We start from the raw sequence: 55763 nt of genomic DNA on the forward strand, positions 1-55763 counted from the left end.
TCTGCCCGTTCTCCTTCCCCCCCCCCCCCCCCCCCCCCCCCCCCCCCCCCCCCCCCCCCCCCCCCCCCCCCCCCCCCCCCCCCCCCCCGCAGCCGCGAAACGACAGCAGCCCTAACCCGCCAGGGCGATCAGGCGGGCGGCCAGGTCGGTGAACGGGCCGTCGGTCGGCTCTCCCTGGACCATCCGCTTCACCAGCGCCGTCATCTCCTCGTCGTACGCCGCGCTCACCGCCGTCAGCGCGGCGAAGTCGTGGACGAGCTGGACCTCCAGCTCGGCGCGCGGGATGCGCCGCCCGTCGAGCCAGATCAGGGCCGTCGACTCGGCGAGGGAGATCCAGGAGCGGATGACCAGTTCCAGGCGGGGCGGTGCCTCGGTGACGTCGAGGTGGGAGAGGATCTGCTCGTAGGCGGCCTGCCGTACGGAGTCGATGAGGGCGTTGGTCGCCGAGGAGCCGACCGCGGGGCCGCCGCGCATCAACGCGGCGAAGCCGGGCCCGTGTTCGTCGACGAAGTCGAAGAAGCGGCGCATCACCCGCAGCAGCCTGGCCCCGAGCGGACCCTCGTGCGGCTCGTGGAAGCGGCCCGCGAGATCCTCCGAGGCCCGCTTCAGCGCGGCCTCGTACAGGCTCAGTTTGCCGGGGAAGTAGTGGTAGACCAGCGGCCGCGAGATGCCCGCGGCCGAGGCTATCTCGTCGATGGAGACCTCGTCGGGCGAGCGACGGCTGAACAGTTCGAGGGCGACGCCGATCAACTGCTGCCTCCGCTCCTCGACTCCCATCCTGCGGCGTACCCCGGTTGTCATGCGAACACCTTACCGATCGGATCCGGCCTCCCACGGACCTGACCCTTCACGGGTGTTCACAGATCCAGCACAAGTCTCCCACTTCGGGCCCGCGACACACAGATGAGCATCGAGTCGGCACGCTCCGTGTCCGTGAGGAGCTCGTCCCGGTGCTCCACCTCCCCTTCCAGCACCCGCTGCACGCAGGTCCCGCAGAACCCCTGTGCGCAGGAGTACGACGTGTCCGGCAGCTCCGCACGTACCGCGGCCAGCACGGACGAGTCGGCAGGGACCGTCAACGTCCGTCCGCTGCGCCGTAGTTCGAGTTCGAAGGCGTGGTCGCCGCCGGTGCCGGTGCGCGGCGCGAAACGTTCCAGGCGGACCGCCGGGAAGCGCTCCTCCATCGCCGACATCAGCCCCTCCGGGCCGCAGCAGTAGACCGCCGCGCCCTCCGGGACGGCCAGCGCGTCGAGGTCCGGGCGGCCGTCCTCGTCCTCCGTGACGACGGTGACCCGCTCGTCCCCGGCCAGCTCGTCCAGGAACGGCATGGAGGGGCGGGTCCGCCCGCAGTACAGCAGCCGCCACGCCACCCCCTCCGGGACCGCCCGCACCATCGGCAGGATCGGCGTGATGCCGATGCCCCCGGCCACGAACACGTACGAGGCGGCCTCGACGAGCGGGAAACGGTTGCGCGGCCCGCGCACCTCCAGCTCCATGCCCGCCACGACCTGCTCGTGGACCTCCCGGGAGCCGCCCCGCCCGTCCGCGACCAGCCGGGCGGCGATCGTGTACGAGGAGGTGTCGGCCGGGTCCCCGCAGAGCGAGTACTGCCGCACCAGCCCGGACGGCAGAACCACGTCGAGATGGGCGCCGGGCTGCCACGGGGGCAACCGGTCACCCTCCAGGCGCAGTTGGACGACCCCGTCGGCGACCGTCCGGTGCGAGGCGACCAGGAGCCGCAGCGCCCGGGAGCGCGGCCGCCCGGAGGTCGGCGGGTCCAGGGTCGGCATCGGCCACAGCGGAGAGGCCCCGATGCGGCGGCGCAGGGCCCGCCTGACGAGCAGCGCGGCGCCCGCGACGGCGACGACGGTCCGCAGCCTCGGCGTCATCACCTGCCCTCCTGCTCGGCGGCGAGCGCGGCGGGGGAGGAGGCCAGGTAGGCGACGGCCTGCTCGGTGGAGCCCTCCTGGGAGGGGTGGTAGGTGCGGCTGAGGTAGCGCGGGATCGACCTCAGCATGTCTGCGGTGGCGGGCAGCGTGCCGCGCCGGCCGGCCAGGTAGAAGTCCCGGAACCGGGCCCGGCCCTCGACGAGCGTCGGGTCGTTCGCCATGAAGAAGCGGGCGCCGCGCTGCCACAGGAACACGATCGCCGTGAACGCCGTCGCCCAGGTCCGTGCCCGGCGCCGGTAGCCGCCGTCGAGGTGCATGAAGAGGTCGAAGGCGACCGAGCGGTGTTCCACCTCCTCGGCGCCGTGCCAGCGCAACAGGTCCAGCATCATCGGGTCGGCGCCGCGCCGGTCCAGTTCCTCGGCGTTGAGCACCCAGTCGCCGAGGAAGGCGGTGTAGTGCTCGATGGCCGCGATCAGCGCGACCCGTTCGAGCAGCCACCAGCGCCTGGCCTTCCCGGGCGGCAGGGTCCGGTCGCCGAGCAGCTTCTCGAAGAACCAGTCGACCTGCGCGGTGTACGGCGTCGGGTCGAGACCCTGCTCCCTGAGGTGCGGCAGCACCTCGTCGTGGGCCTGGGAGTGCATGGCCTCCTGCCCGATGAACCCGACGACGTCCGCGCGCAGCCGTTCGTCGCGGATGAGCGGCAGCACCTGCTTGTAGACGTGCACGAACCAGCGCTCGCCGGCGGGCAGCAGCAGGTGCAGCACGTTGATGGTGTGCGTCGCGAAGGGATCGCCGGGCACCCAGTGCAGGGGAGTGTCCTCCCAGGCGAAGGACACGTTGCGGGCCTTGAGCGCGATGTGCTCGGACTGCACCGGCTGCGGCTGCTTGTTGGACATGGCGTCAATGTACTGACGGGTAGGTGGCCTGAGAAGCCCCCCGTCCCACCTTGTTTACGCGAACGTCAGCAAGACCCTCCGGGGGTGCCGGGCTCACCGCAGTCCGCTGATCGGGCTCCCGTCCTCCAGAGTCCCCGACAGCTCGGCCTGCGCCCCCTGCTTCGCCTCGGCCACCAGCTGGGTCCCCTGTGCCGACGCCGTGACCCCGCCGGTCGCCCGGACCGACGCGGTGTCGCGGCTGCCCGCGGCCAGCAGGTACCACCGGCCGCCGCCGGACTTCCACAACACCCCGGCCAGCACGTGCGGATCGCGCGGACCACAGGCCGTCACGTCGGCGCCCCTGGCCGCGACCGCCCCGTACCGGCTGCCCGGGGTCCGGAACTGGGCCAGCGACACCGTCCCGTCGCCCCGCCAGGTCTCGGTGCGCGTGCACACCCACGACCCGCTGCCGGCGGCGTCCGGCAGTTCCTGCTCGGCGAACGCCCACGCGTTGACACTGCGCACCCCGGCCGACCGCTCCGCCGCCAGCGAGCAGGCGAACGGCGCCCAGTCGCGCAGCGCCGCCGCCCCCGAGACCTCGCCGGCCTCGCCGGGCCGCCCGGCGGTGAGCCGGGCCGGCATCAGCTCGCCCAGGTCGGTCGAGACGTGCACACCCTGCGCGTCGGTCAGCTGGAGCACGTTCCAGGACGTGCACGCCCCCTGCTGCAGCGCGGGGCTGGCCAGCGGCCCGGTCACCCCGCCGGTCAGCCCGAGGTCCAGCGCCCCGCCGTCCGGCTTCGTCAGGTCCCGCTCGGCCGCCCTGGTCACCCAGGGGGCGGTCAGATAGCGCACGTTGCCGTCGGAGCGGCCGAGCACCAGGGCGCTCGCCTCCACGCCGGTCGCGCCGTCCGCCCGGGCGAAGTCCAGGGCCGCGCCCTGGGTACCGTCCTTCGGCTCGGCGTAGCGGGCGATGCGCAGACCGTCGTAGAAGATCACCACCCGGGCGCTGTCGACCACGCCCGCGTAGAGCAGCTGGGGCGGTCCGGCCGGGCCGCCGGTCTGGGTGCCGGGGGTCGCCGAGACGCGGACGGTGTCGCCGGGGCGGGCCCAGACGGCGAGGGCGCGGCGCAGCAGCGCGGTGTCGCCGGTGAGGGCGCCGCGGGCCGGCCAGGCGGAGAAGTCGGTGCGCGCGGCGGTCTTCCAGGCGGTGGCCGGGACCTTCGTCAGCCGGGCCGGGTCCAGGGCGGCCTGGGCGGCCGGGTTCTGCGCGTACACCGGGGCGGCCGCACCGTCGGCGCCCCAGCCGCCGCCCGGCAGCCCGACCAGCGCCCCGCAGACCGCGAGGGCGGCAGCGGCGGCGAGCGCGGCCTTGGTGTGCCGGCGGCGGCGCATCAGGTCGGTGGGCCGGGCCTGCAGGGAACAGGGGTCGAACTCGGGAGAGTCGAGCAGCGGATACTCGGCCGGGACGCCGTTCGCCTCGGCGAGCGCGCCCTCGGGGTGCTCGACCCCCGCCGCCCGCAGCAGCCCGCGCACGTCGCCGTCGGGGAGCTGTTCGAGGCCGCGCAGCGCGTAGGCGGCGCGGGCCGGGGCGGAGAGGGCGGCGAGCCGCTGGTCCAGGGCGAGTTCGTCGGCACCGCCGGAGCGCGGGAAGAGCCTCAGGCCCCACACCTGGGGGAGCAGCGGCGGCAGCTGGGCGCGCTTCGGCCAGGTGGTGAGCCGCAGCGGCCGGCCCGCCTCCAGTGCCGTCCGCACCACTTCGAGGCGGACCAGGGAGTACCCGGGGTCGGTCTGCCGCCCGTTCGACTGGGCCGGGACCACCGGGACCTGCTGACGGCCCCGGGGGAGCGCCCGCTGGACCAGGGCGTGCGCGGTCAGGACGCGGCGGCCGCGCGCGAGCCCCGGCGGCAGCACCAGGTAGGCGAGCCGGACCAGGCGGGGGTAGTGCTCGACGAGCGCGGCCTCGGCCTGCTCGACATCGACGGCCGGATGCGGGGCTCCGGCGGAGGCGGCTGCGTGACGCTGGGCTACATCCTGTGACTGCACGTCCTGGAGAACGAGCGAACCGTTGGTTGGTCACCGCCACCCGGGTGACACTGCGGTGTCCGCGACGACGCGGGCCGATGTGAGTGGTTCGCGGCCCGCAGCCGTATCGAAGGGGACGGGCCCCCTGCAGGCACCCGGGGCCGGCAACGCGACCGGAGGAACAGATGAGGACGACCCGACCGATGCTCGCCGTGGCCGGCGCCGTGGCCGTACTGGCGCTGGCGGGCTGCGGATCCGGCGACGGCAAGGCGGAGACCAGTATCCCGGTGACGGCCACCGGCAGCCTGGAGAGCCTGGCCGCCAAGGTGAAGTGCACCCCGGACATGCAGATCGACTCCGACGAGGTCCGCCAGGCGATCTGCAAGGTCTCCGCCGGCAAGTTCGTCTTCGCCACCTTCGCCACCGACCGCGGCCAGCGCGAGTGGATCAACGACGCGAAGGACTACGGAGGTTTCTACCTCGTCGGCCGCAAGTGGGTGGCCGTCGGCACCGACAAGGTCGTCAAGGCGCTGCAGACCACGCTGGGCGGCGAGGAGGAGATCGGGGTCGACCACAGCAAGCACACCAGCTGAGGGCCGCGACCCGTACGGCACACACGAGAGCGGGCGGTGGGAGATTCCCACCGCCCGCTCCGTGCTACCGGCGTTGCCGGTCAGCCACCGCTCACTGGCACTTGCGGCCGCTGTTGATGCAGTTGGCGATCTTCGCCGCCAGGTTGTTCTTGGTGACGCTGATGAAGTCGTCGTGGTCGGTCGCGGCCTTGTGCAGCTGCTCCGGGAAGCCGTCCACCGCGTAGGCGTTCTTGACCTGGCCGTTCACGATGCTCGGCTGGGCCAGGTTGTACACCAGGCGCATGGTCAGCTGCGGGATCGCCTTGAAGCCGTTCGGGCAGACACCGCTCGCGGGGTCCGCGAAGGCCACGTGCGTACGGTGGTTGGCGCTGTCGATGTTCACGCCGTCCCAGCAGCTCTGGAAGGCGAACGTCCGCACCACCTTGCTGCCCTGCGGGCAGATCGGGTACTGCTGGGTCAGCTGGACCTTGTTCTCGAAGCCGGTGCAGCTCCAGTGCGCGTTGGCGTTGGCGAGACCGTTGGTCGTGGTCTTCGCGTCACCGGTGATGATGCGCAGGAACTGGGGCATGGCCGTGACCTTGCTGGCCGGGCTGCCGACGTACTTGATCTGCGCCTGGACCGGCGTGATGATCTTGCCGACGTTGCCTTCCTTGCCACCGCCGAGCGCGTTCGCGTCGAACTCCTGCGAGCCGTCCTGCTCACGCACGACCGGCCAGTAGTACGCCGAGAGGTCACTCTGGTTCTGGCAGCTGGAGGGGGCGGCCAGCAGCGAGTCGTTCGTCGAGAACGCGTTGACCTTCTGGTTGCCGACGTAGTCGTGCTCGTGGTGCGCGCCGTTGGTCACGCCGGGCGCCACGATGACGTTGTCGGTGTTGTGGTTCTTGTTCTGGTTCGTACCGCAACGGGTGGTGAAGGAACCCGTCGAGGCCTGGCCGGTGTTCTGCGGCTTGGCCAGGACGTTCGGCGCGACCTTCGTGATGTCCACGAAGTCGGCCGCGGACGGCCCGTTGCCGGCCTGCCCGCCGGCGCCGACGTCGACCGGCGTGCTGGCGCTGGCGCTCGGGGCGGCGCTGGCCTGGCCGTTGTTCCCGTTGTTGTTCTGACCGCCGTTGTTGTTCTGGCCGCCGTTGTTGTTCTGACCGCCGTTGTTGTTGCCCTGCCCGGCGGTGGTCTGGTTGGCGGTCTGCGTGGTGCAGGCGGCGAGCTGCGACAGCGCGCTGTTGAACTGGCCGCCGACCCGGGTGATGTCGATGCGGATCCGGTCGATCGTGGCCGCCCGCTTCTCCTTCAGGGGGCCGACGATCGCGTTCTGCACGAAGTTGGCGTCGTTCGCCTGCGCCTGGCGCGTGGAGGCGAGCCGGGAGTAGGCCTCGGTGATCTGCTTGTCGAGGTTGGCCAGCTCCGCCGCCACCCCCATCTTCGCCTTGTCCGGCACGTTCGTCAGCTTCTGGCCGACGTCCGGGCAGGAGATGGTCGCCACCGTCGCGGAGGCGGCCTTCGTGTAGTTCTGCGCCGAGTTGTTCGACTCGTGAGCCGAAGCGTTCATCTGCGCATAGAGCAGCCCGCCCCCGCCGAGTGCGACAGCCGCCGATGCGGCTACGACCTTGACGGTCAGCGGCGAGCGGCGTTTGCGTATGTTGCGTCCCATGGAACTCCTCAGACCTTCCTTGCGGGGCGGCATCGAGGCGCCCGACAGGAGTGAAGCGGCGTCCTTTCATACGCAGCCCGTCTCAGGCGTGTTCAGGCGTCTCACAAATTCATCAGAGACTTGTTACGCACTTGGGGCACAACTGCCGTTTGAGCAGGGCGGTTTCTGGAAAATCAGCGGTCGCGGTCCAGGTACGCGAGCACCGCGAGGACGCGCCGATTGTCGTCGTCCGACACCTCAAGTCCCAGTTTGGTGAAGATGTTGGAGGTGTGCTTCGCGATGGCCCGTTCCGTGACGACGAGCTGGCCGGCGATCGCCGCGTTCGACCTGCCCTGCGCCATCAGCTCCAGGACCTCCAGCTCCCGCGGTGTCAACCCCCCCAGCGGCCGGTCGCCGGCCCGCCGGGACAGCAGCTGCTGGATCACCTGCGGGTCCATGGCCGTGCCGCCCGCCGCGACCCGCCGTACGGCGTCCACGAACTGCTCCGCGTCGAACACCCGGTCCTTCAGCAGGTACCCCACCGCGCCGCTGCCGTCGGCCAGCAGCTCGCGCGCGTACAGCTGCTCCACGTGCTGGGAGAGCACCAGCACCGGCAGCCCCGGCCGGTCCCGCCGCGCCCGGAGCGCGCACTGCAGTCCCTCGTCGGTGTGGGTGGGCGGCAGCCGGACGTCGACCACGGCCACGTCCGGCCGCAACTCGGCCAGCGCACGGTCGAGTTCGGGACCGGACTCGACGGCGGCGGCGATCTCGAAGCCGTAGGCCTCCAGCAGCCGGACCAGCCCGTCGCGGAGCAGGAACAGGTCCTCGGCTAGGACAACGCGCACGGAATCTCCATCGTGACCATGGTGGGACCGCCGGCGGGGCTGCTGACGGCCAGGACGCCGTCGAATGTACCCAGCCGCCGCTCCACCCCGGCCAGCCCCGACCCGGCCCCGACCACCGCGCCGCCGCGGCCGTGGTCCGTGACCGAGATCCGCAGCATGCCGCCGCCGTCCGGCACGTGGTGCAGGTCCACCCAGATCCGGTCGGCCCCGGAGTGCTTCACCGCGTTGGTCAGCACCTCGCTCACCGCGAAGTACGCCGCCGACTCGACCGGCGCGTCCGCCCGCCCCGGCAGCTCCACCGTCACCTCGGTCGGCACCGGCAGCCGCAGCGCCAGCGCCCGCACGGCGTCCCCGAGCCCGCGCTCGGCCAGTACCGGCGGGTGGATGCCCCGCACCAGGTCCCGCAGCTCGCCCAGCGCCTCCACGGACGCCCGCCGGGTCTGCGCGAGCAGCTGCCGCGCCTTCTGCGGGTCCTTGTCCAGGAGCATCTCGATCGTGCCGAGGTCCATGCCCATGGCCACCAGCCGGGCCTGCGCCCCGTCGTGCAGGTCCCGCTCGATCCGGCGCAGCTCGGCCGCCGAGGCGTCCACCGCGTCCTTGCGGGTCTCGGTCAGCACCCGCACCCGCTCGACGAGTTCGCCCTCCCCGGGGTCGAGGACGGCGCGGGTGAGGCGGAAGTGGGCGGTGAGCAGCCGCGGGCACAGGTACCAGGCGCCGACCAGCAGCACGGCGGCGGTGGCCGCGGCACCGAACGCGGTGGCCTGGTCGGTGACCGGAACGAAGCCGTACCAGTAGGTGCCGTCGAGGGTGAGCACCCGCCACAGCCCGGCGGCCACCGCGAACCCCTCGAACGGATAGAACAGCAGCACCGCCGGGAGCAGCGCGGTCACGAACCCGGCCGTCATGTCGACGAACAGCCACAGCACGTCCCGCCCGACCTGCGGGTCCCGCAGCATCCCGAAGGTCCTGGCCCACGGGTTGGCGTCCGCCGGGAGCGTCCGGTACGCCGACCGGATCCGCACCCCGCACCACTCGTACGCGAGCCGCCGCCGCACGTCCGCCACGTCCCGGACCCCGCCCAGGATCCACGGCGTCGTGACGATCCCGATCCCGATCGGGATCAGCGCGACCGACACCGCGGCCAGCGCGAAGCAGAGCACCGAGACCGGCAGGATCACCAACGCCAGCACCAGCCCCCGCACGGCGGCGAGCAACACCTCCCGTGTCCTGGCCCGAAAGCCTCCGCTGTCTGTGTTCGTCGTCATGCCGTCAGTCTGTCCGACCGCACGAGCGGGGGTCACTGGCCCGAAGCCCCATGTCAGGGGGTGGTGCTGGATACACCCCACGACATGCCGTCCGCCGACTGCGGCGCCGTCGTGGCTCGTCGCGCCCACGCGTCGGAGCCGCACATGCGACACAGCCCCGCGCCCCTGGCGGGGCGCTGCCTGAAGCCCCGTAAGGGGCGCGGGGAACTGCGCGATCAACCCCCACCGGCCCGCGGATCAGTCACGACCGGCGGAGGGAACCCCGAGCACCCGCGCCTCGACGGCGGGGTCGAGCCCGATCCCCGGCCGCACCGGCGCCGCACCGTCGAGGCCCCGGAGCCACCCCCACGTGTCGGCCACCGTCTCCTCCACCGGCCGGCACCGCAGTCCCGTCGCCACCGCCCGCGACACGTCCAGCCCGTGCACACCGTCGTGCAGTTCGCTGCTCGCCGGCACCCACACCGGCAGCTGCGTCCACGGCTCGATCCCGGCCGCCAGGACCGTCTCCGCATCGGTCCACCGCAGCTCCGCGTCCGAGCCGGTGGTCCGGCGGCACGCCTCGAGCAGTTCGCCCATCGTGGCGTGCCCCGGCGGGCTCACCAGGTTGTACGGACCGGACAGGCCCTGTTCCACCGCTCCGAGGGCCCACGCGGCGAGGTCGCGGGCGTCCACGAACTGCACGGGCAGATCGCGCGGTCCGGGCGCCAGCACCGGCCCGCCCCGGGCGATCCGGCTCAGCCACCAGGGCAGCCGGCCGACGTTCTCGTACGGTCCGAGGATCAGCCCGGCCCGCACCAGCACCGAGCCGTCCGCGCCGAAGGACTCCACGGCGGCCAGCTCGCCGCCCAGTTTGTCCTGCGGGTACTCGGTCGCCTCCGCGTCGGCCGCGGCCCCCGTCACCAGGGCCGCCTCCTCGGTGTACCCGGCCGGGCGCGGCCAGTCGTACACCGAGCAGCTCGACACGTACGTATACCGTCCGGCCCGGCCCCGCAGCAGCCGCGCGGTCGCCCGCACCGCCCGGGGTGCGGCCGACCAGGTGTCCACGACCGCGTCCCACTCGGTGCCGTCGGCGAGCGCGGCGAGGCCGTCGGGCGCGGTGCGGTCGCCGTGCAGCGACCGCACCCCGGCCGGGGGCCGGCGGCTGCCCCGGTGGAAGACGGTCACCTCCCAGCCGCGCCCGAGCGCGGCCTCGACGACCGCCCGCCCCACGAACTCCGTACCGCCCAGCACCAGAAGCCTCATGCCGTTGATCGTGCCCCCGGGGAACGCCGGACGTAAGGGGTTCAGCCGAGGGCGGAGCGGCCGTCGGGCGCCCGACGGCCGTCCGTCAGCGGCCCGTCGGCGGGGTGTACTTGTATCCCACCCGGCGGACCGTCTGGATCGCCCGGCGGTGCTCCGCGCCGAGCTTGCGGCGCAGCCGGGCGACATGGACGTCGACCGTGCGGCCGTCGCCGACATGGCCGTAGCCCCAGACCGTGGTGACCAGCTGGTCACGGGTGTGCACCCGGTTCGGATACGCCACCAGATGGGCTAGCAGCTCGAACTCCAGGTAGGTGAGGTCGAGTTCACGTCCGTCGACCTGGGCGGTGCGCTCCACGGTGTCCACGGTGACGAGCGGCCGGGCCCCGGCGGCGGGTTCCGCGGCCGGCTCCTGCGGGTCCGGTACGGCGACCGGCAGGAAGGGCGGCTGCTGGTCCGCCGGGACCAGCACCAGGTAGCCGATCATCGGCGGCTGGCCCGGCAGGGTGGGCAGGGCGTGCTGCGGAGCGGGCAGCCAGGTGGCGCCCGGCGGCAGCAGCTCCGCCATGTCCACGACCTCGTCGCGGTCGACGGCACGCAGCCGGTGGCGGCCGGGCGAGGAGGCGCCGAGGGCGGAGGCGGGGGAGAGAGAACGAGTGGTCGCCATGAGACGTCAGCTCTTTCGCGCGAGGAGTCAGTCGGTCGAGGGCGACGGCCGCGATTCGTGGTCGGGCGCGCCGCGGGGACGTACTGCGTTCCGCGCTGGCCGAAGGCCGGGGTGTACGGCTTTAGAGGGCCCGCGCGTTCGTCGCGCGGCAACACACCCGGTCGAAGTCGTGGTGCTGACGAGAAGGCCAGAACGGCTCAAGGTCCTGGCGACCCGTCGCGCTGCACTTCTGGAAGCTGGCCATGGGCCCATTGAAGCAGACACAGCCGGGAAACAGGACCCTCCTCTCACTGCTTGGACGCTTCTTTGACACGACGCCATGACGACGGCACGACGACGGCACGACTACGGCACGCCGAAGGGGCGCCCACCGTCACGATGGGCGCCCCTTCGGGGGAGTAGTCCGCGGATCAGACCTGGCCGGCCTTGTCCAGGGCGGTGCAGCAGGTGTCGACGATCAGCCGGGTCACGACGTACGGGTCGACGTTGGCGTTCGGGCGGCGGTCCTCGATGTAGCCCTTGCCGTCCTTCTCGACCTGCCACGGGATCCGCACCGAGGCACCGCGGTTGGAGACGCCGTAGGAGTACTCGTTCCACGGGGCGGTCTCGTGGAGACCGGTCAGGCGGTCGTCGATGCCCGCGCCGTAGTTCTTGACGTGGTCGAGCGGCTTGGAGCCCTCGCCGAGCGACTCGCAGGCGGTGATGATCGCGTCGTAGCCCTCGCGCATCGCCTTGGTGGAGAAGTTGGTGTGCGCGCCGGCGCCGTTCCAGTCGCCCTTGACCGGCTTCGGGTCGAGGGTGGCGGAGACGCCGAAGTCCTCGGCGGTGCGGTAGAGCAGCCAGCGGGCGACCCACAGGTGGTCGGAGACCTCCAGCGGGGAGACCGGGCCGACCTGGAACTCCCACTGACCGGGCATGACCTCGGCGTTGATGCCGGAGATGGCCAGACCCGCCTTGAGGCAGTTGTCGAGGTGCGCCTCGACGATCTCGCGGCCGAAGATCTCGTCGGCGCCGACACCGCAGTAGTAGCCGCCCTGGGGGGCCGGGAAGCCGCCCTCGGGGAAGCCCAGCGGACGGGAGCCGTCGAAGAACGTGTACTCCTGCTCGATGCCGAAGATCGGCTCCTGCGCGGCGAACTTCTCGGCGACCTCGACCAGCGCGGCGCGCGTGTTGGAGGAGTGCGGGGTGAAGTCGATGTCCAGGACCTCGCACAGGACGAGGACGTCGTCGCCGCCGCGGATCGGGTCCGGGCAGGTGAAGACCGGCTTCAGCACACGGTCCGAGGAGTGCCCCTCGGCCTGGTTCGTGGAGGACCCGTCGAAGCCCCAGATCGGCAGCGCGTCGAGACCGGCGGGGGCGCCCGCGATGATCTTCGTCTTCGAACGCAGCTTGGCCGTCGGCTCGGTGCCGTCGATCCAGATGTACTCAGCCTTGAAGGTCACGGGCCACATCCTTCGGGGTGGGTCGGGCGCACTTGCGGGTGCAGTGGCGCTACGGCACTGGGGCGCCTCGGTGTTGCCCGGCAGCCTGTCAACAGGCGATTTCCCGATCATTGCTCGAATGTGAACCCGGTGTTACCTGGTGGTTCTGTGCTGCGACTCACGTTGTGGGAGCGGGGCGGGCGGGGTACGGAGCCCAATTCGGGCACCGTGCCCGCCCCTTCGCGGCGGCCGTCGGCCTTCCCTCCGTAAAGGCCGACGGCCGAGCCCCGGTTCGTGTCTCCGGTCAGCCGACCTTCTCGATCAGCCGACCTTCTCGCTCAGCCGACCCTCTCGATCAGCCGACCTTCTCGATCAGCGCGCGGCGGATCAGGAACTTGCCGGGCTCCCGGACCTGTTCGAAGGCCGCGTTGTTGAGCAGCACGCAGCTGCCGGAGACCGACGTGACCTTCACCGTGGTGGACTTGTTGTTGTCCAGGTTGGTGACCTTCAGCGTGGTCCCCGCCGGGAACTGGTTGCTGGAGGCGGCCGGCGCGCCGGCCTCGCCGGACAGGGTGACCGTGGAGCCCTTGCAGACCTGCTGCCCGGAGGCGGCACCGCCCGTGTTGCCGGTGTTGCCCGTGTTGCCGGTGGCCGCGCTCTGCGACGGCGCCGCCGTGGCGGTCTGCCCGGTCTGCCCGGTCTGCCCGGTCTGCCCGGCCTGGCCCGTCTGCGTCCCGCTCGCCGCCTGGGAGCCCTGAGCCGACTCCCCAACGACGCAACCGGACGCCTTCTGCTGGACCTTGATCTGCGCGACGACCGCCTCGCGGTTGGCGATCCGGGCCGACGACTGGGCGTCCGGGTTCGCCTTCTGGTCCGCGATGAACTTCTGGTTGTTGCCGAGGGCCGTGGCCAGCCCCGAGCAGACGGTCGAGTCGGCGGCCGACGACAGCGTCTTCGCGCCCTGCGAGGGCTGCGCGGCGTTCGAGGTGGACGCCAGGACGAAGGCCCCGCCGCCGGCCACGGCTGCGGCGCCGACCAGCAGTGCGATCGTCTTCTTGGCGCCGAGAGTTCTCCTACGCGACATGCGCGCCTCCTCAAAGGGGGTGGGGGAGCGTACGTCGGTAAGTACGAGATACCGAACGCCGTTACTCAGCAGTTACCGGAGTTCGCTGAAGTAACCTGCGTCACAGTAGAGTTGAGGGCTGTTCAGCTCTTGCGCCTGGCCAGCGCTTCCTGTACGGCCTCGTCGGTGCGGGCGACCACCGCCGTGCCGTCGTCGGCGGTGATGATCGGTCGCTGGATGAGCCTGGGGTGCTCGGCGAGGGCCGTGATCCACCGCTCGCGCGCGCCCGTGTCCCGTGCCCACTCCTTCAGCCCCAGCTCCTTGGCGACGGGCTCCTGGGTGCGGGTGATGTCCCACGGTTCGAGCCCGAGCCGCTCCAGTACGGCCCTGATCTCGTCCTCGGTCGGTACGTCCTCCAGGTAGCGGCGGACGGTGTAGTCGGCCCCCTCGGCGTCGAGCAGGCCGATCGCGCTGCGGCACTTCGAGCAGGCGGGGTTGATCCAGATCTCCATGCGGGGAACGGTACGCGAGCTCTCGTCCCGGACGGCTATGTTCGAATTCCGGGGGGTGTCGTGAGGACCCCTCACGCCCATCGCGTCCCATCTGAAAAACCCGCACCCACCTGGGAGTTCGGCGCCTTTTCGGGCTGTCTCGTTGTCAGTGCCGGACGGTACACTGGACGCAGTGTTCGAGAGGGTCGCCGGGAGGTCCGGGGGCGCTCCGACCGCGACAGGAGGATGCCCGTGCCCGCTGCCGCACTGAAGCCGAAGCCGAAGTCCCTGCCGACCCAGTCCACCGCGAAGCGTGCGGTGCTGCTCGACTCGCCGTACGCGCCGGCGGAGAAGCGTCCGCTGCCGGCCGGGCGGCCACGCGAGTGGTACGTCACCCACAACCGCCGCCTGAAGGCCATGCGCCTCGCCATCGCGCTGCTCGACTCCGGCGTCTACGCGCCGGGCCAGGCGCGCAACGAGACGATACGGAGCACGGCGCAGAGCATCGGGATCCACCCGCCGTCGGACACGACGTGCCACATGGTGCGGGCCCTGATGCGATATTCACGGTGAGCCGGTGGCGCCGGGTGCCGTGAGTTTCCTGCGGCGCCCGGCGCTTGGCGCCTGGGGGCTGCCGCCCCCAGGCCCCCGCATCAGCGGACGGCCGTTGTAGTCCGGCTGCGGGCCGGTGGGGGCTGGTCGCGCAGTTCCCCGCGCCCCTTACGGGGCGCTGCGGTCGCGTCACTGACACAGCTGCGGGCAGGCGTGCTGCAGGGCGGCACCCTGCAAGCGCCGGTGAGCTTCCCCCCGGCCTCACCCGCTCAGCCTCACCCGCTCAGCTCTCGTTCCAGCGGCGTCCGGAACCGTGGCGTCACCCTCGCGGCTCCCGCCCAGCCCCGCAGCCGCTCCGCCTCCGCCGCCACCGCCTGCTCGGCCTCTCTCCGGATGCCCGGATCGGGGATCCGCCAGGCGATCTCGCCGTCCCGGCGCTGCGCCCAGCCGCCCACCACCAGCCCGTTCCACCACACCGTCGGCCCCACGTTGCCGCTTCTGTCGAAGAGCAGTGGCCGCAGCTCCGGCGGCAGGTACCAGTCCCGCCGCTGCCATGCCATGGCCGTCGGGTCGAGGGCGGGGAGGAGGGCCGCCCAGGGACGGGACGGCCCGGTGACCGCAGGCAGGTCGCCGGCGGTCACGTACCCCGTGTCGTCCTCGTCGAGGGTCACCGGCTCCGCTCCGATCGCGGTCAGCGCCCGGCGGACCTCGGTCACCCGCCACCCCGTCCACCACTTGAGGTCCGCCTCCGTGGCCGGGCCGCAGGCGTGCAGCCAGCGGTTCAGCAGGACCGCCTGGGCCTCGGCCGGGTCCAGCTCCGGATGGTCCGGCGCCGCCGCCCACCGGAACTGGCTCGACGTCCAGGAGCCCAGCGGGCGGCCCCGTACCACCTTGCCCTCGACGCCCAGGACCCTCAGCAGGCGCGTCGAGACGGTGTGGATGCCCTCGTAACTCTTGCCCGCGGCGTACGGGAACTGCTCGCGAAGGCGTGGTTCGGCGGCCGCAAGCTCCGACGCCGTCGCCTGCCCGAGCCGGGCCAGCTCGGCCAGCGTCGAGGACTCGACGTCCGCGAGCCAGGCCGCGTCCGGGGCACCGGCCCGCGCCATGTCCTTCAGCAGCGCGGCGCGTTCGCGGGCGGCCACCGTCAGGCCCGTGGAGGCGTGGACCACCGCCGTGAGGTCCGCGGGGAAGACGAACACCGTGTGCCGCATGCCGTGCATCCGCACCAGGGTGCGGTCCTCGTACAGGGCCCGCTCCGTCTCCGGCACGGTCTTCGCCGCATCGGCCAGTCGCGCCCCCGCAGCCAGGTACACCGTCGCCGGATCCGAGCCGTGCAGCGCCACCAGCGCCTCGGCGACCTCCTCCGGTGTCGTCGCCCGTGCCGGGCCCGCCAGCCGGTGGCGCAGCGCCAGCCGGGCCCGCCGCTCCGCCACCCCGATGTGCCGCCGCCCGCCGCTCATGCCGACCTCCCCGTGGACTCCTCCTGACCGCATCCTGCCCGACGCCACTGACAGTCACCGGCTCGCCGGACACGCGGGGCCGCCCTCAGCCGGGCCCCCAGGGTCAGCCGTGCCGCTCCAGCAGCAGCCTGACGAGCTCCCGTCGGTCTTCCGGGTGGTCCCGGAACCAGAGGCCCAGCCGGTGGTCCGCGTCCGGGAGTTCGAAGCGGGTGTACCGGGACCGGGCCCGCAGGGCGTCCTGGACGGCGTCCGTGACCTGCGGCGGGATCACCGCGTCGGTACCGGGCACCGCGAGGACCGCCCGGCCCCCGAAGGACCTGAGCGCCTCCAGGGCGGGCGACGTGTGCCAGGCGCCGGGGGTGCGGATCAGCTCGGTGAAGCGGCCGGTGCCGTCACCGAAGGGAACGTCCCAGGCCGCGGGCGTGTAGACCGCGGGGCAGCAGAGGCCGATCGCCGAGGCCCGGTCGCCGTAGTGCCGTACGAGATCCGCGACCGTCTGGCCGCTCATGCTGAAGCCCACCAGGACCAGCGGGCGGTCCGGCCCCACCTGGGCGTCGATGACCGCCGTCGCCTGCCCGAAGCGGCGGCGCAGGCTCAACTCCGCGAGGGCGCCCGTGCTTTCGCCGTGGCCCGAGAAGTCGAAGGCCAGGGCGGGGCAGCCGTGGGCGGCGAACTCCGCGAGCAGCGGGCGCAGTCGCCGTTCGCTGCCGTTGCCGGCGCCGTGCAGGAGGACGGCGACCGGTCCGCCCGTGCCGTCCGCGCCGTGCGCGGCCGGGGTGCGGACCCCGCTGAGCCGTTCGCCGTCGTACTCGTGGGTGAAGCTGGTGAGTTGAGCCACGTGGCCCATTCACCCACGGCCGCGCCCACGCGTGCACGCGCGAAAACGGGATGCACGCCGAGTGACCGGCTCCCTACGCTGGAGAGGCGTTGCGGAGTGGTCGACCACCGCTTTCCGAAGGGCAGGCCGCGCCCCCGGGACTCGGGACTACACTGCCGCGCACCGATGGACGGCCGCCCGTCCCCCGCGTGCCGTCGGATCCGTCGAACGCTCACACCACACCACGCCACGGAGGCCCGTCATGGGCACCATCGTCCTATCCGGAACCGTCGTTCTGGTCATCCTCGGATTCGGCAACCACAACTGGTGGCTTGCCGCCGTCGCCCTGCTCTTCCTGTACGTGCAGTACGGGCGGGACTCGTCGTCGGCCTCCTCGTCGGGCGGTTCGTCCGGCGGGGGCGGGGGCATGGCCGGTGACTACAAGACGTACCGCGACCGCCGCGACCAGCAGGCCAAGTGGGAGCGCCGCTACCGCCGCGAGCGCCCCCTGGAGTTCCGGCGCCAGCAGAAGGAGAAGGGGAAGTAGGCGGGCCGTGGGCGCCCCCGGCCGGTCACAGGCCGGGGGCACCCCAGACCGGGAACCAGCGGCTGAGGTCCTGCTCGATCCGCAGGTCGTTCGCGAGCGCCGCCTTCACCTGCAACTCCAGTGCGCTGTCGCGCCGCTGACCGGAACCGGGCAGCGGCGCGAAGGGGTAGAAAGTGCCCCGCTTGTAGAGATAGACGAGCGCGAGCCTGCGCCCGCGCTCGTCCTCGAAGGCGGCCAGGGAGCAGAGCAGCTGCGGGCCGAAGCCGTTGACCTCCATCGAGCTGTTCACCGCGTGCAGGTCGTTGACCAGCTGCGGAAGCTGCTCGGGGGAGCGCTGCGAGACCAGCCAGGAGTACCCGTAGTCGTCCTCGTGCAGCTCCACCGGAACCCCGCCGCGGTCCGCGTCCGCGTCGAGGAGTGCCTGGACCTCCCGGTGGGTCTGCTCGAAGGCCGCGCCCTCCACGGTGGCGAAGCACACCGCGCCCCCGCCGGTGGGCCGGAACCCGGCCGCCGCCTCCAGCGCCACCGCCGCCGACGGCAGCGCGAACAGCTGGTCGAGATCGGGCGCGACCGGCTTCGTACGGCCCAGCAGGATGTCCAGGAACCCCATGCTCACCCGGCCTTTCCGGGCGTCGCCGCCTCACCCAGCTCCGCCGAGATCCGCCCCAGCTGCTCCAGCCGCTGCTCCAGGGTCGGGTGGGTGGAGAAGATGCGCTCGATGCCGGGCTCCTTGCCGGTCGCCGGGGTGAAGTAGAACGCGTTGAAGGCCTGAGCCGTGCGCAGGTCCTTGGTCGGGATCCGGGCGATGTCACCGGAGACCTTGGTGAGCGCCGACGCCAGCGCGGAGGGCCGGCCGGTGAGGTGGGCGGCCGCCCGGTCGGCGGCCAGCTCCCGGTACCGGGACAGTGCCCTGATCAGCAGGAAGCTGATCGCGTACACGGCGGCGGAGACCCCGATGATCGCGGCGAACACGGCGGCGGTGTTCTGGTCGCGCCGGCCTCCGCCGAAGAGCTGCGAGTAGAAAGCGAACCGCACGATGAGTCCCGCGATGACCCCCAGGAAGGACGCGACCGTGATCACGGCGACGTCCTTGTGCGCCACGTGCGACAGCTCGTGCGCGAGCACGCCCTCCAGCTCGGCGGGCTCCAGCCGCCGCAGCAGCCCCGTGGTCACACAGACGACCGCGTGATCGGGATTCCGCCCGGTCGCGAACGCGTTCGGCATGTCCATCTCGGAGACGGCGACGACCGGCTTCGGCATGTCCGCGATCGCACACAGCCGGTCCACCACGGCGTGCAGCTCCGGATACTCCTCCCGCTCCACGACCCGCCCGCGCATGGCGAACATCGCGATCCGGTCGGAGAACCAGAACTGCGCCACGAACATCGCGCCCACCAGCACGACGACCATCAGCCACGACTTCAGCAACACGATCAACGCGGCAACGAAGCCGACGTACAACAACCCGAGCAGGAACAGCGTGACCGTCATCCGCACGGTCAGCCGGCGGTCGCTCCGGAAGCGGCTCTGCATCTTGCCTCACCCCGCAGTCAGGCACTCGTCCCGCTGTCCAGTGTGCACCTGCGCCGTCCCATGAGGAGGTTCCGAACGTCCCTAGTAGCGGCAAAGGCTCAGCCCGGTACGCCGGCCTCCCGCTTGCGTCTGGTCAGCACCCATGCGCTGAACAGGTGCCGTCCCCGGTCCAGCAGCGCCGCCACCTCCTCGGAGCCGAGCGGCACGTCCGGCGTCGGGTGCCACTGCTGGACGGACCGCTCGGCCCAGCCGCGCAGTTTCACGTCCGGGTCGTCGAGGAGGGCGACCGCGGCCCGCAGCCGCACGAGTCCGCCCCGCGCGTCCAGCAGCCGGAAGGCGGCGACCCGCGCATGCCGTGGCCGCCCGGCCGCCAGCCGGTCCATGAGCCACCCGGCGCCCAGCGCCCCGGCGGACGGCAGCAGGTTCACGGTCGCCTCCCGGACGACGCCCGGAGCCGGGTCGTCGAGCAGGTCCCTGAACCGTGGCACGTCCGTCACGTCGAGGATCCGCGACCCGGCCACCGCGGCCGCCCGCACGCCGGGGGAGGGGTGGGCGAGCAGCGGGGCCAGCAGCCCGGCGTCCGCCCGCTCCCCGCACTCGGCCAGCCCCATGACCGCGCCGGGCGGCAGCGCGGGGTCACCGGCGGCGACCCGGCGCCGGTACCAGGGCAGCGGGTCGGTGCCGTACTGCCGGACCACGTACCGTGCGCAGGCGCGTACGGCGCCGGACCGGTCGGCGAGGAAGCCGGCCGCCCGCTGGGGCCGCCCGGCCCGCCGCAGCGCCGTCACCCCGATCGACCGCACGCGTGGCCCACGCGCGGCCAGCAGCGGCCCGAGCACGTCGGCGGCGGGCGCACCTTCCGGTACGAGGGCCACCGCGGCCTCGGCGCAGAGGGTCTGGACGGCGGGGTCGGGGTCCCGGGCGGCGGCCCGTGCCAGCTCGGCGGCGGACAGCTTCCCTTCCGCCACGGCCAGGCGGTGGGCGAAGCGCCGGACGGTACGGTCGCCGTCGGCGCACAGCCGCCCGAGCTGCTCGTGGGACGCTCCCCGCAGGACGTCGCCGAGGACCTCGACGCCGAAGGCGCCGCGCCCGCGCCGGCCGACGAGCAGGATCAGGGGCGCGAGCGAGACGGCGGCCTCCGCGTCGAGGGTCGCGCGCAGCAGCTGCCTGGCCCGCTCCCGCACCGGCTCGACCCAGTCCGCGCAGCGGATGACGACCAGCGGCAGCAGCGCGGGGAAACGCGTCGACGTCTCCAGCGCCGCCTGCCTGATCCGGCCGTCCCGGTGGCAGAGGGCCAGCGCGGCCCGCGACTCGGTGAGCGCGTCGCGGTGCTCGCCGTCGGCCTCGGCACGGCTGGGCAGCGCGTCACGCAGCGGCCAGGACCGCGCACCGGCGTCCAGGGCGAGCCAGCCGGCCGGATCGGCACCGCCGATCACGTCACCGGGCGCGGCCCCCTCGGCGAGCCGCAAGGCCACGGCCTCGCCGTCCCCGTACTCCGCACGCATCCCCGCACTCCGTTCCGCCTGCCGTCCGGGCGATGCTAGGTGAACGGGCGAACACGCGGCCGGATTTTTAGTACGGAGACCGCGTCTGCAGGTACCCCAGCAGCAGGATCACCGCCGCCACGCACCCCAGCACCACCGCCGTCGGCACCCAGGACGACCGCCGCGGTCCCACCGGTCCCGGATCCGGCCGGAACGGCACCGGTCCCGGCGGGTTCTCCTTCCAGCGGGCGGCCAGCATCCGCGCCCGCGCCGACGGCTCCTTGTGCTCGGCCTGCCCGACCCACCGCAGGTCGAACTCCCGTTCCTCATCGCCCGGTTCGGCCATCCCGTTTCCCCCGTCTCGAACATCAGTACCGACGCACGATACGACGACGCCCCCGTCCCGAGAAACCGGAACGGGGGCGTCGAACAGCCGAAACGGCGTCTGTCACACGTCGAAGTACAGCTCGAACTCGTGCGGGTGCGGGCGCAGCTGCAGCGGGGCGATCTCGTTGGTGCGCTTGAAGTCGATCCACGTCTCGATCAGGTCGGGCGTGAAGACGTCACCGGCGAGCAGGAACTCGTGGTCGCGCTCAAGGGAGTCGAGGACGGCCGGGAGGGAGGTCGGGACCTGGGCGACGTTCGCGTGCTCCTCGGGAGCCAGCTCGTAGAGGTCCTTGTCGATCGGCTCGGCCGGCTCGATCTTGTTCTTGATGCCGTCCAGGCCCGCGAGGAGCAGCGCCGAGAAGGCCAGGTACGGGTTGCCGGAGGAGTCGGGCGCGCGGAACTCGACGCGCTTGGCCTTCGGGTTCGAACCCGTGATCGGGATACGCATCGCGGCGGAGCGGTTGCGCTGCGAGTACACCAGGTTGATCGGCGCCTCGAAGCCCGGGACCAGGCGGTGGTAGGAGTTCACCGTCGGGTTGGTGAAGGCGAGGAGGGAGGGGGCGTGCTTGAGGATGCCGCCGATGTAGTAGCGGGCGGTGTCCGACAGGCCCGCGTAGCCGGCCTCGTCGTAGAACAGCGGGTCGCCGTTGGCCCACAGCGACTGGTGCACGTGCATGCCCGAGCCGTTGTCGCCGAAGATCGGCTTCGGCATGAAGGTCGCGGTCTTGCCGTTGCGCCAGGCCACGTTCTTCACGATGTACTTGAAGAGCTGCAGGTCGTCGGCGGCCGCGAGCAGCGTGTTGAACTTGTAGTTGATCTCCGCCTGGCCGGCGGTGCCCACCTCGTGGTGCTGGCGCTCGACCTTCAGGCCGTTCTTCTCCAGCTCCAGGGAGATCTCGGCGCGCAGGTCGGCGAAGTGGTCGACCGGCGGGACCGGGAAGTAGCCGCCCTTGTAGCGGACCTTGTAACCACGGTTGTCCTCGAGCGCGCCGGTGTTCCAGGCACCCGCCTCGGAGTCGATGTGGTAGAAGCTCTCGTTCGCCGAGGTGGCGAAACGGACGCTGTCGAAGACGTAGAACTCGGCCTCGGGACCGAAATACGCGGTGTCCGCGATACCGGTCGACGCGAGGTAGGCCTCCGCCTTCTTCGCCACGTTGCGCGGGTCGCGGGAGTACTGCTCGCCCGTGATCGGGTCGTGGATGAAGAAGTTGATGTTGAGCGTCTTGTCCCGGCGGAAGGGGTCCACGCGGGCCGTCGACAGGTCGGCGCGCAGCGCCATGTCGGACTCGTGGATCGCCTGGAAACCGCGGATCGAGGATCCGTCGAAGGCGAGCTCGTCGTCCGGGTCGAACGCCTCGACGGGCACCGTGAAGTGCTGCATGACGCCCGGCAGGTCGCAGAAGCGGACGTCGACGAACTTGACGTCCTCGTCCGCGATGAACTTCTTGGCCTCGTCGGCGTTCTGGAACATCCAGCTCCTCCTACTCCCGGCCGTTCCCGTGCCGGGGTGGTAGTTCGTTCGTGCGGCCAGTGCGGTGGCACACGTTGTCCTCGACCCTAGGGACGGGTGATTTCTCGGGCGTGACCCATTTGTTTCGCTGAAGTTAACCGACCTCGGTTCCACCGTAGCCCTTGGCACCCCGCCGCCCCAGGGGCCGGGCCGGGCCCAGTACCGTGGACGGGTGGACAACAGGCAAGCAATCGGATCGTGGCTCTCCGGACCCCGCGCGGCCATGGAGGACGCGGGCGCCGAGTTCGGGTACCGGGGCGAGCAGCTCGGTCTGCCGGAGGAGGGGCCGGGCTCCATCGCCCGCCCGGGACGGCGGCTCGGGGCGCTGGTCGTGGACTGGGCGCTGTGCGTCTTGATCGCATACGGCCTGATCACCGACGGCTACACCCCGGCGACCGGCAACTGGGCCCTCCTCGTCTTCCTCGTCCTCGGCGTTCTGACGGTCGGTACGCTCGGCTTCACGCCGGGTAAGCGGCTGTTCCGGCTGCGGGTGGTCGGCGTCGGGACGGGCCGGGTGCAGCCGCTGCGCGCCCTGGCCCGCACGGTGCTGCTGTGCCTCGCGATCCCGGCACTGGTCTGGGACCGGGACGGCAGGGGGCTGCACGACCGGCTGGCGAAGACCGTAGAGGTCCGCATGTGAGGTAGCGGTTCGGCTGCGGGCCGGTGGGGGCCGGTCGCGCGGTTCCCCGCGCCCCTTACGGGGCTACTCCCCGGCCCCACCCCGGCTCACTTCCTCCGCAGCACCCGTCCCAGTACCCCCCGCAGCTCTCCCTCCGGGTCGGGTGCGGCGCCTTCCGAGCGCCAGGCCACGAAACCGTCAGGCCTGACCAGTACCGCGCCGTCCTCCGTCGTACCGTGCGCCGCCGTCCAGCCGCCGTCGCCCTCCTCCCTGTCGTACACGAGATCGCCCGCCCTCCCGATCCGGTACGTGTCCAGCCGCAGCCGCTCCGTGTCCGCGATCCGCCGGGCGGCCGCGTGCCAGGCGGCGCCGCCCGCCGATTCCGCGCCGCTCAGCAGCACCATGGACCGCTCGTACAGGTCGAGCGTGGACACGCGCTCCCCCTCCCGGCGCAGCCACATGTGCGGGGCCCGGCTGCCCGGCTGGCCGGTGAGGTTCATCCCGTTGGGGACGAGCGGCTGGTCCGGGTCGGTGCCGAGGACCGCGCCCTTCGGGTAGCGGTAGCCGAGGACGATGTTGAGGATGCCGCCGCGCCGGTCGGCGCCGACGCCGGGGGCGGGCGCGAAGCCGGGGTGGCTGTGCTCCACGGAGCGGGCGGAGGCGCGGGCGCTGGTGGCGAGGGCGACCGGGCGGCGCTCGGCGTCGTAGGAGTCGAGCAGCTCGGGGCCGGCCCAGCCGTCCAGGACCGCCGCCAGCTTCCAGGCGAGGTTGTGGGCGTCCTGGATGCCGGTGTTGGAGCCGAAGGCGCCTGTCGGGGACATCTCGTGCGCGGAGTCGCCGGCCAGGAAGACCCGCCGGTCGGCGTAGCGTTCCGCGACCCGTTCGGCCGCCCGCCAGGACGCCCGGCCGGTGACCTCGACGTCGAGGTCGGGGACGCCCACGGCGCGGCGGATGTGCCGGGTGAGCCGCTCCTCCGTGAACTCGTCGAGGGTCTCGCCGCGTTCGGGGTGCCAGGGCGCGTGGAACACCCAGCGCTCCTTGTTGTCCACGGGGAGCAGGGCGCCGTCCGCCTCCGGGTCGGTGAGGTAGCAGCAGATGAAGCGGCGGTCCCCGACCGTGTGCTGCAGCAGCTTGGAACGGAAGGTGATGCTGACGTTCGCGAACAGGTCGCCGGGGCCGGTCTGGCCGATGCCGAGCCGGCCGCGGACCGGGGAGCGCGGGCCGTCGGCCGCGACCAGGTAGTCCGCGCGGACGGTGTACATCCGGTCGGAGTCACGGTCGCGGACGTACGCCGTCACTCCTTCGGGGTCCTGCTCGAAGGACTCCATCTCGTGGAAGTAGCGCAGCTCGCCGGTGAGTGACTCGGCCGCCCGGCGGAGCACCGGTTCGAGGTCGTTCTGGCTGCACAGGCACCAGCCCGTGGGGCTGAACCTGGCGAGTCCGCCGCCCGGGTCGATCTCCTTGAACAGCCAGTCGCCGGCGTCGCCGACCAGCGTCGGGGTCTGCAGGATGCCGTGGTTGTCGGCGAGGAGGGAGGCCGCGGCCTTGATGTCCGGCTCGATGCCCGCTCTCCGGAACAGCTCCATCGTCCGCACGTTGTTGCCCCGGCCCCGTGGATGGATCGAGGTCCCGGCGTGTCTCTCGACGAGCATGTGGCGGACGCCCAGTCGGCCCAAGAAGAGGGACATGGACAGGCCCACGAGGGAGCCGCCCACCACGAGGACGGGGACCTGGTGATCGGTTTTCTGGTGCATCGGGCACTCCAGAGGCGGGTGTTGGTGCGGCAGGTGCGTTGCAACGTCCATGCCCCGTCCGGGCCCCCTCGGGAGGGGTTCCGCGGACTCAATCACCCACCTGGTTCACGCGAGTCGCGCGCTTCGGAGGACCGGCACAGGATCAAGAAGCGCTGACGCCACGTCATCGGCGAAGGCACAGGCCGCTGCCCCAGCGAAGGAGATGTGCGAAGCATGACGACGATCTCGGAAAAGGTTTCGGCAAAGCCGACCCGAACGACCCGCCCGGTCTCGACACGGGTCTCCCAGTCCGTCTTCGACGGCTCCCGGCTCCGGGTCGTCCTGCTGGTGGACGTCTACGACGGCGCGCAGCAGCAGTTCCTGGAGGCCTACGAGCAGCTGTGCAACCAGGTCGCCCAGGTGCCCGGCCACGTCAGCGACCAGCTCTGCCAGTCGATCGAGAACCCCTCCCAGTGGCTGATCACCAGCGAGTGGCAGAGCGCCCCGCCGTTCCTCGCCTGGGTGAACAGCGAGGAGCACGTGGAGATGGTGAAGCCGCTGCACAACTGCGTCCGCGACACCCGCTCGCTCCGCTTCCACGTCGTACGGGAGACCGGCGGCCCGGCGGCGGACTCCGTCCGTGTCCTGCAGGCCCAGCCGCGGATGGGCGACGGCGTGATCCGCCACGCGCTCACCTTCACGGTCACCCCGGGGAGTGAGGCCCAGGTCGCGAAGATCCTCGCGGACTACGCCTCGCCCGAGGCGAAGGTCGACGACTCCACCCGGCTCTGCCGCACCTCCCTGTTCATGCACGGCAACCGGGTCGTGCGGGCCATCGAGGTGCGCGGCGACCTGATGGCCGCCCTGCGCCACGTCGCCCGGCAGCCCGAGGTGCGGGCCGTCGAGGAGGCCATCAACCCCTACCTGGAGCAGGAGCGCGACCTCAACGACCAGGAGTCCGCACGGGTCTTCTTCACCCGGGCCGCCCTGCCGGCCGTCCACCACGTCAGCGCCGAGGAGCTGGCCGAGGGCGAGCGGCACGCGCTGTACTACCCGGCCCGCCCGGGCTGCGGGATGCGGCTCGCGGAGCTGCTCGCGCAGCAGGACGAGGCCGCGGCCGAGGACCCGGCGAGCCCGGTGCTGCACAGCACGGTCTTCCAGCGCGACGACGTGGTCGTCCGCCTGGTCGAGCAGCGGCCCGGCACACCCGTGGACGTCACTCCGGCCCATGCGCTGACCGCCCTGCTGGACGGCGACGCGGTGCGGATGCAGCTCCTGACCGACCGCCGCTCCCCGGACGCCTGACGCCTGACCCTTCCCTGTTGCATCACCCCCACGGAGGAACGCAGACATGCAGCCCATTCCCAAGATCGTGGACCTCGGCGAGATCGAGCCAAACACCCGGCGCGGCGGCGATCTGCGCGCCATGCTCACCCCGGCCACGGTGGGTTCCACCAGCGGTTTCATGGGTGTGGCCATCGTGCAGCCGGGCGACCGCATCGCCGAGCACTACCACCCGTACTCCGAGGAGTTCGTGTACGTCGTCTGCGGCGAGATGGAGGTCGACCTGGACGGCGAACCGCACCCGCTGCGGCCCGAGCAGGGGCTGATGATCCCCATCAACATGAAGCACCGCTTCCGCAACGTGGGCGATGTCGAGGCCCGGATCGTCTTCCACCTCGGTCCGCTGGCCCCGCGCCCGGCCCTGGGCCACGTCGACACGGAGGAGACGGAAGCCGTCGCCGTGGGGCAGGTCCGGTCGTGACCCGGCGCGTGGCGGTTACGGGCATAGGCATCGTCGCTCCGGGGGGTGTGGGCGTACCGGCGTTCTGGGATCTGCTCGCCTCGGGCCGGACCGCGACGCGCGGCATCACCTTCTTCGACCCCTCGGGCCTCAGGTCGCGGATCGCAGCCGAGTGCGACTTCGACCCGGCGGCGCACGGCCTGGACGCCGGGGAGATCGAGCGGGCGGACCGGTACATACAGTTCGCCCTGGTCGCCGGCGACGAGGCGGTCCGGGACTCGGGTCTCGACCTCGGCCGGGAAGACCCCTGGCGGATCGGGGTCTCCCTGGGGACGGCGGTCGGTGGCACCACCCGACTGGAGCACGACTACGTCCTGGTGAGCGGCGCGGGCCAGCGCTGGGACGTGGACCACCGGCAGGCGCAGCCCCAGCTGCACCGGGCGTTCTCCCCGAGCACGCTCGCCTCCGCGGTGGCGGAACGATTCGGCGCCCAGGGCCCGGTCCAGACCGTGTCCACCGGCTGCACCTCGGGCCTGGACGCCGTCGGCTACGCCTTCCACACCGTCCAGGAGGGCCGCGCCGACATCTGCATCGCCGGTGCCTCGGACTCCCCGATCTCACCCATCACCATGGCCTGCTTCGACGCGATCAAGGCCACCTCCCCGAACAACGACGACCCCGAGCACGCCTCCCGCCCCTTCGACAACCGTCGCGACGGGTTCGTCATGGGCGAGGGCGGCGCGGTGCTCGTCCTGGAGGAGCTGGAGCACGCCAAGGCCCGCGGCGCGCACGTCTACTGCCAGCTCGACGGCTACGCCACCTTCGGCAACGCCTACCACATGACCGGTCTCACCAGCGAGGGCCTGGAGATGGCCCGCGCCATCGAGACCGCCCTGGACCACGCCCGCCTCGACCCCACCGCCATCGACTACGTCAACGCGCACGGCTCCGGCACCCGGCAGAACGACCGCCACGAGACCGCCGCCGTGAAGAAGGCCCTCGGGCAGCACGCGTACAGCACGCCCATGAGCTCCATCAAGTCCATGGTGGGCCACTCGCTCGGCGCGATCGGCGCCATCGAGGTCGTCGCCTGCGTGCTCGCCCTGGCCCACCAGGTCGTCCCGCCCACCGCCAACTACGAGACCCCCGACCCCGAGTGCGACCTCGACTACGTACCGCGCGTCGCCCGCGAACGGAGCCTGAACGGCGTCCTGTCCGTGGGCAGCGGGTTCGGCGGCTTCCAGTCCGCGGTGATCCTGACCCGGCAGAGAGGACGGACACGATGAGCGAACCCCGGTCTCGACGGGCGGCCGTCACCGGCATCGGTGTCGTCGCGCCCAACGGAACCAGCACCGAGACCTTCTGGAAGTCCGTCCAGGAGGGACGCACCGTCCTCGACAAGGTGACCCGCGACGGCTGCGAGCACCTGCCCATGAAGGTGGCCGGAGAAGTCCGCGACTTCGACCCGGAGGCCGCCGTCGAGGAACGCCTCATCGTCCAGACCGACCGCTTCACGCACTTCGCGATGGCGGCGGCCGACCTGGCACTCGAAGACGCCCGGCTCGGCCGCGCCGACACCGACGAATCGCCGTTCGACATCGGCGTGGTCACCGCGGCCGGCTCCGGCGGCGGCGAGTTCGGCCAGCGCGAGCTCCAGCAGCTGTGGGGCAAGGGCAGCCGGTTCGTCGGCCCCTACCAGTCCATCGCCTGGTTCTACGCGGCCAGCACCGGCCAGATCTCCATCCGGCGCGGCTTCAAGGGCCCCTGCTCGGTGGTCGCCGCCGACGAGGCCGGCGGCCTGGACGCCCTCGCCCACGCGGCCCGCGCGGTCCGCCGCGGCACGGACGTCATCGTGGCCGGCTCCACCGAGGCGCCGATAGCTCCGTACTCGGTGGTCTGCCAGCTCGGCTACGAGGAGCTCAGCCGGGAGGCCGACCCCACCCGCGCCTACCGCCCGTTCACCGAGCAGGCCTGCGGGTTCGTGCCGGCCGAGGGCGGCGCCATGCTCGTCGTGGAGGACACCGGCTCGGCCCGCCGGCGCGGACTGCCCGTCCGGGCCACCCTCGACGGCCACGCCTCGACCTTCACCGGCGCCTCCCGCTGGGCCGAGTCCCGGGCCGGGCTCGCCCAGGCGATCCGCGGGGCACTGGCCGAGGCCGGCTGCGCCCCCGAGGAGGTGGACGTGGTTTTCGCCGACGCCCTCGGCGTGCCGGAGGCCGACCGGGCGGAGGCGCTGGCCATCACCGACGTCCTCGGCGCGCACGGCAGGCGGGTGCCGGTCACCGCGCCCAAGACCGGGATCGGCCGGGGCTACTGCGCGGCCCCGGTCCTGGACACCGCCGCCGCGGTGCTCGCCATGGAACACGGTCTGATCCCGCCGACCCCGGGTGTCCACGACATCTGCCACGACCTCGACCTCGTGACCGGCAGCGCGCGGGCCGCGCGGCCACGCACGGCACTGGTGCTCAGCCGGGGCCTCATGGGGTCGAACTCGGCGCTCGTGCTGCGCCACGGCGCGGCCGAGTGAGTCGAACACACCAGCTGCCCAGCAGCGAAGCAGAAGGAGTTGCTATGAGCATCACCGTGGACGAACTGTCCGAACTCATGAAGAAGGCCGCCGGCGTCACCGTCTCCCCGGCGGACCTCCAGGACCGGGCCGACAGTGGCTTCGACGTCCTCGGCGTCGACTCGCTCGGCCTGCTCGGCATCGTCGGCGAACTGGAGAACCGGCACGGCGTGCCCATGCCGGTGGACGCCGAGCGGTGCAAGACGCCCCGCCAGTTCCTCGACCTCGTCAACAGCGCCATGCCCGCGGGAGCCTGACATGACCGGACACACCCAGAACGAGATCACCATCGCCGCGCCCGTCGACCTGGTCTGGGACATGACCAACGACGTGGCCAACTGGCCCCAGCTGTTCAGCGAGTACGCCAGCGCCGAGATCCTCGAGGACGACGGGAAGAAGGTCACCTTCCGGCTGACCATGCACCCCGACGAGAACGGCAAGGTGTGGAGCTGGGTCTCCGAGCGCGAGGCGGACCGCCGCAACCTCCGCGTCAAGGCCCGCCGGGTCGAGACCGGCCCGTTCGCGCACATGGACATCCTCTGGCAGTACGAGGAGGTGCCCGCCGGCACCCGGATGGTCTGGACCCAGGACTTCGCGATGAAGCCGGAGGCCCCCGTCGACGACGAGTGGATGACCGACAACATCAACAAGAACTCCAAGATCCAGATGGTCCTGATCAAGGACAAGATCGAGAAGGCCGCCACCGGCCGGCGCCCCGACCCGGCCCTCGCCGACTGAGCCGGCCACCGGGAAGACAGGAACGGAGAGACACGTGCACCAGGCCCTGATCGTCGCCCGTATGGCACCGGGCTCCGCGCCCGACATCGCGAAGGTGTTCGCGGAGTCCGACCGGGGAGAGCTGCCGCACCTCGTCGGGGTGGTCCGGCGCAGCCTCTTCCAGTTCGGCGATGTGTACATGCACCTCGTCGAGTCCGAGCGCGAGCCGGGACCGGCCATCGCGAAGGTCACCTCGCACCCCGAGTTCCGGGACATCAGCGAGCGTCTCACGGCGTACGTCAGCGCGTACGACCCGGAGACCTGGCGTTCCCCGAAGGACGCGATGGCCCAGCGCTTCTACCTCTGGGAGCGCGACGGCGGCGCATGACCCCGCGTACCGCCGTACGCCAACGGTGCCGGACCCGCGCACGACGCGGGCCCGGCACCGGCGCGTTCCGGGCCGCCCTGCTCAGGCGGGCACCGTGCAGTCGAAGGCGTGCAGGTACGGGTTGACCGGCCGGATGTCGTTGACGCTCAGGCCCGCGTCGCCCAGCCGCCGCACCATGGAGTCGGTGGTGTGCTTGGCCCCGCCGACGTTCAGGAGCAGCAGCAGGTCCATCGCGGTGCTGAACCGCATCGACGGGGTGTCGTCGACCAGGTTCTCGATCACCACGACCCGGGCCCCGGGCCCGCCCGCCGCGACCACGTTGGCGAGCAGCCGCGCGGTGGACTCGTCGTCCCACTCCAGGATGTTCTTGATGATGTAGACGTCCGCGTCGACCGGCACGGCCTCCCGGATGTCACCGGGCACCACCCGCGCCCGGTCCGCGAGGTCACCGCCCTCGCGCAGCCGGGGCAGGGCCTTCTCCACCACCTTGGGCAGGTCCAGCAGGTAGCCCTTCATCGCCGGGTACTTGTCCAGCAGGCTGGCCACCACGTGCCCCTGCCCGCCGCCGAGGTCCGCGACCGACCGGCTGCCGGACAGGTCGAGCAGAGCCGCCACCTCGCGGGCCGACTGCTCGCTGGAGGTGGTCATCGCCCGGTTGAAGACGTCCGCCGATTCCGGCGCGTCCTCGTTCAGGTAGACGAAGAACTCCTTGCCGTAGAGGTCCTCGACGACGTTGCGGCCGGTGCGCACCGCCTCGTCGAGCTTCGGCCAGGCGTCCCAGGTCCACGGCTCGGTGCACCACATGGCGATGTAACGGAGGCTGTGCGGGTCGTCCTCGCGCAGCAGCCGGGAGGTATCGGTGTGGGCGAACGTCCCGTCCGGCCGCTCGGCGAAGACGCCGTAGCAGGACAGGGCGCGCAGCAGCCGGCGCAGCGGCTTCGGGTCCGTCTTCACCGCGGAGGCCAGGGTCTCCACGGTCATGGGGGCGTCCCCGAGCGCGTCGGCGACGCGCAGCCGCGCGGCCGCGCGGACGGCGGCGGCACAGGCCGCCCCGAACACGAGCTCGCGCAGCCGCATCGACGGCGGCGGAGCGTCCTCCGCCGGCTCCTTGGCCGACGCCGAGAGGTCGCGTGCTGGTGCGGTCATGTGCCGCCTTCCTTCCGTGTGGGGTGTCGTGGAGCCGTCAGGTCAGCACAGACCCGCGGGCTTGGACTTCTTGCAGGTGTTGTCCTTGAAGGCGTTGCCGTGCTTGACGGCCTCCTGGTTGACCAGGTCGGCGGGGGAGTTGCCCGACAGCTTGTTGCGGGTGACCTGGTTCTTGTCGCTGGTGGCACCCACGAAGCTCTTGAAGACCACGACACCGCCCGACAGCGGCGACTTGCCGGAGTTGCCGGTGACGGTGTTCCCGGTCACCAGGGTGTTCTCGGTGCCGGTCAGCACGATGCCGGAGCCCTGCAGGAAGGACAGCCGGGCGGTCTTCTTGCAGTACTTGTTGTTCTTCACGACCTGGTTGTCGGCGACGGTCAGGTTCCCGGCCTTCGGCTTGTTCTCGTCGCCGACGACGAACACGCCCGCGCAGTTCCCGGTGACCGAGTTGTCGGAGACGGTGAGGTTGCGCAGCCGGCGGACGGTGACGCCGATCCGGTTGTTCTCCAGGAGGTTGTGCTCGACGACCGTGCCGAACGTGTCGACGGCGCCCTTCTCCGCGGTGACGGAGTTGGCGAGGAAGATGCCCGCGTCGCCGTTGTTCCGGGCCACGTTGTTCCGGTACACGCTGTGGACCGCGCGCTCCTCGGCGAGGCCCCACTGCCCGTTCTTCACGGCGGCCACGCCGTGCACGTTCAGGTTGGCAGTGCCCACGGCCATGACACCGGTCCGGGAGAACCCGGTGACGGTCATGTGGGCGATGGTCACGTCCTCGACGGGCTGCTTCTTGGCGCCGACCACGCAGATGCCGTTGCCCATCTCGGCGCAGGACTTCACGGCGGTCTTCTTCGCGCCGGACATGGCCTTCATGGCCTTCTTGGTCTTCTTGGCCTTCTTGACCGGCTCGAGCACGGTGTCCGGGCCCATGCCGCGCAGGGTGAGGCCGGGCGTCGTCACCTTGACGCTCTCGTGGTAGGTGCCGGCCAGCACCAGGACCGTGTCACCGGGCTCGGCGGCGTCGACCGCCTTCTGGATGGATTCGCCCGGGTGCACGGTCAGAACGCCGTGCGAGGAGGTCGCCGGAGCGGCACCGAGGAGGGAGCCGCACAGGGCGGCGCTGCACGCGAGGTATGAAATATGGCGTTTTGTCACATCCGGCAGGTTAGGAGTAGATGACCCGATAAACGGCCGGATGCTCCGTTCGGTGGCGAGTCGCCCTTTCAGGGGCGCGAGTCCGTGTCGCGATATGCGGCTCCGCCGCGTGGGCGCGAGCAACGACGAAGGCGCGGCGGTCGCACACGCAACCACCGCGCCCCGAACTCGTCGGGGAGCCCTACCGCCCCCGAGGACCGCCCTTCGGCATCCGCATACCCCGCGGCATCGGTCCCTTCGGCAGCGGCATGTTGGACATCAGGTCCCCCATCGCCCGCAGCCGGTCGTTCGTGGTCGTCACCTGGGGCCCCGTCAGCACGCGAGGGAACTTCAGCATCGTGGTCCGCAGCTTCTTCAGCTCGACCTGGCCCTCGCCCGTGCCCACGATCACGTCGTGCACCGGCACGTCGGCCACGATCCGGGCCATCTTCTTCTTCTCGGCGGCCAGCAGGGTCTTCACCCGGTTCGGGTTGCCCTCGGCGACCAGGACGATGCCGGCCTTGCCGACCGCCCGGTGCACCACGTCCTGGCTGCGGTTCATCGCCACCGCCGGCGTCGTCGTCCAGCCCCGCCCGATGTTGTCCAGGACGGCGGCCGCCGCGCCCGGCTGGCCCTCCATCTGGCCGAAGGCCGCCCGCTCGGCCCGCCGGCCGAAGACGATCGCCGTCGCGAGGAAGGCGAGCAGCAGGCCCAGGATGCCCAGATAGACCGGGTGTCCGATCAGGAAGCCGATCACGAGGAAGACGGCAAGGGTGCCGAGACCGACACCCGCAAGTACAAGGCCGATCATCTTGTCGGCCTTGCGGGTCATCTTGTACGTCAGGACGATCTGCTTCAGCCGTCCCGCATTCGCAGCGTCCGCTGCGGGTTCCTTCCTCGCCATGCCCCGAAGTCTACGTGGCCCCGGGAGTGCCGACGACGGCAGTGCCCCGACAAGAGCCACGGAAGGGCGTCAGGAGCGGCCGGCGGCCTGCTCGAGGAAGCGCTGGGCCTCGACCCGGTCCTTGGCGCGACGGCGGTCCTCCAGCACGGAGGTCCAGGCGTTCTGGCGCGCGGTGCGCTGGCCACCGCTCATGAGCAGCGACTCGACGGCGCGCAGCGCGTCGGTGAAGGACGGGATCGCGGTGGCGCGAACGGGCGCGGCCTGCATGGTGGAGGTCCCCCCTCGAGGTGGGTGTACGTGCTGTGATACCAGGGTCACTGTTCGGTGTTACCAGGGCGTGACCGACCGGTCAAACGCCAATGAAACCTTGATACGCGGCCCTGGAACGCTGACGCGGTCCTGACGTACGCCCTCATCAGCGAGGACGGTCAGGACCGCGTCCATTCGGTCACTACTGACCAGTAATAGTTTGTGCGTGAATTCACACGCTCGGCGGCGGCCCGGTACGGACCGCCCTCAGACCGCCTGCGCGGCGACGAACGCGCCACGCTTCTCGACGGCCATCTGGTACAGGCGGCCGGCGCGGTACGAGGACCGCACCAGCGGACCCGACATGACACCGGAGAAGCCGATCTGCTCGGCCTCCTCCTTCAGCTCCACGAACTCCTGCGGCTTGACCCAGCGCTCCACGGGGTGGTGCCGGACGCTCGGGCGCAGGTACTGCGTGATGGTGACGAGCTCGCAGCCGGCCTCGTGCAGCTGGCGCAGCGCTTCGGAGACCTCCTCGCGGGTCTCGCCCATGCCGAGGATGAGGTTGGACTTGGTGACCAGGCCGAAGTCACGGGCCTCGGTGATGACCTTCAGCGAGCGCTCGTAGCGGAAGCCGGGGCGGATGCGCTTGAAGATCCGGGGCACCGTCTCGACGTTGTGCGCGAAGACCTCGGGGCGGGACGAGAAGACCTCGGCCAGCTGCTCGGGGACCGCGTTGAAGTCGGGGGCGAGCAGCTCGACCTTGGTGCGGCCGGCCTCGCGCTCCGCCGTCTGCGCGTGGATCTGGCGGACCGTCTCCGCGTACAGCCAGGCGCCGCCGTCCGCCAGGTCGTCGCGGGCCACGCCGGTGATGGTCGCGTAGTTCAGGTCCATGGTGACCACGGACTCGCCGACGCGGCGCGGCTCGTCGCGGTCCAGCGCCTCGGGCTTGCCGGTGTCGATCTGGCAGAAGTCGCAGCGCCGGGTGCACTGGTCGCCGCCGATGAGGAAGGTCGCCTCGCGGTCCTCCCAGCACTCGTAGATGTTCGGGCAGCCGGCTTCCTGGCAGACCGTGTGCAGGCCCTCGCTCTTCACGAGGTTCTGCATCTTCGTGTACTCGGGGCCCATTTTCGCCCGGGTCTTGATCCACTCGGGCTTGCGCTCGATGGGGGTCTCGGCGTTGCGGACCTCCAGGCGCAGCATCTTGCGTCCGTCGGGTGAGACTGCGGACACGACCGGCTCCCTAGCGATTGATTCTTCGGCGACCTTCAGGGTACGCCCGTTGATTTGAATGCCCGGTGGTGGTGCTGGCCTCGCTGGGGGCCGCCGCCCCCGGGCCCCCGCTGCCGGCCTCCGGCCTCGTCCTCGAACGCCGGCCGGGCAGTTTGTGGTTGCCCTTCGTTCCCAAGTGCCGGACCGGCCGATTTATGCCGCCGGTGTCTTCTCGATCACCCTCGGCTTGAGTTCCGCGTTCTCCAGGACATCCCTCAGGTGCCGTTCCGCCACCGGCAGCACCTCCTCGATCGTCACGTCCCGGCCGAGTTCGCCCGCGAGGGAGGCGACGCCGGCGTCGCGGATGCCGCACGGGATGATCCGGTCGAACCACTTGTTGTCCGGGTTCACGTTGAGCGCGAAGCCGTGCATGGTCACACCCTTGGCGACGCGGATGCCGATCGCGGCGATCTTGCGGTCCTCGCGGCGCTGGCCGGCGTTGGACGGGGCGTACTCCGGGCCGTTGAGGCGCGGGTCGAACTCCTCGTCCGTCAGCCGCGGGTCGAAGTCCAGGGACAGCCCGCCGAGGGCCTGCGGGCGCTGCTCGACCGGGTCGCCCAGCACCCACACGCCGCTGCGCCCCTCGACCCGGGTGGTCTCCAGGCCGAACTCGGCGCAGACGCGGATCAGGGCCTCCTCCAGGCGCCGTACGTGCGCGACCACGTCCACCGGGCGCGGGAGCTTCTGGATCGGGTAGCCCACCAGCTGGCCGGGGCCGTGCCAGGTGATCTTGCCGCCGCGGTCCACGTCGATGACGGGGGTGCCGTCGAGCGGTCGCTCGTTGTCCGCGGTGCGGCGGCCCGCCGTGTACACCGGGGGGTGTTCGAGCAGCAGGACCGTGTCGGGCACCTCGTCGGCGAACCGCGCCGCGTGCACCCGGCGCTGCTCGTCCCAGGCCTCCTGGTACTCGACGGCATCCGCGCCGAACCCCATGCGGACGAACCGCAACTCACTCACGGCAAGCGCCTCCCTCGGCGATAAGGCGATAAGCGTCAGGCGCGTAACGCGCCCAAGCCACTGTACGTCCGCCCGTCGCGCGTCAGCCCCGGGGCCAATTCTCACACGATCGGATGAATGAACGTCGAGATGTGCGATCGACTGCTCACTCTCCGCTACATTCGCGCCGTCCACGAGCGCCAAAAGGGCTGCTCACCGGCAATCCGGGCACAAGCGACCGAGCTGAGCCAGAAGGCAGGAGACCGCACCCCAGATGACGGACCGACCCGCGCAGCGCACCCCCAACCGCCAGCTCGCCGCGCTCATCGCAGAAGCGGGGTTCTCCAACGCGGGTCTGGCCCGGCGCGTCGACCAACTCGGACTCGAACACGGGCTGGATCTCAGATACGACAAGACGTCGGTCACCCGGTGGCTGCGCGGCCAGCAGCCCCGGGGCACCACCCCCGCCCTGATCGCCGAGGTCTTCACCCGGCGCCTCGGCCGCCGGCTCACCGCCCAGGACCTCGGCCTCGACGCCTGCGCCCCGGTCTACGCCGGGCTGGAGTTCGCGGCCACCCCCGAAGAGGCCGTCGACATCGTCAGCGGGCTGTGGCGCAAGGACTCCGGCAGCCACGCGGAGCTCCGCAAGATCGCCTTCACCCCGGCCGGGCTGGTGGTCCCCAGCCGGGACTGGCTGATCGGCCGCGCCGACGACAAGGTGGCCCGCGGCGAGCCGACGGCAGCGGCGGGCACCGCCCGGGTGCCGGCGCAGACCCGGCCCGCTCCGCCCAAGCCGGTGCCGCTCGCACCGGTGCGCCCGCGCGGGCAGGCCGAACGCGGGCCGGGCCAGAAGGTGACCGGCGGCGACATCGCCGCGCTCCGCTCGGTCGGCGAGCTCTTCCGCTCCCTCGACGACCAGTACGGCGGCGGCCACGCCCGGCAGGCCCTCGTCCGGTACCTGGAGCACGAGTGCGAGCCGATGCTGCGCGGCACGTACGGCGAGCAGACCGGCCGCAGGCTGTTCGGCGCGGCGGCCGACCTGACCCGGCTCGCGGGCTGGACGTCGTACGACATCGCCGCGCACGGGCTCGCCCAGCGCTACTTCGTCCAGTCGCTGCGGCTCGCCCAGGCGGCGGGGGACCGGTCCTACGGCTCCTACGTCCTCGTCACCATGAGCCGCCAGGCGGTCTACCTGGGCCACGGCCGGGAGGCGGTGCAACTCGCGCGCGTCGCCCAGCAGGGGGTGGGCACGAGCGCCCCGCCGGTCGTCCAGGCCCTGCTGCACGCGGCCGAGGCGCGCGCCCACGGGGTGCTCGGGGAGGTGCGCGCCTGCACGGGCGCGCTCGTCCGCGCCGAACGCGCCCTGGAGACGGCCCGTTCCGGCGACGAAGTCCCCTATTGGGCCCGCTTCTTCGACGAGGCGCAGCTGGCCGACGAGTTCGGCCACTGCCACCGGGACCTCCAGCAGTTCCGCGCGTCCGCGCAGCACGCCGAGCGCTCGCTGCAGCTCCGTGCGCCCTCCTACGCCCGCAGCCGCCTCTTCTGCCGCGTCGTCCTCGCCACGGCCCGCCTGGGCCTCGGCGAACTCGACCAGGCGTGCGCGCTGGGCGCCGAGGCGGCGGGCGCGGCGGCGGAGATGCGGTCGGTCCGCGCGATCGAGTACGTCAAGGACTTCGAACGCCGCCTTGAGCCGTACAAGGACGCGGCGCCGGTGAAGGGATACCGGGAGAAGGTCGCCGCAATGAACTGACACCCCGCGGTCCGCCGCGCGAGTCCGCGGCCGACCCTTTGCGGGTTTCGGTCGTGGTTCCTGTGCCGCGTCGTCGTGGCTGGTCGCGCAGTTCCTCGCGTCCCTGAGGGGGCGCTGTGTGGCGGCCTCCTTTTTCCGCCGCAGTGGTGAGCGGCCACGACGGCGGGTTTCGGTCGTGGGTCCCTGTGCCGCGTCGTCGTGGCTGGGCGCGCAGTTCCTCGCGTCCCTGAGGGGGCGCTGTGTGGCGGCCTCCTTTTTCCGCCGCAGTGGTGAGCGGCCACGACGGCGGGTTTCGGTCGTGGGTCCCTGTGCCGCGTCGTCGTGGCTGGGCGCGCGGTTCCCCGTGCCCTGAGGGGGCGCTGTGCGGGGCCCCTCGGGGGAGCGTTATGCGGCTCGGCGTTGGGTGGGCTCTGCGGTGTTCAGGGTGGGGGATGTGCCGAGGTCGGTCAGGAGGGCGGCGGTTGCTCGGTGGGCTGAGTGGAGGGCTCCCTGGACTGTGCTGGTGTCGCGGTGGTCGCCGCAGACGTAGAGGCCGGCGAGGAGGCGGACGGGGCGGCGCAGGTCGTGCGGGGGGCGCATGGCGGGGACGGCCTCGGGGGTGTGGTGGACGGCGAGGGTCTCCCAGCGGCGCGTGGACGTGCCGTAGAGGCGGGTGAGGTGCATGCGGACCGCCGTGTCGATGTCCGAGGGGGGTGTGCCGAGGACGGTCGAGGAGATCAGGGCGCGGCCCTGGGGGGCCCGGCTCGGGTCGATGTTGCTGACGACGGAGGTGTGGGAGACGGGGCCGCCCCGGTCGGCGTCCAGGAGGAGGGACGTGCCGGTGGTGAGGGTCACCGGTTCGTCCGTGGTGTGGTGGACCACCGTCACCTGGTGGAAGTCCGGGACGCGCAGCCCCGGGAGCAGTTCGGCGGCGGCCCTCGCGTCCGTGGCCAGCAGGACCGCTCGGCAGCGGATCTCGCCGTGTTCGGCCGTTTTCACCGAGGTGGTGGAGACCGAGGTGACCCGTACGCCGGTGTGGACCGTGCCGGGCGGGAGGGCGCGGGCCAGGAGGTCGGGGAGGACTTCGGCACCGCCCTCCGGCAGGCACAGCCGCCCGCTCGCGAAGGAGCGCAGGGCGAGGTCCGCGCACCGGCTGGACGTCGTCAGCCCGGGGTCGCAGAGGAGGGCCGCGAGCAGCGGCCGCAGGAAGCCGTCGATCGTGCGGGTGGGCACCCCGCGCTCCGCGAGGGCGTGGGCGGCGGGGAGTTCGGGGCGGGCGAGGATGCGCTCGACGGGCGTGGTGGCGATGCGGCCCAGTGCCGCGACCAGGCGGGCCTGGTCGACGGCGCCGCCCACCGGCGCGGTCGAGCGCGGCGGCGCCACCGGCGAGCCGCCCCTGGGGGCGCTTGCCAGGGCGCGCACGGCATACAGTGCGCCCCTCGCGCTCCCGCCGCCCGCCGGAGCGCCGACCCGGTGCCTGCGCCCGTCGCGATGCAGCAGCACGCCGGGCGCGTACCGGCGCAGAACCAGGGCGTCCAGTCCCGGGGCGAGGCGCAGCTCCGGATAGGACGTGGACAGAAGCTGCCCGATCCGGTCGAGCCGGAAGCCGTCCACCTTCTCGGTCGACATGCGTCCGCCGACGTAAGGGGCGGCCTCCAGGACCGCGGTCGTTACTCCTGCGCTGTTCAGCCGATGAGCCGCGGAGAGTCCGGCGATACCGGCTCCCACGATGACGACGTCCGCCTGGTACGCGGGCTCATGCACGAGGCCCCTCCTCGATTGCGCGTCCGGTGGAGACGTGATGCCCCCAACGAGCTCCGGGGATACCCGAGTTCGGGTCGAGGTTAGGGCCGTGATCGGTCAAGGACAGTCGCGCATGAACAGGGCACGGTCGCACGCCGGTCGCATACGGTCACCGGGGCCGTCAGGCCGCCCGGATCGCGTCCTCGATGCCCGGGAACGCGAAGGTGAACCCCGACTCCAGGAGCCGCTTCGGCACCACCCGTTGGCTGCCGAGCACGTCCCCGGCCATCTCGCCGAGCGCCGCGCGCAGCACCGGAGAGGGCACCGGGAACAGGGCCGGGCGGCGCAGCACCCGGGCCATCGCCGCTGTGATCTCACCGTTCGTCAGGGGGTCGGGTGCGGTGAGGTTGAACGGCCCCGACAGACCCTCAGTCTCCATCAGGAACCGGATCGCGGCCACCTCGTCGTGCAGCGCGATGAACGACCAGTACTGCCGGCCGTCCCCCAGCCGGCCGCCGAGCCCCGCCCTGAAGAGCGGGAACAGCCGGCCCCAGGCCCCGCCGCCGCGGGCCACCACCAGTCCCGTGCGCGTGAACACCGTCCGTACGCCCGCCTCCTGCGCCGGGGCAGCCGCCTCCTCCCACTCCACGCACAGCGACGGCAGGAACCCGTCTCCGGGCGGCGCGTCCTCGTCCACGGCCCGGTCGCCGGTGTCGCCGTAGAAGCCCATCGCGCTGCCGCTCACGAACACCCTCGGCGGGTCCGGCATCGCCGCCACGGCCTCCGCGAGCGCCGCGGTGCCGAGCACCCGGCTGTCCCGGATCTCCTGCTTGTAGGCGGCCGTCCAGCGCCGGTTGCCGATCCCGGCCCCGGCGAGGTTCACCACCGCGTCGCAGCCGGCCAGCCCCGCGGTGTCCACGTACTGCCCGCCGGGGTCCCAGCAGACCTCTCCGGCGCCGTGGGCGGCGCGCCGCACCAGGCGCACCACCTCGTGCCCGTCCGCCCGGAGGGACCGCACCAGGGCGCTGCCGATGAGGCCGGACGCGCCGGCCACCGCGATACGAGAACGTTCCATGGGTCCCAGCATGCCGGGAAGGACGCGGGAAAACCCCTGGGGCCCCGGTGCCGGCCGACTTAGGGTGACCGCATGCCGGAACCGTACATACGCACCGCCCTGCCCGACGACGACGAGGAACTCTCCGCCCTCGACCGCGCCACCTGGTCCTACCGGCACGCGGTCCTGCCGCGGCCGCAGCCGCCGTACGACCCCTTCTTCGGCGAGCGCCACGCCCCCGAGGACACCCTGGTCGCAGAGCTCGACCGGCGCATCGTCGGCTACGTCCGCCTCGGACTCGCCTACAAGATCGCCTCCAACGCGCACGTCCGGCAGATCCAGGGACTCGCGGTCGCCGAGGAGGCCCGCGGGCGGGGCGTGGCACGGGCACTGCTGCGGGCGGCGATGGAGGAGGCCCGCCGCCGCGGCGCCCGGCGGATCCGGCTCGGCGTCCTCGGGCACAACGCCCCGGCCCGCCGGCTCTACGAGTCGGAGGGCTTCGCCGTCGAGGGCGTGCTGCCGGGGGAGTTCTTCCTGGACGGCGAGTACGTCGACGACGTGATCATGGGCCGGCCGCTGTGACGGCCAGGGCGTGACGGTCAGGACGTGATGGTCGGGACGTGACGGCCAGGGCGTGACGGCCAGGACGTGACAGTCGGGACGTGACGGTCAGGACGTGACGGTCGGGACGTGACGGTCAGGGCGTGACGGTCAGGACATGATCAGGACGTGATCAGTTCGCCCGTGTCCACCGGCGAGGTGGCGTGCGCGCCGCGCGCGGCGTCCGTGGCCACCTCGCCGGCGGTCAGCACGTACCCCGTCTCGTCGTCGGACGTGGAGCGGGCGAACACCACGCCGAACACCTTGCCGCCGGTGGTCAGCAGCGGGCCGCCGGAGTTGCCGGGGCGGACCGTGGAGCGGATCGAGTAGATCTCCCGGGTCACCGTGGCGTCGCTGTAGATGTTCTGGCCGGTGGCCTGCACCGTGTTCGCCACGGTGGCCGCCTGCAGGTTCAGGTTGCCGTCCTGCGGATAGCCGGCCACCACCGCGGAGTTCCCGCGTGCCGCGCTCCTGTCGAACCTCAGCACCGGAGCCCGCAGCTGCGGCACGTACAGCACCGCCACGTCCCGGTCCGGGTCGAAGAGGACGACCTGCGCGTCGTACGACGGACCGACCCCGCCGATCCGCACGCTCGGGTTGTCGATGCCGGCCACCACGTGCGCGTTGGTCATCACGTGCTCCGGCGCGAACACGAACCCGCTGCCCTCGCGGCCCTGGGTGCCGGAGGAGCCCTCGATCTTGACCGTGCTGCGCTTGGCCGCGTTCGTCGCCGCCGCCGTGACGTTGTCCCCGGAGGGCTTGGCGACCCGGGCCGTCGACTCGTTCTCGAACGGGTTGAAGACCTGCGGGAAACCCGCCTCGGTCAGCGCCGAGGTGGCCCGCGAGAACCAGGCGGGCGTGGTGTCCGGCATGGTGTCCTGCACGGCGCCGAGCAGCTTCGAGTCCCGTATCGCCGTCGTCACCGCGGGCGACGAGGACGCGCCGAGGACGCTCGCCGCCACCCAGGCCACGATCAGCACCGCCACCGAGTTGGCGACCGCGCCGCCTATCCCGTCGGCCACCCGGAGCGGCCCCTGGTCCAGCTCGCGGCGCAGCCGCAGCGCCAGCCGCCCGGCCAGCTCGTGCCCCACCACCGCCGGCACCAGCACCGTCAGGACCGCGGCCACCGTCGCCGTCGCCGTCCCGCGCGTGACCAGCTCCATCACCCACGGGAGCACCCACACGCCGATCACCGCGCCGCCCACGAACCCGGCCAGCGACACGCAGCCGGCCACCAGCCCGCGCCGGTAACCGGACGCCGCGTAGACGAGGACCACCAGTACGAGCACCAGGTCGAGCAGGTCCACGGAGCCGCCTTTCTCTCGGTGCCCTTAATACGGTCGGGACAGGTGCAGTGATCAGTTCACGCGCCCGGGGCCCCGGGAACCGGCCACGCGCACGTGTACCCCCTGAAACGCCCCGGACCAGGACGATGGTTCCACCAGGTGGCACAGCACACATCGCGGGCGCGGTCGATCACCCCGAGAGTGATGGCCATGCGTGTCTTCCCAAGAGCGGGGCGGCGCACCCGGATCACCGCCCTGACACTGCTCGGCTGCCTGCCCGGCCTCGCCGCGGCCCTCGCCCTGGTGCTGTGCGACCAGGGCGCCGACCGGCCCGTGGCGATCCACCTGGCCGCGCCCGCGCCCGCCAGCCCCGCCACCCGCTACCGGGCACCCCGGCCGCACATCGTGCCGCGCGCGGCCTGGCTGGACGCCTCCGTGCGCCGCACCCAGCCGCCGCCCCGCTACGACGACCAGGTCGTCGCCGTCTTCGTGCACCACACCGACTCGCCCAACGGCTACTCCTGCGCGCAGACCCCCGAGATCATCCGCCGCCTGTACAGCGGCCAGACCGGCGACCGCGCCTGGGACGACATCGGCTACAACTTCCTCGTCGACCGGTGCGGCACCATCTACGAGGGCCGCGCGGGCGGCGCGGACCGGGCCGTCACCGGCGCGCACACCCAGGGCTTCAACCACCGCACCGCAGGCATCGCCGCCCTGGGCACCTTCACCGCCGGGGTACCCGTGCCGCGCGCCATGACCGACGCGATTGCCGCCGTCGCCGCCTGGAAACTCGGGCTCGCCGACGTCGACCCGCGCGGCACCGCCCGGCTGGTCTCCAGCAACGGCCTCAGCCGGTACCGGGAGGGCACCACCGTCGCCCTGCCCGCCGTCGCCGGCCACCAGGACGGCTACCGCACCAACTGCCCGGGAGCCGCCCTCACCGACCGTCTCCCGGAGATCAGGGAGACGGCGGCCCGGCTGCAGGGCAGGGGGCCCCTCCCGGGAACCCCGCTGCGCACACTCATGGAAACGCCCCCGGCGACCGCCCTCGGACCACCCGCGAAGGCGCCCACAGGAACGCCATAGGCGGCACGCAGGCCGTTCAGATCCCCGCGCCCTACCGTCAGGGACATCAGCAGCCGACTGGAGGCGGGGATCATGAACAGCAGTCGTACCGAAGCCCGTGCCGAAGCCCGTGCCGACGGCCGTACGCAGGCCACGGAGAAGGCCGGTCGGGCCTGGTCGTCCAGGGGACCCTGGGCCGTGGTCTGCGCGGTCGCGACGGTCGTCCTCGGCCCGGCCGCGGTCACCGCGTCCGCCCTCGACCAGGCCAACGCGGCGCCGATGCACCACGCGGTCAAGGCCGAGCAGACCCAGGCGTACATCCCGTCCGACGCGACCCGCCGCCGCACCGCGGCCTGAGCAGCCCTATGCCCTGAAGCGCTCCCACAGCCTGGGGAACCGCTCGGCGAGCACCTGGCCGTTCTCGAAGTCGACCGGAGCGCCCTCGGGTTCGGAGGGCGCGGGGGCGATGCCGAGGTCCGGCGCCACCGTCCCGGTGAGCTGCTCGTACGCCTCGTCCGCCGCGTATCCCAGCTCCTCGCCGTCGCCGTCGATCTCCTCGTCGAAGTCGCTCAGCAGCTCCGCCAGCGCGTCCGGGTCGTGCAGCGCGCCCTCGAAGACCTCCCGGCCCTGACCGATGAGCCAGCACCGGAAGAAGTCGAACGCGTCGTCGCTGGCCCCGTCGAGGAGCACCCAGGCGGCGCCCCACAGGTCCCAGCGGTAGGCCCGGTTGTAGCGGGCCTCGAAGTGCCGGGCGAAGTCCAGGACCAGATCGGGCTCCAGCTGGAGCAGCCGCTCCACGAGCAGGTCCGCCTGCTCCTCGGGGTCGCCCTCGGCGGCCTCGCGGGTGCTGTCGACCAGCTCCCAGAACTCCGTCTCGTCCATCACGGGTCCAGCATCGTGCCTGGGCGCCGGGGGCGCACGCGGAGTGCGGCGGATTGTTATCCACCGTCACCCCGGCGTGCGGTTACCCCGTCAACGCCCCTCAGAGCCCGTAGCGCTCCCGGGCTTCCTTCACCGCGGTCGCCTTGACCTCGCCGCGCCCGGCCAGCTGGGCCAGGGCCGCCACGACGATCGACTCGGCGTCGACACCGAAGTGGCGGCGGGCCGCGTCCCGGGTGTCGGAGAGGCCGAAGCCGTCGGCACCGAGGGAGGACCAGTCCTGCTCGACCCACTGCGCGATCTGGTCCGGAACCTGACGCATGTAGTCGGACACGGCCAGCACCGGGCCCTCCGCGCCGTGCAGCGCCTGGCGGACGTACGGCACCCGCTCCTCGCCGCGCAGCAGGGCGGCGTCCGCCTCCATGGCGTCCCGGCGCAGCTCCGTCCAGGAGGTGGCGGACCAGACGTCGGCGGCCACGCCCCACTCCTCGGCGAGCAGCCGCTGCGCCTTGAGCGCCCAGTGGATCGCCGTACCGGAGCCGAGCAGCTGGATGCGCGGGGCGTTCGCCGGCGCGGACAGCCCGGCCGACTCCGCCGTGTTGAAGCGGTACAGGCCCTTGACGATGCCCTCGTCGATGCCGAGCCCGGCCGGCTTGGCGGGCTGCGGCAGCGGCTCGTTGTAGACCGTCAGGTAGTAGAAGACGTTCGGGTCCTCGCCCGGCGCCGGCTCGCCGTACATGCGGCGCAGGCCGTCCTTGACGATCGTCGCGATCTCGTAGGCGAACGCCGGGTCGTACGACAGCGCGGCCGGGTTGGTCGCGGCGATCACCGGGGAGTGGCCGTCGGCGTGCTGGAGGCCCTCGCCGGTCAGGGTGGTGCGGCCGGCGGTCGCGCCGACGAGGAAGCCGCGGCCGAGCTGGTCGCCGAGCTGCCACATCTGGTCGGCGGTGCGCTGCCAGCCGAACATCGAGTAGAAGATGTAGAACGGGATCATCGCCTCGCCGTGCGTCGCGTACGCGGTGGACGCGGCGATGAAGTCGGCCATCGAACCGGCCTCGGTGATCCCCTCGTTGAGGATCTGGCCGTTCTTGGCCTCCTTGTAGTACATCAGCTGGTCACGGTCGACCGGCTCGTACGTCTGCCCCTTGGGCGAGTAGATGCCCAGTGAAGGGAACAGGCTCTCCATGCCGAAGGTGCGCGCCTCGTCGGGGACGATCGGCACCCAGCGCTTCCCGGTTTCCTTGTCCCGGACCAGGTCCTTGACGAGCCGGACGAAGGCCATGGTGGTGGCCACGTTCTGCGAGCCCGAGCCCTTGTCGAAGGAGGCGAACGCCTTGTCTGCGGGGGCCGGGAGGGGCGCCAGGGCGTGCGTGCGACGGGCCGGGGCGAGACCGCCGAGGGCGGCGCGGCGCTCCTGGAGGTAACGGACCTCGGCGGAGTCGGCGCCCGGGTGGCCGTAGGGCACGACCCCGTCGGCGAACGCGCTGTCCGGGATCGGCAGTTCCAGCAGGTCGCGCATCGTCTTGAACTCGTCCACCGTCAGCTTCTTCATCTGGTGGTTGGCGTTCTTCGACGCGAAGCCCTGGCCGAGGGTGTGGCCCTTGACCGTCTGGGCCAGGATCACGGTCGGCGCGCCCTTGAACTCGACGGCGGCCTTGTACGCGGCGTACACCTTGCGCGCCTCGTGACCACCGCGGGAGAGGTGGAAGCACTCGATGATCTTGTCGTCGCTGAGCAGCTTCGCCATCTCGGCGAGCGCCGGGTCCTTGCCGAAGAAGTCGGCGCGGATGTAGGCGGCGTCGCGGGTCTGGTACGTCTGCACCTGCGCGTCGGGTACCTCGCGCAGCCGCCGTACCAGCGCGCCGGTGGTGTCGAGCGCGAACAGCTCGTCCCAGGCGTTGCCCCACAGCGACTTGACCACGTTCCAGCCGGCGCCGCGGAACTGGGCCTCCAGCTCCTGCACGATCTTGAAGTTCGCGCGCACCGGGCCGTCGAGGCGCTGCAGGTTGCAGTTGATGACGAAGGTGAGGTTGTCGAGACCCTCGCGGGAGGCGAGTGCGAGGGCGGCCGTGGACTCCGGCTCGTCCATCTCGCCGTCACCGAGGAAGGCCCAGACGTGCGAGGACGAGACGTCCTTGATGCCACGGGCGGTCAGGTAGCGGTTGAAGCGGGCCTGGTAGATGGCCGAGAGCGGGCCGAGGCCCATGCTCACCGTCGGGAACTCCCACAGCCAGGGCAGGCGGCGGGGGTGCGGGTACGACGGGAGGCCGTTGCCGCCGGCCTCCTGGCGGAAGTTGTCGAGGTGCGCCTCGGTCAGGCGGCCGTCGAGGAAGGCGCGGGCGTAGATGCCGGGGGAGGCGTGGCCCTGGATGTACAGCTGGTCACCCGAGCCGTCCCCCTCCTTCCCCTTGAAGAAGTGGTTGAAGCCGGTCTCGTAGAGCCAGGCGGCGGAGGCGAAGGTGGCGATGTGGCCGCCGACGCCGTGCTTGCTGCCCCGGGTGACCATCGCGGCCGCGTTCCAGCGGTTCCACGCGGTGATCTTCCGCTCCATCTCCTCGTCGCCGGGGACGGGTGTCTCGGCGGCGGTGGGGATGGTGTTGAGGTAGTCGGTCTCCAGCAGCTTCGGCAGTGCGACGCCGTCCGCCTCGGCGCGCTCCAGCGTGCGGCGCATCAGGTATGCGGCGCGGTGCGGTCCCGCCTCCCTGGCCACGGCGTCCAGTGAGGCCTGCCATTCGGCGGTCTCCTCCGGGTCCCGGTCCGGGAGCTGGTCGAGCGCGCTCGGCTGGATGGCCTGGGGGTCGGTCATGTCGCCGCCTTCCTCAGTCGAAGGGGGTTCCCTCATCGGTAAGGGGTTCTTCGGGGGTGCCCTTGGTCTTTGGCAGGACAGGGCGAAGGGCCCGGGTGCGAGCCCGTCGGTGACTCTAACTCCCTGATCGATGATCGATCAAAGGGTACAAGGCAAAACCTCTCGATTCCGAGAAAGTCGGCACGGGGTGCCTTCGGCGATGGCACCGGGTGACGTGATCCAGCCGGCGTTTGCGCAGGTGAGACGGTGTGTGAGCGGGGGAGCGCTCTTGTGTGGGCCGGGGCTGGGGCCATCACCCATTCCGCCGCTTGTCGGCTGCGCCGGGCTGGCCGCAGCGCTCGCCGTTGGGGGTGGCGGTCGCCGGCTTCGTGCCGCGCCGTCGCGGCTGGTCGCGCAGTTCCCCGCGCCCCTTCGGGGGCGCTGTGCTCACCCCCTTCTTTCCGCCGCGACGGTGTTCTTCGTGGGGCGGCGGTTGTCGGGCTGGTGCTGCGCCGTCGTGGCTGGTCGCGCAGTTCCCCGCGCCCCTTCGGGGGGACCCCCTTCTTTCCGTCGCGGCGGTGTTCTTCGTGGGGCGGCGGTTGTCGGGCTGGTGCTGCGGCGTCGTGGCTGGTCGCGCAGTTCCCCGCGCCCCTTCGGGGGCGCCGTTGGGGGTGGCGGTTGTCGGGCTGGTGCTGCGGTGTCGTGGCTGGTCGCGCAGTTCCCCGCGCCCCTTCGGGGGCGCTGTGGGCTCACGGCCTGGGGGCGCAGCCCAGGACGTGGGACTTGACGATGTCGGCGATGCGGGGGTCGCGGCGCTGGAAGGCGGCGACCAGTTCCTCGTGCTCCTCGGCGTACGACTGCTGGACCGTGCCGAGCCAGCGGATCGACAGGGCCGTGAAGACCTCGATGCCGAGGCCCTCCCAGGTGTGCAGCAGCACCGAGTTGCCGGCCGCCCGGACCAGTTCGCGGTGGAAGCCGACCGTGTGGCGGACCTGGGCCGTGCCGTCGGCGTTCCGGTCGGCCTCGTACAGGGCCGCCACGTGCGGTTCGAGGGCCGAGCAGTCCTCGGCCAGCCTCTCCGCCGCCAGCTCCGCCGCGATCGCCTCCAGGCCGGCCCGCACCGGGTAGCTCTCCTCCAGGTCGGCCGCCGTCAGGTTCCGCACCCGCACGCCCTTGTTCGGCGCCGACTCGATGAGCCGGAGCGACTCCAGCTCGCGCAGCGCCTCACGCACCGGTGTCTGGCTGACCTCCAGCTCCGTCGCGATCCGCCGCTCCACGATCCGCTCGCCCGGCTTCCAGCGCCCGCTGACGATCCCCTCCACGATGTGCTCGCGGATCTGTTCGCGCAGCGAGTGGACGACGGGCGCGGTCATGGGAGCTCCTTAAGGGCGTTTGACGTTTAGACAATAAGGCCGGGCCGTCTTTCGGGAGAGGCGCATGGGGGCGCTTTCGCGCAGGTGAGACGAGACTTACACGCTGCCTGGAGAGACGACGGTGCCCCGCCCGGAAGAAATCCGGACGGGGCACCGTGGAACCCGCTGGGGATCAGAGACCGAGCTCGACCTCGAACTCGCCCGCCTCCAGGATCGCCTTGACGGCCGTCAGGTAACGGGCCGCGTCGGCGCCGTCCACCAGGCGGTGGTCGTAGGACAGGGTCAGGTACGTCATGTCGCGGACGCCGATGACCGTGCCCTCCTCCGTCTCGATGACCGCCGGACGCTTGACCGTGGCACCGATGCCGAGGATCGCGACCTGGTTCGGCGGCACGATGATCGTGTCGAACAGCGCGCCGCGCGAGCCGGTGTTGGAGATGGTGAAGGTCGCGCCGGACAGCTCGTCCGGGGTGATCTTGTTGGCGCGGACCTTGCCGGCCAGGTCGGCCGTGGCCTTGGCGATACCGGCGATGTTGAGGTCGCCGGCGCCCTTGATGACCGGGGTCATCAGGCCCTTCTCGGAGTCCACCGCGATACCGATGTTCTCGGTGTCGAAGTAGGTGATGGTGCCGTCGGCCTCGTTGATCCGGGAGTTGATGACCGGGTGGGCCTTCAGCGCCTGGGCGGCGGCCTTGACGAAGAACGGCATCGGGGAGAGCTTGACGCCCTCGCGGGCCGCGAACGCGTCCTTGGCCTGGGTGCGCAGGCGCATCAGGCGGGTCACGTCGACCTCGACGACCGAGGAGAGCTGGGCCTGCTCGTGCAGCGCCTTGACCATGTTGTCGCCGATGACCTTGCGGATGCGGGTCATCTTGACGGTCTGGCCGCGGAGGGGGGAGACCTCCAGGGCAGGAGCCTTCTTGGCAGCGGCGGCGGCCGGAGCGGCAGCGGCGGGAGCCGGAGCGGCAGCGGCGGCCTTCGCGGCCTCGGCGGCGGCGAGCACGTCCTGCTTGCGGATCCGGCCGCCGACGCCGGTGCCCTTGACGGAGCCCAGGTCGACGCCGTTCTCGGCAGCGAGCTTGCGGACCAGCGGAGTGACGTAGGCACCCTCGTCGACCGGAGCGGCCGGGGCCGGAGCCGGGGTGACGGGGGCGGCGGCCACCGGCGCGGGAGCCGGAGCCGGGGCGGCCGGAGCCGGGGCAGCGGCGGCGGGGGCGGGAGCCGGAGCGGCAGGGGCGGGCGCGGGGGCCGGCGCGGCGGGGGCCGGAGCCGGAGCCGCGGGGGCCGGGGCAGCGGCGGCGGGCGCCGGGGCCGGAGCGGCCGGGGCGGGCGCGGCCGCCGGAGCGGCACCTGGGGCGCCGATGACGGCGAGCTTGGCGCCGACCTCGGCGGTCTCGTCCTCGCCGACCGTGATCTCCAGCAGCACACCCGAGGTGGGCGCCGGGATCTCGGTGTCCACCTTGTCGGTGGACACCTCGAGCAGCGGCTCGTCGGCCTCGACGGAGTCGCCGACCGACTTCAGCCAGCGGGTGACGGTGCCCTCGGTGACGGACTCACCGAGCGCGGGCAGGACCACGTCCGTACCGGACGCGCCACCGGCCGGAGCGGCGGGGGCGGCGGCAGCGGGGGCCGGGGCGGGGGCGGCGGGGGCCTCGGCGACCGGTGCGGGAGCCGGGGCGGCCGGAGCCGGGGCAGCGGCGGGCTCGGCGGCCGGGGCCGGGGCGGCAGCGGGCGCGCCGGTGCCGTCGTCGATGATCGCCAGCTCGGCGCCCACCTCGACCGTCTCGTCCTCGGCGACCTTGATCGAGGCCAGCACACCGGAGGCGGGGGCCGGGATCTCGGTGTCGACCTTGTCGGTCGAGACTTCGAGCAGCGGCTCGTCGGCCTCGACGCGTTCACCCTCGGCCTTCAGCCAGCGGGTGACGGTGCCCTCGGTGACGCTCTCGCCGAGCGCCGGAAGGGTTACGGAAACCGCCATGGTTTCGGTTGCTCCTTACGAATTGCGGAAGTCTGAGTCGTCGCTTGCGTCGACCGAGGGTCAGTCGTGCGAGTGGAGGGGCTTGCCGGCCAGGGCCAGGTGGGCCTCGCCGAGCGCCTCGCTCTGCGTCGGGTGGGCGTGGATGAGCTGAGCGACCTCGGCGGGCAGGGCCTCCCAGTTGTAGATCAGCTGGGCCTCGCCGACCTGCTCGCCCATGCGGTCGCCGACCATGTGGACGCCGACCACGGCACCGTCCTTCACCTGGACGAGCTTGATCTCGCCCGCGGTGTTGAGGATCTTGCTCTTGCCGTTGCCCGCAAGGTTGTACTTCAGCGCGACGACCTTGTCCGCACCGTAGATCTCCTTGGCCTTGGCCTCGGTGATGCCCACGGAGGCGACCTCGGGGTGGCAGTACGTGACCCGGGGGACACCGTCGTAGTCGATCGGGACGGTCTTCAGACCGGCCAGGCGCTCCGCCACCAGGATGCCCTCGGCGAAGCCGACGTGCGCGAGCTGGAGCGTCGGGACCAGGTCACCGACGGCGGAGATGGTCGGGACGTTCGTCCGCATGTACTCGTCGACCAGGACGTAGCCGCGGTCCATGGCGACACCCTGCTCCTCGTAGCCGAGACCGGCGGAGACGGGGCCGCGGCCGACGGCGACGAGCAGGACCTCGGCCTCGAACTCCTTGCCGTCGGCGAGGGTGACCTTGACACCGTCGGCGGTGTACTCGGCCTTCGAGAAGAAGGTGCCCAGGTTGAACTTGATGCCGCGCTTGCGGAAGGCGCGCTCAAGAAGCTTGGAGGAGTTCTCGTCCTCGACCGGGACGAGGTGCTTGAGGCCCTCGACGACGGTGACGTCGGCACCGAAGGACTTCCAGGCGGAGGCGAACTCGACGCCGATGACACCGCCGCCCAGGATGATCGCGGACTTCGGCACGCGGTCCAGGACGAGGGCGTGGTCGGAGGAGATGATGCGGTTGCCGTCGATCTCCAGGCCCGGCAGCGACTTCGGCACGGAGCCGGTCGCGAGGAGCACGTGGCGGCCCTGGATGCGCTGGCCGTTCACGTCCACGGAGGTCGGGGAGGACAGCCGCCCCGTGCCCTCGATGTACGTCACCTTGCGCGAGGCGATCAGACCCTGCAGGCCCTTGTACAGGCCGGCGATGACGCCGTCCTTGTACTTGTGCACGGCCGGCACGTCGATGCCCTCGAAGGTGGCCTTGACGCCGAACTGCTCGCTCTCGCGGGCCTGGTCGGCGATCTCGCCCGCGTGCAGCAGGGCCTTGGTGGGGATGCAACCCCGGTGCAGGCAGGTACCGCCGACCTTGTCCTTCTCGATCAGGGCGACGTCCAGGCCCAGCTGCGCCCCGCGCAGGGCCGCGGCGTAACCGCCACTACCACCGCCGAGGATCACTAGGTCGAAAACGGTGCTGGCGTCGTTCGCCACGTCACGTCCTCCATGCATGTGCGCCGTACGCCGGTCTCCAGTGACCGGTCGGCGGCTGGTGTCCGGCCGCTCTTCTTCGGCCCTGTGGGTGGGGCCCTGTCCTGCCGAGCCCCATCTTCGCACTTGTCGGAGGTGAACGAGACGCGGGGCTGGGGTGTGAGACACCACACGCTCACTTGATAACGCCGCGAGGACAGCGCCCCGTAAGGGGCGCGGAGAACTGCGCGAGAAGTCCCCACGACCCGCAGCCGCCGGACGACGGACCGGCCCCCGTGAATGGGCGACGGGACCCCGCCCTACCCGCACGCGAGGTCCCGTCCACAAAAACCGACGTCAGCCCAGGTCACCCTCGGCCGTCAGCTCGGCCAGCCGCACCAGCGTCCGCACCGCCGACCCCGTGCCCCCCTTGGGCGTGTAGCCGAAGGCGCCCCCCTCGTTGAAGGCGGGCCCCGCGATGTCCAGGTGCGCCCAGGTGATCCCCTCGCCCACGAACTCGCGCAGGAAGAGCCCGGCGACCAGCCCGCCGCCCATCCGCTCGCCCATGTTCGCGATGTCGGCGGTGGGGGAGTCCATCCCCTTGCGCAGGTGCTCCGGCAGCGGCATCGGCCAGGCCGGCTCGCCCACCTCCTCCGCGGCCTCGTGCACCGCGGAGCGGAACGCGTCGTCGTTGGACATGATCCCGAACGTCCGGCTGCCCAGCGCCAGCATCATCGCGCCGGTCAGCGTCGCCACGTCCACGATCGCGTCCGGCTGCTCCGCCGACGCCGCCCACAGCGCGTCGGCGAGCACCAGCCGGCCCTCCGCGTCCGTGTTGAGCACCTCGACGGTCTTGCCGCTGTACATGCGCAGCACGTCACCGGGGCGCACGGCGGTGCCCGACGGCATGTTCTCGGCCAGCGCCAGCCACCCGGTCACGTTGACCGGCAGGCCGAGCCGCGCCGCCACCACGACGGCCGCGAACACCGCCGCCGCGCCGCTCATGTCGCACTTCATCGTCTCGTTGTGGCCGGCCGGCTTGAGCGAGATGCCGCCCGAGTCGTAGGTGATGCCCTTGCCGACGAACGCGAGGTGCTTGTCCGCGTCGGCGTGCGTGTACGACAGCTTCACCAGCCGCGGGGTGGCCGCCGAGCCGCCGCCGACGCCGAGGATGCCGCCGTACCCGCCCTTGGCGAGCGCCTTCTCGTCGAGCACCTGGATCTTGAGGCCGTGCTCCTTGGCCGCGCCCTGGGCGATCGCCGCGAACGCGGCCGGCGTGAGGTCGTTCGGCGGGGTGTTGATCAGGTCGCGGGCGCGGTTGAGCTCCTCGGAGACGGCCGTGGCGCGGGCCAGGGCCGCCTTGTGGGCGGCGTCCCGCGGCTTGCCGCCGAGCAGCACGCCGTCGGCGAGCGGCGCCCGGTCGTTCTTCGCCTTCAGGCTCTTGCCGGTGCCGGCACCGTTGTCCTTGTACGTGTCGAACGAGTAGGCGCCGAGCAGCACGCCCTCGCCGATCGCGCCCACGGCGGCCGCGTCCTCGACGGGCAGCGCGAAGGCCGCCTTCTTGGCCCCGGTCAGGGCGCGGGCGGCGACACCGGCCGCCCGGCGCAGCGCCTCGGCGTCGTACTCCGCGTCCGGGCCGGGCTCGGCGCCCAGGCCCACCGCGATGACGAGCGGGGCCTTGAAGCCGGCCGGGGCGGGCAGCTTCGTCAGTTCGCCCTCGGCACCCGAGGCTCCGAGGGTCTCCAGTACGGCGGCCAGCTTGCCGTCGTAGGCCGCGTCCACGGCTTCGGCGCCCGGGGCGACGACCGGGCCCTTGGCGCCCTTGGCGACACCGATCACGATCGCGTCGGCCCGGAGGCCGGGCGCCGCTGCGGTGCTGAGAGTGAGAGCAGTCACGGTGGTGAAATCTCGCTTCCGATGTTGAGTTGCAGTGGCCGAGCGGGTGGGTCGACCGGGCCCGGGAAGCGACCCTGAGGAGTGCCCTCGGGCCGCGTTGCGACCGGGGCCTTCACCCCGCGTCGGCGAACACCCGGGACGAGCCTACGCGTGTGCATGCGTTCGCTCATTCCTGCGGGTGTTCACCTGGGGGCGGCGCCGTCGTCACTTTCCCCGCACCGGGCCTCGGCGTACGGGTCTGCCCGGCGTGGGAGCCTCCTCAGCCGCCCAGCGCGAACACCACGAGCGCCGCCGTCGCCGCCGTCTCCGCGAGCGCCCCGAACACATCCCCGGTCACCCCGCCGAACCGGCGCCGGCAGTGCCGCAGCAGCCCGTCCGTCGCGGCCTCGGCCACCACCACCGCGAGCAGCGCCCGCAGGCTGTCGCCCGGCCCCACCAGCGCCCCGGCCCCGGCCGCCAGCAGCATCACCGCGAACGTCACCACGGTCGCCCCCACCTTGGGCACCACTCCGGCCACCGCCGCCCCCAGCCCCTCGGGACGGGCGGCCGGCACCCCCTCCACCGCGGCCAGCGTCAGCGCCAGCCGGGCCACCGTCGCCGCGACGACGGCCGCAAGGGCACCGTGCTGCCACCCGTCGCCGTACGCCTGGGCCAGCGCGGCCACCTGCCCGAGCAGGACGAAGACGAGGGTGACGACCCCGAACGGCCCGATGTCCGACTGCTTCATGATCCGCAGGGCGTCCTCGGCGGGCTTGCCGCTGCCCAGGCCGTCGGCGGTGTCGGCGAGGCCGTCCAGGTGCAGGCCGCGGGTGAGCACGGCCGGTACGGCGACGGCGGCGACCGCGGCGAGCAGTGCGCTCGCGCCGGCCGCCAGCAGCAGCGCGCCGACCGCCCCCGCGCAGGCGCCGACCGCGAGACCGGCCAGCGGGGCGGACAGCATGCCGCCGCGCGCCGCCCCGCGGTCCCAGCGGGCGACCTTCACGGGGAAGACGGTGAGCGTGCCGAAGGCGAAGCGGACGCCGTCCAGCCAGGGAGTCGCAGAGGTCACAGCCACCGGCGCAGGTTACCTGTGGTCAGGAAGCCGCCGCCCGGCCGGACTCCGGGCTCGACTCCGGGTGCGGGTCCCCGCCAGGGATAAAGTGCGCACATGGGACATTGGCTGGAGCGGAACATCGTCGAGCCGGGCAAACTCCCGCTGCTGCTCGCCCTGACCGCCTTCGTCCTGACCTTCGTGATCACCCGGGTCATCACCCGGCTGATCCGCGCCGGCAAGGGCCCGTTCGGCAACGTGCGGGCGGGCGGTCTGCGCATCCACCACGTGGTCCCCGGCGTCGTCCTCGTCGTCATCGGCGGCTTCGGCGCGGTCGCCAGTTCCCGCAACGGTCTCGGCGCGGCCCTGGCCGCGATCGTCTTCGGGATCGGCGCGGGGCTCGTCCTCGACGAGTTCGCGCTCATCCTGCACCTCGGCGACGTCTACTGGACCGAGGAGGGCCGCAAGAGCGTCGAGGCCGTCGTCATCACGGCCGCGCTGGTGGGGCTGCTGCTCGCCGGTTTCTCGCCGTTCGGCGTCAACGACCTCTCGCCGGACGAACTCCAGGACCGGGGGACGGTCATCGCGAACGTCGTGGCCAACTTCGCCTTCTCCCTCGTCGCCCTGAGCAAGGGCAAGACGCGCACCGCGATCTTCGGGGTGATCGTCCCGCTGGTCGCGATCGTCGGCGCGGCACGGCTCGCCCGGCCCGGCTCGGCCTGGGCCCGCCGCTTCTACCGCAACCGGCCGCGTGCCCGCGCCAGGGCCCGGCTGCGCACCTACCACCACGACCGTCGCTGGTCCCGGCTCAGCCTGACCCTTCAGGACTGGATCGGCGGCAAACCCGACCGCCCCGAACCGCTGCGACTGCCCGGCCGCGGTCCCGGACCGGACCCCGGCCGCCGGTGACGCCGCCCCCACCGGTGCCACAGCCGCCGTCCCGCCGGCACCGCCGCGCACAGCGCCGCCGTCCCCGCGATGGCCGCCAGGTGCTCCTTGCCGGCCAGGTTGTCCTTCAGCGCCACCTCGACCGCCATCGCGGCCGCCACCGCGCCCGCGGTGACGTAGGCGCCGTACCGCCAGCCCACGTAGACCGCGAGCCCGACGACGGCGGCCGACGGGCCGGTGTCCACCACCCGGGCGTCCGAGGCCGGCAGCCCCAGCGGACCGTGCGGCCCCAGCGCGATGCCCGCCCGCGCGTACAGGGTGCCGGCGAGGGTCGCCA

The 55763-nt window shown here is 72.2% G+C and carries 53 protein-coding genes (1 of these 53 cut by a window edge); 16 read left to right on the forward strand and 37 right to left on the reverse strand.

Going from position 1 to position 55763, the window contains the following annotated elements:
• Positions 1 to 111: 111 nt before the first annotated feature.
• The 4 genes from ACZ63F_RS10450 to ACZ63F_RS10465 form a co-directional block, all read right to left on the reverse strand.
• Positions 112 to 801 (reverse strand): TetR/AcrR family transcriptional regulator, encoded by a 690-nt coding sequence (locus ACZ63F_RS10450; RefSeq protein WP_469710065.1) that lies wholly within the window; start codon positions 799 to 801, stop codon positions 112 to 114.
• A 56-nt stretch (positions 802 to 857) separates the two neighbouring features.
• The gene (locus ACZ63F_RS10455) at positions 858 to 1889 is read right to left on the reverse strand and encodes a PDR/VanB family oxidoreductase (protein WP_469710066.1); all 1032 of its coding nucleotides are present in this window, start codon (positions 1887 to 1889) and stop codon (positions 858 to 860) included.
• The gene (locus ACZ63F_RS10460; protein ID WP_469710067.1) at positions 1889 to 2785 is read right to left on the reverse strand and encodes a metal-dependent hydrolase; all 897 of its coding nucleotides are present in this window, start codon (positions 2783 to 2785) and stop codon (positions 1889 to 1891) included. The genes ACZ63F_RS10455 and ACZ63F_RS10460 overlap by 1 nt, the downstream gene beginning before the upstream one ends.
• Positions 2786 to 2878: 93 nt before the next feature.
• The gene (locus ACZ63F_RS10465) at positions 2879 to 4807 is read right to left on the reverse strand and encodes a hypothetical protein (protein ID WP_469710068.1); all 1929 of its coding nucleotides are present in this window, start codon (positions 4805 to 4807) and stop codon (positions 2879 to 2881) included.
• 164 nt (positions 4808 to 4971) lie between these two features.
• Between ACZ63F_RS10465 and ACZ63F_RS10470 the strand changes: the two genes are divergently transcribed.
• Positions 4972 to 5379 carry a hypothetical protein gene (locus ACZ63F_RS10470; RefSeq protein WP_352353930.1) on the forward strand — a complete coding sequence of 136 codons (408 nt, stop codon included), beginning with the start codon at positions 4972 to 4974 and terminating at the stop codon, positions 5377 to 5379.
• Positions 5380 to 5470: 91 nt separating this feature from the next.
• Here the strand turns inward: ACZ63F_RS10470 and ACZ63F_RS10475 are convergent, their stop codons facing one another.
• The 8 genes from ACZ63F_RS10475 to ACZ63F_RS10510 all read right to left on the reverse strand — a co-directional run bounded on the left by ACZ63F_RS10475 (position 5471) and on the right by ACZ63F_RS10510 (position 14018).
• Positions 5471 to 7027, reverse strand: coding sequence for a DUF1996 domain-containing protein (locus ACZ63F_RS10475; protein ID WP_469710069.1), 1557 nt, complete (start codon positions 7025 to 7027; stop codon positions 5471 to 5473).
• Positions 7028 to 7200: 173 nt separating this feature from the next.
• The gene (locus tag ACZ63F_RS10480; RefSeq protein WP_469710070.1) at positions 7201 to 7851 is read right to left on the reverse strand and encodes a response regulator transcription factor; all 651 of its coding nucleotides are present in this window, start codon (positions 7849 to 7851) and stop codon (positions 7201 to 7203) included.
• A complete protein-coding gene (locus ACZ63F_RS10485) occupies positions 7836 to 9116 on the reverse strand; it encodes a sensor histidine kinase (RefSeq protein ID WP_469710071.1) in 1281 nt (426 codons plus the stop codon). Before ACZ63F_RS10485 ends, ACZ63F_RS10480 begins: the two co-directional genes overlap by 16 nt.
• A gap of 237 nt (positions 9117 to 9353) precedes the next feature.
• Positions 9354 to 10358: an NAD-dependent epimerase/dehydratase family protein gene (locus tag ACZ63F_RS10490; protein WP_469710072.1), complete on the reverse strand. Its 1005-nt coding sequence runs from the start codon at positions 10356 to 10358 to the stop codon at positions 9354 to 9356.
• Positions 10359 to 10443: 85 nt separating this feature from the next.
• Positions 10444 to 11022 carry a winged helix-turn-helix domain-containing protein gene (locus tag ACZ63F_RS10495; protein ID WP_469710073.1) on the reverse strand — a complete coding sequence of 193 codons (579 nt, stop codon included), beginning with the start codon at positions 11020 to 11022 and terminating at the stop codon, positions 10444 to 10446.
• A 410-nt stretch (positions 11023 to 11432) separates the two neighbouring features.
• Positions 11433 to 12464 carry a glutamine synthetase gene (gene glnII / locus ACZ63F_RS10500; protein WP_293991202.1) on the reverse strand — a complete coding sequence of 344 codons (1032 nt, stop codon included), beginning with the start codon at positions 12462 to 12464 and terminating at the stop codon, positions 11433 to 11435.
• Between the two features lie 334 nt (positions 12465 to 12798).
• Positions 12799 to 13527: a hypothetical protein gene (locus tag ACZ63F_RS10505; RefSeq protein ID WP_469710074.1), complete on the reverse strand. Its 729-nt coding sequence runs from the start codon at positions 13525 to 13527 to the stop codon at positions 12799 to 12801.
• 122 nt (positions 13528 to 13649) lie between these two features.
• Positions 13650 to 14018 carry an arsenate reductase family protein gene (locus ACZ63F_RS10510; protein WP_469710075.1) on the reverse strand — a complete coding sequence of 123 codons (369 nt, stop codon included), beginning with the start codon at positions 14016 to 14018 and terminating at the stop codon, positions 13650 to 13652.
• Between the two features lie 231 nt (positions 14019 to 14249).
• Between ACZ63F_RS10510 and ACZ63F_RS10515 the strand changes: the two genes are divergently transcribed.
• A complete protein-coding gene (locus ACZ63F_RS10515; RefSeq protein WP_469710076.1) occupies positions 14250 to 14570 on the forward strand; it encodes a hypothetical protein in 321 nt (106 codons plus the stop codon).
• Positions 14571 to 14824: 254 nt separating this feature from the next.
• On the opposite strand, the gene ACZ63F_RS10520 is transcribed toward ACZ63F_RS10515, so the two are convergent.
• On the reverse strand, positions 14825 to 16009 hold the full coding sequence (locus tag ACZ63F_RS10520; protein WP_469710077.1) for a winged helix DNA-binding domain-containing protein: 1185 nt from the start codon (positions 16007 to 16009) through the stop codon (positions 14825 to 14827).
• A gap of 103 nt (positions 16010 to 16112) precedes the next feature.
• Positions 16113 to 16856: an alpha/beta hydrolase gene (locus ACZ63F_RS10525; RefSeq protein WP_469710078.1), complete on the reverse strand. Its 744-nt coding sequence runs from the start codon at positions 16854 to 16856 to the stop codon at positions 16113 to 16115.
• 232 nt (positions 16857 to 17088) lie between these two features.
• On the opposite strand from ACZ63F_RS10525, the gene ACZ63F_RS10530 reads away from it, so the two are divergent.
• On the forward strand, positions 17089 to 17373 hold the full coding sequence (locus tag ACZ63F_RS10530) for a hypothetical protein (protein ID WP_469710079.1): 285 nt from the start codon (positions 17089 to 17091) through the stop codon (positions 17371 to 17373).
• Positions 17374 to 17398: 25 nt separating this feature from the next.
• Here ACZ63F_RS10530 and pspAB read toward each other — a convergent pair whose 3' ends face one another.
• The 5 genes from pspAB to glnA form a co-directional block, all read right to left on the reverse strand.
• Complete coding sequence (pspAB, locus tag ACZ63F_RS10535) at positions 17399 to 17983, reverse strand: PspA-associated protein PspAB (protein WP_469710517.1); 585 nt, start codon at positions 17981 to 17983, stop codon at positions 17399 to 17401.
• Between the two features lie 2 nt (positions 17984 to 17985).
• Complete coding sequence (gene htpX / locus ACZ63F_RS10540; RefSeq protein WP_469710080.1) at positions 17986 to 18906, reverse strand: zinc metalloprotease HtpX; 921 nt, start codon at positions 18904 to 18906, stop codon at positions 17986 to 17988.
• 98 nt (positions 18907 to 19004) lie between these two features.
• Complete coding sequence (locus ACZ63F_RS10545) at positions 19005 to 20411, reverse strand: hypothetical protein (protein WP_469710081.1); 1407 nt, start codon at positions 20409 to 20411, stop codon at positions 19005 to 19007.
• A 67-nt stretch (positions 20412 to 20478) separates the two neighbouring features.
• Complete coding sequence (locus ACZ63F_RS10550; protein ID WP_469710082.1) at positions 20479 to 20736, reverse strand: SCO2583/SCO2584 N-terminal domain-containing protein; 258 nt, start codon at positions 20734 to 20736, stop codon at positions 20479 to 20481.
• 102 nt (positions 20737 to 20838) lie between these two features.
• Positions 20839 to 22248, reverse strand: coding sequence for a type I glutamate--ammonia ligase (gene glnA / locus ACZ63F_RS10555; RefSeq protein WP_351954576.1), 1410 nt, complete (start codon positions 22246 to 22248; stop codon positions 20839 to 20841).
• A 211-nt stretch (positions 22249 to 22459) separates the two neighbouring features.
• Here glnA and ACZ63F_RS10560 point away from each other — a divergent pair, with 211 nt between their 5' ends.
• Complete coding sequence (locus ACZ63F_RS10560) at positions 22460 to 22927, forward strand: RDD family protein (RefSeq protein WP_352353956.1); 468 nt, start codon at positions 22460 to 22462, stop codon at positions 22925 to 22927.
• A gap of 86 nt (positions 22928 to 23013) precedes the next feature.
• On the opposite strand, the gene ACZ63F_RS10565 is transcribed toward ACZ63F_RS10560, so the two are convergent.
• Entirely contained in the window at positions 23014 to 24660 is a 1647-nt protein-coding gene (locus ACZ63F_RS10565) for an FAD-dependent oxidoreductase (protein WP_469710083.1), read from the reverse strand.
• Between the two features lie 213 nt (positions 24661 to 24873).
• Here ACZ63F_RS10565 and ACZ63F_RS10570 point away from each other — a divergent pair, with 213 nt between their 5' ends.
• From ACZ63F_RS10570 to ACZ63F_RS10600, 7 genes are read left to right on the forward strand one after another with little or no spacing between them, the layout of a single operon-like run.
• Complete coding sequence (locus ACZ63F_RS10570; protein WP_469710084.1) at positions 24874 to 25944, forward strand: SchA/CurD-like domain-containing protein; 1071 nt, start codon at positions 24874 to 24876, stop codon at positions 25942 to 25944.
• 46 nt (positions 25945 to 25990) lie between these two features.
• Positions 25991 to 26404, forward strand: coding sequence for a cupin domain-containing protein (locus ACZ63F_RS10575; protein WP_351954572.1), 414 nt, complete (start codon positions 25991 to 25993; stop codon positions 26402 to 26404).
• Positions 26401 to 27669 (forward strand): beta-ketoacyl-[acyl-carrier-protein] synthase family protein, encoded by a 1269-nt coding sequence (locus ACZ63F_RS10580; RefSeq protein ID WP_469710085.1) that lies wholly within the window; start codon positions 26401 to 26403, stop codon positions 27667 to 27669. Before ACZ63F_RS10575 ends, ACZ63F_RS10580 begins: the two co-directional genes overlap by 4 nt.
• Positions 27666 to 28910, forward strand: coding sequence for a ketosynthase chain-length factor (locus ACZ63F_RS10585; protein WP_469710086.1), 1245 nt, complete (start codon positions 27666 to 27668; stop codon positions 28908 to 28910). Before ACZ63F_RS10580 ends, ACZ63F_RS10585 begins: the two co-directional genes overlap by 4 nt.
• Before the next feature lie 44 nt (positions 28911 to 28954).
• Positions 28955 to 29206, forward strand: a complete 252-nt coding sequence (locus tag ACZ63F_RS10590; protein WP_089101200.1) for an acyl carrier protein — start codon at positions 28955 to 28957, stop codon at positions 29204 to 29206.
• Position 29207: 1 nt separating this feature from the next.
• Positions 29208 to 29687 (forward strand): SRPBCC family protein, encoded by a 480-nt coding sequence (locus ACZ63F_RS10595; RefSeq protein WP_469710087.1) that lies wholly within the window; start codon positions 29208 to 29210, stop codon positions 29685 to 29687.
• Positions 29688 to 29721: 34 nt separating this feature from the next.
• Positions 29722 to 30054, forward strand: a complete 333-nt coding sequence (locus ACZ63F_RS10600; RefSeq protein WP_294009530.1) for a TcmI family type II polyketide cyclase — start codon at positions 29722 to 29724, stop codon at positions 30052 to 30054.
• A gap of 81 nt (positions 30055 to 30135) precedes the next feature.
• On the opposite strand, the gene ACZ63F_RS10605 is transcribed toward ACZ63F_RS10600, so the two are convergent.
• From ACZ63F_RS10605 to lipB, 6 genes are all read right to left on the reverse strand, one after another.
• The gene (locus tag ACZ63F_RS10605) at positions 30136 to 31200 is read right to left on the reverse strand and encodes a methyltransferase (protein ID WP_469710088.1); all 1065 of its coding nucleotides are present in this window, start codon (positions 31198 to 31200) and stop codon (positions 30136 to 30138) included.
• Between the two features lie 42 nt (positions 31201 to 31242).
• Positions 31243 to 32352, reverse strand: a complete 1110-nt coding sequence (locus tag ACZ63F_RS10610) for a right-handed parallel beta-helix repeat-containing protein (protein ID WP_469710089.1) — start codon at positions 32350 to 32352, stop codon at positions 31243 to 31245.
• A 181-nt stretch (positions 32353 to 32533) separates the two neighbouring features.
• Positions 32534 to 33235 (reverse strand): DUF4191 domain-containing protein, encoded by a 702-nt coding sequence (locus ACZ63F_RS10615; RefSeq protein WP_351954566.1) that lies wholly within the window; start codon positions 33233 to 33235, stop codon positions 32534 to 32536.
• Between the two features lie 69 nt (positions 33236 to 33304).
• The gene (locus tag ACZ63F_RS10620; protein WP_181806529.1) at positions 33305 to 33502 is read right to left on the reverse strand and encodes an SCO2195 family GlnR-regulated protein; all 198 of its coding nucleotides are present in this window, start codon (positions 33500 to 33502) and stop codon (positions 33305 to 33307) included.
• A 249-nt stretch (positions 33503 to 33751) separates the two neighbouring features.
• A complete protein-coding gene (gene lipA / locus ACZ63F_RS10625; protein WP_352353975.1) occupies positions 33752 to 34717 on the reverse strand; it encodes a lipoyl synthase in 966 nt (321 codons plus the stop codon).
• Positions 34718 to 34909: 192 nt separating this feature from the next.
• On the reverse strand, positions 34910 to 35713 hold the full coding sequence (lipB, locus tag ACZ63F_RS10630) for a lipoyl(octanoyl) transferase LipB (RefSeq protein WP_469710090.1): 804 nt from the start codon (positions 35711 to 35713) through the stop codon (positions 34910 to 34912).
• Positions 35714 to 35966: 253 nt separating this feature from the next.
• Between lipB and ACZ63F_RS10635 the strand changes: the two genes are divergently transcribed.
• Positions 35967 to 37442, forward strand: coding sequence for a regulator (locus ACZ63F_RS10635; RefSeq protein WP_469710091.1), 1476 nt, complete (start codon positions 35967 to 35969; stop codon positions 37440 to 37442).
• Positions 37443 to 37826: 384 nt separating this feature from the next.
• Here the strand turns inward: ACZ63F_RS10635 and ACZ63F_RS10640 are convergent, their stop codons facing one another.
• Together ACZ63F_RS10640 and ACZ63F_RS10645 are read right to left on the reverse strand one after the other, a co-directional pair.
• Positions 37827 to 39185: an NAD(P)/FAD-dependent oxidoreductase gene (locus ACZ63F_RS10640; protein ID WP_469710092.1), complete on the reverse strand. Its 1359-nt coding sequence runs from the start codon at positions 39183 to 39185 to the stop codon at positions 37827 to 37829.
• Positions 39186 to 39345: 160 nt separating this feature from the next.
• Complete coding sequence (locus ACZ63F_RS10645; protein ID WP_469710093.1) at positions 39346 to 40239, reverse strand: TIGR01777 family oxidoreductase; 894 nt, start codon at positions 40237 to 40239, stop codon at positions 39346 to 39348.
• Positions 40240 to 40311: 72 nt separating this feature from the next.
• On the opposite strand from ACZ63F_RS10645, the gene ACZ63F_RS10650 reads away from it, so the two are divergent.
• Entirely contained in the window at positions 40312 to 40800 is a 489-nt protein-coding gene (locus ACZ63F_RS10650) for a GNAT family N-acetyltransferase (RefSeq protein WP_469710094.1), read from the forward strand.
• A gap of 140 nt (positions 40801 to 40940) precedes the next feature.
• On the opposite strand, the gene ACZ63F_RS10655 is transcribed toward ACZ63F_RS10650, so the two are convergent.
• Positions 40941 to 42125 carry a MarP family serine protease gene (locus ACZ63F_RS10655; protein WP_469710095.1) on the reverse strand — a complete coding sequence of 395 codons (1185 nt, stop codon included), beginning with the start codon at positions 42123 to 42125 and terminating at the stop codon, positions 40941 to 40943.
• Between the two features lie 189 nt (positions 42126 to 42314).
• Here ACZ63F_RS10655 and ACZ63F_RS10660 point away from each other — a divergent pair, with 189 nt between their 5' ends.
• Positions 42315 to 43193 carry a peptidoglycan recognition protein family protein gene (locus ACZ63F_RS10660; RefSeq protein ID WP_469710096.1) on the forward strand — a complete coding sequence of 293 codons (879 nt, stop codon included), beginning with the start codon at positions 42315 to 42317 and terminating at the stop codon, positions 43191 to 43193.
• Positions 43194 to 43265: 72 nt separating this feature from the next.
• Positions 43266 to 43529, forward strand: coding sequence for a hypothetical protein (locus ACZ63F_RS10665; protein ID WP_469710097.1), 264 nt, complete (start codon positions 43266 to 43268; stop codon positions 43527 to 43529).
• 6 nt (positions 43530 to 43535) lie between these two features.
• On the opposite strand, the gene ACZ63F_RS10670 is transcribed toward ACZ63F_RS10665, so the two are convergent.
• The 7 genes from ACZ63F_RS10670 to ACZ63F_RS10700 form a co-directional block, all read right to left on the reverse strand.
• The gene (locus ACZ63F_RS10670; RefSeq protein ID WP_469710519.1) at positions 43536 to 44054 is read right to left on the reverse strand and encodes a DUF4240 domain-containing protein; all 519 of its coding nucleotides are present in this window, start codon (positions 44052 to 44054) and stop codon (positions 43536 to 43538) included.
• 100 nt (positions 44055 to 44154) lie between these two features.
• Complete coding sequence (gene aceE, locus ACZ63F_RS10675) at positions 44155 to 46857, reverse strand: pyruvate dehydrogenase (acetyl-transferring), homodimeric type (RefSeq protein WP_469710098.1); 2703 nt, start codon at positions 46855 to 46857, stop codon at positions 44155 to 44157.
• Positions 46858 to 47585: 728 nt separating this feature from the next.
• On the reverse strand, positions 47586 to 48209 hold the full coding sequence (locus tag ACZ63F_RS10680; protein WP_382730844.1) for a GntR family transcriptional regulator: 624 nt from the start codon (positions 48207 to 48209) through the stop codon (positions 47586 to 47588).
• A 172-nt stretch (positions 48210 to 48381) separates the two neighbouring features.
• Complete coding sequence (gene sucB, locus ACZ63F_RS10685) at positions 48382 to 50187, reverse strand: 2-oxoglutarate dehydrogenase, E2 component, dihydrolipoamide succinyltransferase (protein WP_469710099.1); 1806 nt, start codon at positions 50185 to 50187, stop codon at positions 48382 to 48384.
• 60 nt (positions 50188 to 50247) lie between these two features.
• The gene (gene lpdA / locus ACZ63F_RS10690; protein ID WP_469710100.1) at positions 50248 to 51636 is read right to left on the reverse strand and encodes a dihydrolipoyl dehydrogenase; all 1389 of its coding nucleotides are present in this window, start codon (positions 51634 to 51636) and stop codon (positions 50248 to 50250) included.
• A gap of 333 nt (positions 51637 to 51969) precedes the next feature.
• Entirely contained in the window at positions 51970 to 53508 is a 1539-nt protein-coding gene (locus ACZ63F_RS10695; protein WP_469710101.1) for a leucyl aminopeptidase, read from the reverse strand.
• Positions 53509 to 53767: 259 nt separating this feature from the next.
• Complete coding sequence (locus ACZ63F_RS10700) at positions 53768 to 54562, reverse strand: adenosylcobinamide-GDP ribazoletransferase (protein WP_469710102.1); 795 nt, start codon at positions 54560 to 54562, stop codon at positions 53768 to 53770.
• Positions 54563 to 54655: 93 nt separating this feature from the next.
• Between ACZ63F_RS10700 and ACZ63F_RS10705 the strand changes: the two genes are divergently transcribed.
• On the forward strand, positions 54656 to 55447 hold the full coding sequence (locus tag ACZ63F_RS10705; RefSeq protein ID WP_469710103.1) for a hypothetical protein: 792 nt from the start codon (positions 54656 to 54658) through the stop codon (positions 55445 to 55447).
• On the opposite strand, the gene ACZ63F_RS10710 is transcribed toward ACZ63F_RS10705, so the two are convergent.
• A protein-coding gene (locus ACZ63F_RS10710; RefSeq protein ID WP_469710104.1) for a hypothetical protein crosses the window boundary here: on the reverse strand, positions 55360 to 55763 show its 3' portion. It continues 352 nt past the right edge of the window; the window shows 404 of its 756 coding nt (coding positions 353-756); its start codon lies off the right edge, out of view; its stop codon occupies positions 55360 to 55362. The two genes, ACZ63F_RS10705 and ACZ63F_RS10710, sit on opposite strands and share 88 nt — an antisense overlap.

The organism is Streptomyces sp. NPDC104761, assembly GCF_055583445.1.

What these genes read in the sequence shown, in the direction of transcription:
- ACZ63F_RS10450 (WP_469710065.1), bottom strand. Translation starts at nt 801, where the DNA reads ATGACAACCGGGGTACGCCGCAGGATGGGAGTCGAGGAGCGGAGGCAG.
- ACZ63F_RS10455 (WP_469710066.1), bottom strand. Translation starts at nt 1,889, where the DNA reads ATGACGCCGAGGCTGCGGACCGTCGTCGCCGTCGCGGGCGCCGCGCTG.
- ACZ63F_RS10460 (WP_469710067.1), bottom strand. Translation starts at nt 2,785, where the DNA reads ATGTCCAACAAGCAGCCGCAGCCGGTGCAGTCCGAGCACATCGCGCTC.
- ACZ63F_RS10470 (WP_352353930.1), top strand. Translation starts at nt 4,972, where the DNA reads ATGAGGACGACCCGACCGATGCTCGCCGTGGCCGGCGCCGTGGCCGTA.
- ACZ63F_RS10475 (WP_469710069.1), bottom strand. Translation starts at nt 7,027, where the DNA reads ATGGGACGCAACATACGCAAACGCCGCTCGCCGCTGACCGTCAAGGTC.
- ACZ63F_RS10485 (WP_469710071.1), bottom strand. Translation starts at nt 9,116, where the DNA reads ATGACGACGAACACAGACAGCGGAGGCTTTCGGGCCAGGACACGGGAG.
- ACZ63F_RS10490 (WP_469710072.1), bottom strand. Translation starts at nt 10,358, where the DNA reads ATGAGGCTTCTGGTGCTGGGCGGTACGGAGTTCGTGGGGCGGGCGGTC.
- ACZ63F_RS10495 (WP_469710073.1), bottom strand. Translation starts at nt 11,022, where the DNA reads ATGGCGACCACTCGTTCTCTCTCCCCCGCCTCCGCCCTCGGCGCCTCC.
- ACZ63F_RS10505 (WP_469710074.1), bottom strand. Translation starts at nt 13,527, where the DNA reads ATGTCGCGTAGGAGAACTCTCGGCGCCAAGAAGACGATCGCACTGCTG.
- ACZ63F_RS10510 (WP_469710075.1), bottom strand. Translation starts at nt 14,018, where the DNA reads ATGGAGATCTGGATCAACCCCGCCTGCTCGAAGTGCCGCAGCGCGATC.
- ACZ63F_RS10520 (WP_469710077.1), bottom strand. Translation starts at nt 16,009, where the DNA reads ATGAGCGGCGGGCGGCGGCACATCGGGGTGGCGGAGCGGCGGGCCCGG.
- ACZ63F_RS10525 (WP_469710078.1), bottom strand. Translation starts at nt 16,856, where the DNA reads ATGGGCCACGTGGCTCAACTCACCAGCTTCACCCACGAGTACGACGGC.
- ACZ63F_RS10530 (WP_469710079.1), top strand. Translation starts at nt 17,089, where the DNA reads ATGGGCACCATCGTCCTATCCGGAACCGTCGTTCTGGTCATCCTCGGA.
- pspAB (WP_469710517.1), bottom strand. Translation starts at nt 17,983, where the DNA reads ATGGGGTTCCTGGACATCCTGCTGGGCCGTACGAAGCCGGTCGCGCCC.
- htpX (WP_469710080.1), bottom strand. Translation starts at nt 18,906, where the DNA reads ATGCAGAGCCGCTTCCGGAGCGACCGCCGGCTGACCGTGCGGATGACG.
- ACZ63F_RS10545 (WP_469710081.1), bottom strand. Translation starts at nt 20,411, where the DNA reads ATGCGTGCGGAGTACGGGGACGGCGAGGCCGTGGCCTTGCGGCTCGCC.
- ACZ63F_RS10550 (WP_469710082.1), bottom strand. Translation starts at nt 20,736, where the DNA reads ATGGCCGAACCGGGCGATGAGGAACGGGAGTTCGACCTGCGGTGGGTC.
- glnA (WP_351954576.1), bottom strand. Translation starts at nt 22,248, where the DNA reads ATGTTCCAGAACGCCGACGAGGCCAAGAAGTTCATCGCGGACGAGGAC.
- ACZ63F_RS10565 (WP_469710083.1), bottom strand. Translation starts at nt 24,660, where the DNA reads ATGCACCAGAAAACCGATCACCAGGTCCCCGTCCTCGTGGTGGGCGGC.
- ACZ63F_RS10570 (WP_469710084.1), top strand. Translation starts at nt 24,874, where the DNA reads ATGACGACGATCTCGGAAAAGGTTTCGGCAAAGCCGACCCGAACGACC.
- ACZ63F_RS10575 (WP_351954572.1), top strand. Translation starts at nt 25,991, where the DNA reads ATGCAGCCCATTCCCAAGATCGTGGACCTCGGCGAGATCGAGCCAAAC.
- ACZ63F_RS10585 (WP_469710086.1), top strand. Translation starts at nt 27,666, where the DNA reads ATGAGCGAACCCCGGTCTCGACGGGCGGCCGTCACCGGCATCGGTGTC.
- ACZ63F_RS10590 (WP_089101200.1), top strand. Translation starts at nt 28,955, where the DNA reads ATGAGCATCACCGTGGACGAACTGTCCGAACTCATGAAGAAGGCCGCC.
- ACZ63F_RS10595 (WP_469710087.1), top strand. Translation starts at nt 29,208, where the DNA reads ATGACCGGACACACCCAGAACGAGATCACCATCGCCGCGCCCGTCGAC.
- ACZ63F_RS10605 (WP_469710088.1), bottom strand. Translation starts at nt 31,200, where the DNA reads ATGACCGCACCAGCACGCGACCTCTCGGCGTCGGCCAAGGAGCCGGCG.
- ACZ63F_RS10615 (WP_351954566.1), bottom strand. Translation starts at nt 33,235, where the DNA reads ATGGCGAGGAAGGAACCCGCAGCGGACGCTGCGAATGCGGGACGGCTG.
- ACZ63F_RS10620 (WP_181806529.1), bottom strand. Translation starts at nt 33,502, where the DNA reads ATGCAGGCCGCGCCCGTTCGCGCCACCGCGATCCCGTCCTTCACCGAC.
- ACZ63F_RS10635 (WP_469710091.1), top strand. Translation starts at nt 35,967, where the DNA reads ATGACGGACCGACCCGCGCAGCGCACCCCCAACCGCCAGCTCGCCGCG.
- ACZ63F_RS10645 (WP_469710093.1), bottom strand. Translation starts at nt 40,239, where the DNA reads ATGGAACGTTCTCGTATCGCGGTGGCCGGCGCGTCCGGCCTCATCGGC.
- ACZ63F_RS10650 (WP_469710094.1), top strand. Translation starts at nt 40,312, where the DNA reads ATGCCGGAACCGTACATACGCACCGCCCTGCCCGACGACGACGAGGAA.
- ACZ63F_RS10660 (WP_469710096.1), top strand. Translation starts at nt 42,315, where the DNA reads ATGCGTGTCTTCCCAAGAGCGGGGCGGCGCACCCGGATCACCGCCCTG.
- ACZ63F_RS10665 (WP_469710097.1), top strand. Translation starts at nt 43,266, where the DNA reads ATGAACAGCAGTCGTACCGAAGCCCGTGCCGAAGCCCGTGCCGACGGC.
- ACZ63F_RS10670 (WP_469710519.1), bottom strand. Translation starts at nt 44,054, where the DNA reads ATGGACGAGACGGAGTTCTGGGAGCTGGTCGACAGCACCCGCGAGGCC.
- aceE (WP_469710098.1), bottom strand. Translation starts at nt 46,857, where the DNA reads ATGACCGACCCCCAGGCCATCCAGCCGAGCGCGCTCGACCAGCTCCCG.
- ACZ63F_RS10680 (WP_382730844.1), bottom strand. Translation starts at nt 48,209, where the DNA reads ATGACCGCGCCCGTCGTCCACTCGCTGCGCGAACAGATCCGCGAGCAC.
- sucB (WP_469710099.1), bottom strand. Translation starts at nt 50,187, where the DNA reads ATGGCGGTTTCCGTAACCCTTCCGGCGCTCGGCGAGAGCGTCACCGAG.
- ACZ63F_RS10705 (WP_469710103.1), top strand. Translation starts at nt 54,656, where the DNA reads ATGGGACATTGGCTGGAGCGGAACATCGTCGAGCCGGGCAAACTCCCG.